The organism is Porphyromonas sp. COT-052 OH4946 (assembly GCF_000765965.1).
GTDB classification, from domain to species: domain Bacteria; phylum Bacteroidota; class Bacteroidia; order Bacteroidales; family Porphyromonadaceae; genus Porphyromonas; species Porphyromonas gulae.
The window spans coordinates 1-57,671 of the sequence record NZ_JQZY01000009.1; the positions used below are offsets into that span (position 1 = coordinate 1).

General features: G+C 48.7%; 48 protein-coding genes, 2 pseudogenes and 1 CRISPR repeat array (1 of these 51 running past the window's edge). Of the genes and pseudogenes, 24 read left to right on the plus strand and 26 right to left on the minus strand.

The window, feature by feature from the left end:
• On the minus strand, positions 1-2,138 hold a 2,138-nt coding region (locus HQ50_RS02285; protein WP_039428587.1), incomplete at its 3' end, for a C25 family cysteine peptidase.
• A gap of 728 nt (positions 2,139-2,866) precedes the next feature.
• Here HQ50_RS02285 and HQ50_RS11105 point away from each other — a divergent pair.
• A complete protein-coding gene (locus tag HQ50_RS11105; RefSeq protein ID WP_235317915.1) occupies positions 2,867-3,052 on the plus strand; it encodes a DUF1661 domain-containing protein in 186 nt (61 codons plus the stop codon).
• 143 nt (positions 3,053-3,195) lie between these two features.
• Here the strand turns inward: HQ50_RS11105 and HQ50_RS02290 are convergent, their stop codons facing one another.
• The 12 genes and pseudogenes from HQ50_RS02290 to HQ50_RS02330 form a co-directional block, all read right to left on the minus strand.
• Positions 3,196-4,215 carry a GNAT family N-acetyltransferase gene (locus tag HQ50_RS02290; RefSeq protein WP_039428095.1) on the minus strand — a complete coding sequence of 340 codons (1,020 nt, stop codon included), beginning with the start codon at positions 4,213-4,215 and terminating at the stop codon, positions 3,196-3,198.
• Positions 4,196-5,119 (minus strand): PG_1841 family phosphatidylglycerol lysyltransferase-like protein, encoded by a 924-nt coding sequence (locus tag HQ50_RS02295; protein WP_026292391.1) that lies wholly within the window; start codon positions 5,117-5,119, stop codon positions 4,196-4,198. Before HQ50_RS02295 ends, HQ50_RS02290 begins: the two co-directional genes overlap by 20 nt.
• A gap of 100 nt (positions 5,120-5,219) precedes the next feature.
• On the minus strand, positions 5,220-6,077 hold the full coding sequence (locus tag HQ50_RS02300; RefSeq protein ID WP_026292392.1) for a neutral zinc metallopeptidase: 858 nt from the start codon (positions 6,075-6,077) through the stop codon (positions 5,220-5,222).
• Positions 6,078-6,384: 307 nt separating this feature from the next.
• Positions 6,385-7,593: pseudogene (locus HQ50_RS11800) on the minus strand (choice-of-anchor J domain-containing protein); the annotation flags it as partial.
• Between the two features lie 171 nt (positions 7,594-7,764).
• The gene (locus HQ50_RS11805) at positions 7,765-8,490 is read right to left on the minus strand and encodes a choice-of-anchor J domain-containing protein (protein WP_200880426.1); all 726 of its coding nucleotides are present in this window, start codon (positions 8,488-8,490) and stop codon (positions 7,765-7,767) included.
• A gap of 461 nt (positions 8,491-8,951) precedes the next feature.
• Positions 8,952-9,149 (minus strand): annotated as a pseudogene (locus HQ50_RS12390) (hemagglutinin); the annotation flags it as partial.
• A gap of 59 nt (positions 9,150-9,208) precedes the next feature.
• Positions 9,209-9,451, minus strand: coding sequence for a hypothetical protein (locus HQ50_RS12395; protein WP_052074875.1), 243 nt, complete (start codon positions 9,449-9,451; stop codon positions 9,209-9,211).
• On the minus strand, positions 9,436-11,562 hold the full coding sequence (locus tag HQ50_RS02310; RefSeq protein WP_081960027.1) for a C25 family peptidase propeptide domain-containing protein: 2,127 nt from the start codon (positions 11,560-11,562) through the stop codon (positions 9,436-9,438). The genes HQ50_RS12395 and HQ50_RS02310 overlap by 16 nt, the downstream gene beginning before the upstream one ends.
• A gap of 393 nt (positions 11,563-11,955) precedes the next feature.
• Positions 11,956-13,704: a phospho-sugar mutase gene (locus HQ50_RS02315; RefSeq protein WP_039428097.1), complete on the minus strand. Its 1,749-nt coding sequence runs from the start codon at positions 13,702-13,704 to the stop codon at positions 11,956-11,958.
• A 72-nt stretch (positions 13,705-13,776) separates the two neighbouring features.
• Positions 13,777-14,514, minus strand: a complete 738-nt coding sequence (recO, locus tag HQ50_RS02320; RefSeq protein WP_039428100.1) for a DNA repair protein RecO — start codon at positions 14,512-14,514, stop codon at positions 13,777-13,779.
• A 569-nt stretch (positions 14,515-15,083) separates the two neighbouring features.
• Positions 15,084-17,585: a TonB-dependent receptor gene (locus HQ50_RS02325; RefSeq protein ID WP_039428103.1), complete on the minus strand. Its 2,502-nt coding sequence runs from the start codon at positions 17,583-17,585 to the stop codon at positions 15,084-15,086.
• 335 nt (positions 17,586-17,920) lie between these two features.
• Positions 17,921-18,280 (minus strand): hypothetical protein, encoded by a 360-nt coding sequence (locus HQ50_RS02330; protein WP_018964655.1) that lies wholly within the window; start codon positions 18,278-18,280, stop codon positions 17,921-17,923.
• A gap of 509 nt (positions 18,281-18,789) precedes the next feature.
• Here HQ50_RS02330 and HQ50_RS02335 point away from each other — a divergent pair.
• The 7 genes from HQ50_RS02335 to HQ50_RS02365 all read left to right on the plus strand — a co-directional run bounded on the left by HQ50_RS02335 (position 18,790) and on the right by HQ50_RS02365 (position 25,772).
• Positions 18,790-19,782 (plus strand): YeiH family protein, encoded by a 993-nt coding sequence (locus tag HQ50_RS02335; RefSeq protein WP_039428105.1) that lies wholly within the window; start codon positions 18,790-18,792, stop codon positions 19,780-19,782.
• Between the two features lie 144 nt (positions 19,783-19,926).
• Positions 19,927-21,270 carry a deoxyguanosinetriphosphate triphosphohydrolase family protein gene (locus HQ50_RS02340; RefSeq protein ID WP_018964657.1) on the plus strand — a complete coding sequence of 448 codons (1,344 nt, stop codon included), beginning with the start codon at positions 19,927-19,929 and terminating at the stop codon, positions 21,268-21,270.
• A gap of 60 nt (positions 21,271-21,330) precedes the next feature.
• Positions 21,331-22,047 carry a 4-hydroxy-tetrahydrodipicolinate reductase gene (gene dapB, locus HQ50_RS02345; protein WP_039428107.1) on the plus strand — a complete coding sequence of 239 codons (717 nt, stop codon included), beginning with the start codon at positions 21,331-21,333 and terminating at the stop codon, positions 22,045-22,047.
• Between the two features lie 17 nt (positions 22,048-22,064).
• Positions 22,065-23,465: a signal peptidase I gene (lepB, locus tag HQ50_RS02350; RefSeq protein ID WP_018964659.1), complete on the plus strand. Its 1,401-nt coding sequence runs from the start codon at positions 22,065-22,067 to the stop codon at positions 23,463-23,465.
• Entirely contained in the window at positions 23,455-24,081 is a 627-nt protein-coding gene (gene lepB / locus HQ50_RS02355) for a signal peptidase I (protein ID WP_039428108.1), read from the plus strand. Before lepB (HQ50_RS02350) ends, lepB (HQ50_RS02355) begins: the two co-directional genes overlap by 11 nt.
• A 20-nt stretch (positions 24,082-24,101) precedes the next feature.
• Complete coding sequence (locus tag HQ50_RS02360) at positions 24,102-24,740, plus strand: WbqC family protein (RefSeq protein WP_039428110.1); 639 nt, start codon at positions 24,102-24,104, stop codon at positions 24,738-24,740.
• 57 nt (positions 24,741-24,797) lie between these two features.
• Positions 24,798-25,772: a polyprenyl synthetase family protein gene (locus HQ50_RS02365; RefSeq protein WP_039428112.1), complete on the plus strand. Its 975-nt coding sequence runs from the start codon at positions 24,798-24,800 to the stop codon at positions 25,770-25,772.
• A 110-nt stretch (positions 25,773-25,882) separates the two neighbouring features.
• On the opposite strand, the gene HQ50_RS11820 is transcribed toward HQ50_RS02365, so the two are convergent.
• The 7 genes from HQ50_RS11820 to HQ50_RS12005 all read right to left on the minus strand — a co-directional run bounded on the left by HQ50_RS11820 (position 25,883) and on the right by HQ50_RS12005 (position 31,756).
• Positions 25,883-26,044: a hypothetical protein gene (locus HQ50_RS11820; RefSeq protein WP_196296391.1), complete on the minus strand. Its 162-nt coding sequence runs from the start codon at positions 26,042-26,044 to the stop codon at positions 25,883-25,885.
• Between the two features lie 38 nt (positions 26,045-26,082).
• Positions 26,083-26,952: a deoxyribose-phosphate aldolase gene (gene deoC, locus HQ50_RS02370; RefSeq protein WP_039421098.1), complete on the minus strand. Its 870-nt coding sequence runs from the start codon at positions 26,950-26,952 to the stop codon at positions 26,083-26,085.
• On the minus strand, positions 26,939-27,289 hold the full coding sequence (locus tag HQ50_RS02375) for a nucleotide pyrophosphohydrolase (protein WP_039428114.1): 351 nt from the start codon (positions 27,287-27,289) through the stop codon (positions 26,939-26,941). The genes deoC and HQ50_RS02375 overlap by 14 nt, the downstream gene beginning before the upstream one ends.
• A 4-nt stretch (positions 27,290-27,293) precedes the next feature.
• Positions 27,294-27,746, minus strand: coding sequence for a D-aminoacyl-tRNA deacylase (gene dtd / locus HQ50_RS02380; RefSeq protein ID WP_018964666.1), 453 nt, complete (start codon positions 27,744-27,746; stop codon positions 27,294-27,296).
• Positions 27,747-27,752: 6 nt separating this feature from the next.
• Positions 27,753-29,552 carry an excinuclease ABC subunit UvrC gene (uvrC, locus tag HQ50_RS02385; RefSeq protein WP_039428589.1) on the minus strand — a complete coding sequence of 600 codons (1,800 nt, stop codon included), beginning with the start codon at positions 29,550-29,552 and terminating at the stop codon, positions 27,753-27,755.
• 33 nt (positions 29,553-29,585) lie between these two features.
• The gene (gene mnmG, locus HQ50_RS02390; protein WP_039428116.1) at positions 29,586-31,463 is read right to left on the minus strand and encodes a tRNA uridine-5-carboxymethylaminomethyl(34) synthesis enzyme MnmG; all 1,878 of its coding nucleotides are present in this window, start codon (positions 31,461-31,463) and stop codon (positions 29,586-29,588) included.
• 200 nt (positions 31,464-31,663) lie between these two features.
• Positions 31,664-31,756, minus strand: coding sequence for a DUF1661 domain-containing protein (locus HQ50_RS12005; protein ID WP_230587196.1), 93 nt, complete (start codon positions 31,754-31,756; stop codon positions 31,664-31,666).
• On the opposite strand from HQ50_RS12005, the gene HQ50_RS10555 reads away from it, so the two are divergent.
• The 11 genes from HQ50_RS10555 to cas2 all read left to right on the plus strand — a co-directional run bounded on the left by HQ50_RS10555 (position 31,725) and on the right by cas2 (position 43,874).
• Positions 31,725-31,901, plus strand: a complete 177-nt coding sequence (locus HQ50_RS10555) for a DUF1661 domain-containing protein (RefSeq protein ID WP_081960048.1) — start codon at positions 31,725-31,727, stop codon at positions 31,899-31,901. The genes HQ50_RS12005 and HQ50_RS10555 overlap by 32 nt on opposite strands.
• A gap of 306 nt (positions 31,902-32,207) precedes the next feature.
• The gene (locus tag HQ50_RS02400; RefSeq protein ID WP_039428118.1) at positions 32,208-33,791 is read left to right on the plus strand and encodes a hypothetical protein; all 1,584 of its coding nucleotides are present in this window, start codon (positions 32,208-32,210) and stop codon (positions 33,789-33,791) included.
• 1 nt (position 33,792) lies between these two features.
• Positions 33,793-34,044: a hypothetical protein gene (locus HQ50_RS02405; RefSeq protein ID WP_039428121.1), complete on the plus strand. Its 252-nt coding sequence runs from the start codon at positions 33,793-33,795 to the stop codon at positions 34,042-34,044.
• Between the two features lie 6 nt (positions 34,045-34,050).
• A complete protein-coding gene (locus HQ50_RS02410; protein ID WP_039428123.1) occupies positions 34,051-35,502 on the plus strand; it encodes a hypothetical protein in 1,452 nt (483 codons plus the stop codon).
• Positions 35,495-37,177, plus strand: coding sequence for a type III-B CRISPR-associated protein Cas10/Cmr2 (gene cas10 / locus HQ50_RS02415; protein ID WP_039428125.1), 1,683 nt, complete (start codon positions 35,495-35,497; stop codon positions 37,175-37,177). Before HQ50_RS02410 ends, cas10 begins: the two co-directional genes overlap by 8 nt.
• A gap of 1 nt (position 37,178) precedes the next feature.
• Positions 37,179-38,462, plus strand: coding sequence for a type III-B CRISPR module-associated protein Cmr3 (gene cmr3, locus HQ50_RS02420; RefSeq protein WP_039428127.1), 1,284 nt, complete (start codon positions 37,179-37,181; stop codon positions 38,460-38,462).
• An 18-nt stretch (positions 38,463-38,480) separates the two neighbouring features.
• Positions 38,481-39,209 carry a type III-B CRISPR module RAMP protein Cmr4 gene (cmr4, locus tag HQ50_RS02425; RefSeq protein WP_039428129.1) on the plus strand — a complete coding sequence of 243 codons (729 nt, stop codon included), beginning with the start codon at positions 38,481-38,483 and terminating at the stop codon, positions 39,207-39,209.
• Entirely contained in the window at positions 39,202-39,645 is a 444-nt protein-coding gene (cmr5, locus tag HQ50_RS02430) for a type III-B CRISPR module-associated protein Cmr5 (RefSeq protein WP_039428132.1), read from the plus strand. Before cmr4 ends, cmr5 begins: the two co-directional genes overlap by 8 nt.
• On the plus strand, positions 39,642-40,403 hold the full coding sequence (gene cmr6 / locus HQ50_RS02435) for a type III-B CRISPR module RAMP protein Cmr6 (protein WP_039428135.1): 762 nt from the start codon (positions 39,642-39,644) through the stop codon (positions 40,401-40,403). Before cmr5 ends, cmr6 begins: the two co-directional genes overlap by 4 nt.
• 62 nt (positions 40,404-40,465) lie before the next feature.
• The gene (cas1, locus tag HQ50_RS02440) at positions 40,466-43,564 is read left to right on the plus strand and encodes a CRISPR-associated endonuclease Cas1 (protein WP_039428138.1); all 3,099 of its coding nucleotides are present in this window, start codon (positions 40,466-40,468) and stop codon (positions 43,562-43,564) included.
• 19 nt (positions 43,565-43,583) lie between these two features.
• Positions 43,584-43,874: a CRISPR-associated endonuclease Cas2 gene (gene cas2, locus HQ50_RS10560; RefSeq protein ID WP_081960029.1), complete on the plus strand. Its 291-nt coding sequence runs from the start codon at positions 43,584-43,586 to the stop codon at positions 43,872-43,874.
• A gap of 399 nt (positions 43,875-44,273) precedes the next feature.
• A CRISPR array of direct repeats spans positions 44,274-44,749; the repeat unit is 37 nt; unit sequence CTCACTATACATACACAGTCCGTAAGGCTATTAAGAC.
• Between the two features lie 123 nt (positions 44,750-44,872).
• Here the strand turns inward: cas2 and HQ50_RS12465 are convergent.
• Positions 44,873-44,965, minus strand: coding sequence for a DUF1661 domain-containing protein (locus HQ50_RS12465; RefSeq protein WP_160216964.1), 93 nt, complete (start codon positions 44,963-44,965; stop codon positions 44,873-44,875).
• On the opposite strand from HQ50_RS12465, the gene HQ50_RS12470 reads away from it, so the two are divergent.
• Positions 44,934-45,050, plus strand: coding sequence for a DUF1661 domain-containing protein (locus tag HQ50_RS12470; RefSeq protein WP_152566866.1), 117 nt, complete (start codon positions 44,934-44,936; stop codon positions 45,048-45,050). The genes HQ50_RS12465 and HQ50_RS12470 overlap by 32 nt on opposite strands.
• 45 nt (positions 45,051-45,095) lie before the next feature.
• Here HQ50_RS12470 and HQ50_RS10335 read toward each other — a convergent pair whose 3' ends face one another.
• Complete coding sequence (locus HQ50_RS10335; protein ID WP_052074877.1) at positions 45,096-46,508, minus strand: Fic family protein; 1,413 nt, start codon at positions 46,506-46,508, stop codon at positions 45,096-45,098.
• A 126-nt stretch (positions 46,509-46,634) separates the two neighbouring features.
• Here HQ50_RS10335 and HQ50_RS02450 point away from each other — a divergent pair, with 126 nt between their 5' ends.
• Genes HQ50_RS02450 through HQ50_RS02460 form a run of 3 tightly spaced genes read left to right on the plus strand, consistent with a single transcriptional unit; the run spans position 46,635 to position 50,406 of the window.
• Positions 46,635-47,210, plus strand: coding sequence for an L-threonylcarbamoyladenylate synthase (locus HQ50_RS02450; protein WP_039428593.1), 576 nt, complete (start codon positions 46,635-46,637; stop codon positions 47,208-47,210).
• A complete protein-coding gene (locus HQ50_RS02455) occupies positions 47,207-48,613 on the plus strand; it encodes a sugar transferase (RefSeq protein ID WP_039428141.1) in 1,407 nt (468 codons plus the stop codon). The genes HQ50_RS02450 and HQ50_RS02455 overlap by 4 nt, the downstream gene beginning before the upstream one ends.
• The gene (locus HQ50_RS02460; RefSeq protein WP_081960030.1) at positions 48,610-50,406 is read left to right on the plus strand and encodes a chloride channel protein; all 1,797 of its coding nucleotides are present in this window, start codon (positions 48,610-48,612) and stop codon (positions 50,404-50,406) included. Before HQ50_RS02455 ends, HQ50_RS02460 begins: the two co-directional genes overlap by 4 nt.
• On the opposite strand, the gene HQ50_RS02465 is transcribed toward HQ50_RS02460, so the two are convergent.
• On the minus strand, positions 50,367-51,452 hold the full coding sequence (locus tag HQ50_RS02465; protein ID WP_235317917.1) for a mechanosensitive ion channel family protein: 1,086 nt from the start codon (positions 51,450-51,452) through the stop codon (positions 50,367-50,369). The genes HQ50_RS02460 and HQ50_RS02465 overlap by 40 nt on opposite strands.
• Positions 51,453-51,467: 15 nt before the next feature.
• Here HQ50_RS02465 and HQ50_RS02470 point away from each other — a divergent pair, with 15 nt between their 5' ends.
• Complete coding sequence (locus HQ50_RS02470) at positions 51,468-52,355, plus strand: tetratricopeptide repeat protein (protein ID WP_018964682.1); 888 nt, start codon at positions 51,468-51,470, stop codon at positions 52,353-52,355.
• Between the two features lie 475 nt (positions 52,356-52,830).
• On the opposite strand, the gene HQ50_RS02480 is transcribed toward HQ50_RS02470, so the two are convergent.
• The 3 genes from HQ50_RS02480 to HQ50_RS02495 form a co-directional block, all read right to left on the minus strand.
• The gene (locus HQ50_RS02480) at positions 52,831-53,787 is read right to left on the minus strand and encodes a T9SS type A sorting domain-containing protein (RefSeq protein ID WP_235317918.1); all 957 of its coding nucleotides are present in this window, start codon (positions 53,785-53,787) and stop codon (positions 52,831-52,833) included.
• 477 nt (positions 53,788-54,264) lie between these two features.
• Entirely contained in the window at positions 54,265-55,920 is a 1,656-nt protein-coding gene (locus tag HQ50_RS02490; RefSeq protein ID WP_081960031.1) for a DUF2436 domain-containing protein, read from the minus strand.
• A 234-nt stretch (positions 55,921-56,154) separates the two neighbouring features.
• Positions 56,155-57,671: the 3' portion of a hypothetical protein gene (locus tag HQ50_RS02495; RefSeq protein WP_039428148.1), read on the minus strand. It continues 487 nt past the right edge of the window; 1,517 of the gene's 2,004 nt are visible here — the last part of the coding sequence; the start codon falls outside the window, past its right edge — the gene reads right to left on this strand; its stop codon occupies positions 56,155-56,157.

The window sequence follows — 57,671 nt, forward strand, 5'->3', positions numbered from 1 at the left end:
CGATTGCCGGCAGCAGGAGCTTCCCATTTGAGTGTCACTTTCTGTCCTTCTACAGTTGCAGACAAGTTCGATACTGGCTGGTAGGGGCTGGGCTCACCGGCCTGAACCTGCTTGATAACAGGAAGATAATTAGAACGAGTGATAACTACGTCATAATTACCATTTTCTGTGATCAGCTTTGTCATATTCACAGTAGCAACACCACTTGCATTCGCAACACCTGTTCCATACAAAACTCCATCTTTAGAAATAGCTACGTAAGAACCGGCAGAAGCCTGAATGCTATAGGTTGCCTGGTTTTGAGGCAGAGAGGCAGGAAGCGTATAAGTATTAGTCTTAGGCATTGCACGATAGGGCATAACCGAACCATCGCCAAGGACATGATAAGCTTCCCAATAGTAATGAGCACCAATATGAGTTATATTGCCGATATTTCCAGCATGAGTAGCAGCAAGATTACCGGCCCACATAATAGAGTTCACAGTGTTGTACGAATCTTCCAAGAATGTAGCATCATAAGACCCCATAGTCGTGCCTTCGTAAGTAGGCTGAACACCAAACACAGCATTAGCACCTACACTCCAATAGTAGTCCTCACCCCAATAAGAACTTGGAGACGAACCGATATAGGCATAAGCTCCTTTTTCCTTAACACGAGTTATTACCTCTCCAAAGCATGGTTGTGGATAATCGAATTGGGCTGTAATACAACAGTTACCAATAGCTAAGAAGTATTTGTCCTTATTTGTGAGAGCCTTTAATTGGCTAGTGGTCAGGGACGGATCAGCCCATGATGTCTCAGATCCATGCGCCGTATAGTTTACAAAACTGACACCGGTATTCAAGTGACTGTAGCAGCCTGTATAAGGAGCCTTGAGATAGCTGTACACGTCTGTATAACCATGTTCTTGGTTAAAGTAATACTGCATACCATATTTAATGGTTTGCTGACCTACCTTGGGATTCCAGTTATAGTCTGCACCTGCAATCAAAAGTACCTTTTCCAGGTAACTCTTGTCCGGCATGGTAGCCTTTTCATACATCAACACCTTATCAATGATGTTTTTCAGTTCTTCTCCGGAAGAAGCAGACATACGGAAAGAATACATTTCGGGGAAATAATCACCATCGACTGCACTGTAGTACAAGTCTGTGACCTCTTTCGTTTTTTTCCCTTTTTCGCCACTAATAACATCAGTGTCACCAATCAAAGCCAAGAATACGGGAGCAGCATTGGCGGCCAGACCATCATTGTATTTCTTGTGAATAAATGCTTTGATAGAGGCGTTGGTTGTTCCGACTTCAGCTTCGTCTGTGTAATGAACATCCAGATAGAAACCCTTCTGAGCCTTCCAAGTGAGCCAAGGCTTGAGAGCTTCTTTGAATTTTGCACCTGCAACAACAAGCATACGAGCCGGTGTCTTGTACAAATCAGGATGATCAGTATAAACATCTTTGTTGAAGAGCTGTTTGTAAGCTGTCTCGAAGTATGGGCTATAAGAAGCATCATACAAACGCTGCGTAGCAACTTCGTCTGCTCCTTGGAAGCTCACTTCGATTTCAATATTATTTCTTACTTTCAACTGGTTTGCAGCTGCATCATACTGAACAGGATTGATGGTAAGAGCCGCAACGCGAACACCGCGCATTGTCCCCAACACTTCTACTTGGGTCAGTTCTTGCCCGACAAAACCTTTGCGCGCATAAGCAGCAGCATTGTAAACAAAGGGAACCTTTTCCGGATCATCGCTCTTGCTCATAGAGGGTTGATGCGGCATAAGTTTTTCAGAACCATATTGGTTCAGAGAATAAACTTGTTCTGTAAAATTTTTCACGCGAACAATGGGGGTGGCACCGACAGGCACAGCAATTAACTTCCTAACTGCAGGTACTTCGGGAGAACCAATCTCACCGGTCGGGAATGCACCCGGAATTGACACTGAGGCGAAAGTACCACCCTTGGTCTCCACCTTCGTCAGCTCGACTTCATTGAACGAAAAGCTTGCATCGAACTGCTTGAAGCTATTGTTCGTGCATGTCGCTCGAGTAGTCGGAGCATCCAGCTTAATCTTGGCGTTTTGGGCGTAAAGACCAACTCCCAGAAGGGACGCCGCGATCAGCAATAATAATTTCCTCATACTTAAAAAACAATTTATGGTCGTGATTCAGAGAACCACGGCCGGGTTAAAAAAACAAAAAAGTCCACAAATAAGATTCATTTCAAGAACAAGACAACAAAAGAAAAGGAATTTATAAGGCAAGAATACTATCTTCTATTTCTGTTGGTACCCTTCTCAATGTGTTTTGTTGCGGCGCAATTTAGAGAAAAAATTCGATTTAAGAAGAGTTTAAGATTGCAAAGTACATGACTTCAATATAAGCGACAAGGAAGAGATCTCCATAAATGACTGTCAATTAGCCTCTTACCAAAACATTGGCTGTGTTTGAATGAGGAGATGAAAGGGTGAAAAGGTTCAATCTCCATCTCATTGTAACGTCAGTTCGATCTAAGCCAAGTTCCCCATTTGCACTTAGATCGAACTGACATTAAATTACGAGTCCACTATTATCATTACCTCAGGAGCAGAGGAAACCTGTCGAAAGACGGCTTTAGAGGGTTATTCTTTCTCTGCGAGCCATGCTTCGAAGAGAGGTTTCGATCGGTCGGTATAGGTTTGCGACTGCTAACGGCGACTTAATGCCCTGCAATCGGCGTTTTTCGCCCTAAGACGACCAATACCTGAGACACCGGGACAATCGACTCAATACAGAGCCTGAACCTATACTCGGAAGTCCGAGAAAGTACACATCACTACGCCCTCCCCCTGCGATGGTTTAGGCTCCAAAAATTGCCGGCTTTACAGCCATGAAAGTGTGGCGCGTAATTTTTTACGTTTTGGCTCGAGAGGGAAAATTTTTACGCGCCAAAGCGAAAAAATTCTCGCGCCGTTTTCTCAGGATTCACAGACCACAATCCGAGCATTTTCGGTTCGTAATTTATCGAAGTGGCAGGTTTTACCGCATTAAGATCAGAGATGTCAATTCGATCTGAGCGCAAATAGGGAAGTCGGGCTTAGATCGAACTGACGACATTGTATGTCAGGGCCTTGTAAAAAGTATTGCCTGAAAGCAATACTTGAAGTTGTTACGTTGCATTTACTTACAACGAAAAAGAAGAGCGGACTGAGGTTAATATCAGTCCAGCATGAGGAAAAGGGTGGAGGGGAAAGGGGAAAAAAGATCTTTGACTAAGGAGTCGGGAGTGTGATGTGGAAGTAAAGATATCTCAGGCTGTATATTGTCCGAAAAGGCAATGTGTCCCTTACTGATATGATAAGTACCATTGTGCTGAGGGAAAAGAGGGTCACTATATACAAAAGAGCGAGCTTCTGCAGGATGGTATTGAGCAAAGGCTTCGAGTATGGGTATAGGGCGCAGGATCCTGAGCATTCCGTATGGAGTACTTCCCGAATGTGCAAGAATAGAGGCATGGTCGCAATCCAAAGACCGGAGCAGGTGATCGACAAGTATGAATGCCACTTCGGTATCCCCTACAAGCAGTCTGACATCAAGACTATTCTCTCTCGGGACAAAACAAGCCTGACCTACAGTCTTACCGGCACCGTCCTGCAACATGGCAACATCCCCCCCAGCCAAAGAAAAATCCTTCAAAGCCGTTTGCCACTGCCCGAAGGTATGCTGTACGGCCAGGCGAATATCCATTTGCTCCTCGGCTGAGAGAAAGCCGTAATCTCCCTGTCCGATCGTACAGGTATAGCCTCTGGAAGACTTTCGTGGGATAGAATTCGGTCTATATAGGATTTGTTTCCGACCAAAGGCCGGCGCATAGCCACCGCTGCGAGAGTAGAAATCGTACAGCCAAGTTTCGGCCGGAATAAGGAAACTACAGACATCGCCACGGTCATACATGACCGAAAGAGCTTCTGTCATCATCGTATGCATAATGCCTTTGCCACGATGATCGGGGTGTGTGCATGCTCCGGAAATATAGCCGGCCGAGAAAGAAGTGCCAAAAATTCGCAGTTGATAAGGGAGCATTTGCAGATGTGCTACAGCCTCCCCCGTCTCGCTATACCGTAGCAACGTATCATCATCACGGAAAACTTCGTGGAAATAAAGGTCAATGAAAGGCTCGGGGTCATCGAAGCAGATGCGCCATAGTCGCACAGATGCTTCACGCTTGGATTCGGTCATGATCGCGCCGCAGTATGGCTGTTTGCTTTGGCAAAAGAATGGCAGGGCGATAAGATAGTTTGGCCTGACGCAGCCCCGGCAGCCCCAAGTCCTCCTCGCGATTGATGTAGCGGAATGTGTCCGGTATCGAACGGGCAAATTCTCTATTGATCATCGTAAACGCACCTTCCACCATAGCATCGGCCTTTTCGATATGTACTCCAAAAGTGTCGGCATTGATAGGGGAGCCTAAACAGAAAGCCACTACCCGGCCACGGACCCGTAGTACTCCTCCCGAAAGCCCAAGCTCCTGACGATGTCGAAAAGCACGCTCTACCATCTCTACCTCCAGCTCTCTTCCGTCCTGATCACCTCGGTTATCGAGCCATAGATGTGCCAGCATCAAGCATTCTTCGGCATCGCTATCCTTAACAGGATCGTATGTATAGTCGGGGTAGAGAGAAAGAAATTTATTGATATGATTGCGCTTGGCCTGCAACTTTTTGCCTGACAAAGTCGCTAAACTTTCACGTTCGTATATGTAGTCGCAATAGGCTTCATCCTCGATAAAGTAATACTCAGCCGAGCAATGCTCCTCGATACATCGGTGAATATCGGGAGTCACACCCATAAATATCAAGGGATAATCTTCGTGCACTACTTCCGCTTTCAGTCGATGGGCAGCAGCCACTACTCGCTCAGGATCGGCTCCCACAGGAAAGAGATAGACCGGATGACTACGGCTTTTCGGTTTGAAACGGATGATCAGACAGTCCTCCACAATAGCCCAAGACGTGCCATAGACGAAACTCCAGCAATAGAGATTGGAAAAAGCCAGGTCGCAAATTCTTGCCCCTGAAGAAAAAGTGATAGTCGTTATGGCCGATCTGTCAGTAGGTTCTACCGGTTTGAATTCAATATTCATTCGCATTGGTTTTGTCACCCCTCTGTTCATATCATATAAAGGGGAGACGTTAATTTATCGGTGAAACACCTTTACGAGCGAAAAAGTTTCATCGTTTTCCCTATTTCAATTCGGCAAATGTGTCACCTGCGGAGAAATCTCCCGTCTCGAACCCTCGTTTGAACCAGTACATTCTCTGAGAGGAAGTGCCATGAGTGAAAGCATCAGGTACCACATAGCCCTGCGATTGTTTTTGAAGAGTGTCATCACCGATAGCCTCCGCAGCTCTTATTGCAGATTCCAAATCCCCTTCTTCCAAAGCGATAATATTCATCTTCTGCGCATAATTAGCCCACAGACCGGCAAAGAAATCGGCTTGCAATTCCACTTTCACACTCATGCGATTATATTCCGCCTCGCTCACGTGCCCACGCATACTGTGCAGTTTATCCAATGTCCCCAACAGATGCTGTACATGGTGTCCCACTTCATGTGCCGTCACATAGGCCATGGCCAAATCTCCGGGGGCATGGAAACGATTGGCTAATTCATGGAAGAAATCGAGGTCGATATAGACTTTTTCGTCCGCCGGACAGTAGAATGGCCCTGTGGCTGCAGTGGCTCCACCGCAGCCGCTCATCGTTTCCCCTGAAAAGGTGACAAAAGTCGGTTTCTTATAGGTCTTGCCCAGCTCACGATCGAATATCTCCGTCCATACATCGTTGCAACTATTGAAAACTCGAAGAGAAAAGACTTTCAGATCCTCGTTTTCATTCCCGGAAATGTCATCACTTACCGCCTCCTGGCCCGGGACAAAAAGATCTGCAATTTGAAACAGTGCGTCGGGATCCTTGCCAAGGAATACTGCTATGATAGCAATAATAATGGTAATGAGTCCTCCCCCTGCAAGTCGTTTGCCGCGACGACCTCGCCTGTCCTCATAGTTCGACTGATCGTCATTTCCATTGATCCACTTCATATAGTTTTTGTCGGGATTAAAATTGCGATTGATTTCTGTTCGTATTCTCTCACACCATGAAAGTAACAAAAAATCAAAGGAATAGCTCTTTCTATGGCTTATTCGGTTGCAACAAAAGGGTCGCCCGACTCCTTTTTATGGAAGCCGGGCGACCGGTTAAAGCGATCGGTTGGTAGAGCACACCGATCGAAAAATAATCAGCTCGTTACTTTACAGCAAGTTTTTCTACGTAAGACTTGCCATCAACAACCACCATAACTGCATAGGAGCCGCCCTGAGCCGTGTAAACAACCGTGTTGCGACCCGCTGCNACAGCAAGTTTTTCTACGTAAGACTTGCCATCAACAACCACCATAACTGCATAGGAGCCGCCCTGAGCCGTGTAAACAACCGTGTTGCGACCCGCTGCCAGACGACGACCGTTCATGTCGTAGATCATGGCTTCGCCCTGGCAACTTACAGTGATCGTCTTGCCTACAACCGTAAGCGTGTAAGGCTTCTGAACCGTTACGTCTGCCAGAGAAGTGATATTCAACGTAGTTGTTTCCATAGCTGATTCCCCGTTCGGGTAAACAACCTTTACTCCATAAGTGTAAGAACCGGCTGCCAAGTCCGGATCGCGGTAAGTAGTCTCCGTTACGCCTGAGGCAATCTGTGTGTTATTACGATAGATCGTATAGGTATACAACGGAGCATTACCTGAAGTGATTACAACATCATCGAGGTTCAGCCAGAAGAAGTCNGAGGCAATCTGTGTGTTATTACGATAGATCGTATAGGTATACAACGGAGCATTACCTGAAGTGATTACAACATCATCGAGGTTCAGCCAGAAGAAGTCTGTACAGTTGAAGTGACGGAAAGCAACATACTTGGTGCCCGCTGGCAACTGTACAGTCTTTTGGTACCAAGTCCCCTGTGCACGAGTACCCCGAATAGCTTCAGGTGAAGTTACTACAGACTTAGCCGTCAGCGTCTCTTCCAACAAAGCGTTCGTGAAGTTCGCTGCATCATTACCCGTGGANACACAAGAACCACCTTCGTGACCGGAGAAAGAAGACCCTCCGGGAGGAGGTGTAGTCGTCCAGTTGTTGCCGTCGCCGTCGGCATCGATAGTCTTCCATGCGGAAGGTATGCCGCTCTCGAAACCTTCGTTCAAAACCTCGGCGCGCTTGCTTGCAGGTGCATTCCATTTAAGAATTGCATCCATACTGTTGGGGGCCTGCTCTGCAGTCAGATTCTGTACAGGATTGAACTCNGTGAAAGAAGACCCTCCGGGAGGAGGTGTAGTCGTCCAGTTGTTGCCATCGCCGTCGGCATCGATAGTCTTCCATGCGGAAGGTATACCGCTCTCGAAACCTTCGTTCACAACCTCGGCGCGCTTGCTTGCAGGTGCATTCCATTTAAGAATTGCATCCATACTGTTGGGGGCCTGCTCTGCAGTCAGATTCTGTACAGGATTGAACTGNAACCTCGGCGCGCTTGCTTGCAGGTGCATTCCATTTAAGAATTGCATCCATACTGTTGGGGGCCTGCTCTGCAGTCAGATTCTGTACAGGATTGAACTGCTGTGGATCAACTGTTACGTTTACACACTTCTTGGGTGATACGCCCGCCTGGTACTTAACCTCCACGCAATACTCATGATTGCCCGCAGCTACGCCCTCTTCTTCGAATGTAGTTGCCGTCAGACCCTCCTTGATCTTAGTGCCATCGCGATAAACCGTATAGGTATAATCGGCTGAGGAGCCTCCNACACCATCGTTTCTTCAAAAATTATTTCAAAGTCAGATGCTGCCGTTCCTGTCTTGGAGATGCACAAAGCGTAATGATCATGACTCCAACTCTGATTACCTTTCGAACCGACTTTATAGCTGATCTTTTGAGCTCCTTCCACTTTCGGAGTGATCAGATAATTATCAGGTGTAAGAGCCACATATCCTCCTCCCGGCTGAGGCAATGAAGAATAAGATATGGCTACGTTGCTCGCTCGTAACGGGGCAAGGGCTTCCCGATCTCTGCCGGTAAATTGGTTTAACTCTACGTCCCAATTGTTCCCGTCGGAATCGGCATCTAAAACAGTCCATCCCGCCGGAATAGAACCTTCTTCGAAGTCTTCGTTAAGCAATTCGGCGCGCTTGGCATTGGCCTTGATCTCGATGTCGTCCAGATTGATCCAGAAGAAGTCTGTACAGTTGAAGTGACGGAAGGCAACATACTTGGTGCCNGTAAGCGTCCCTCCATTAGCAAGAGAAAGCTCCGGCGTTACCAGATAGTTGTCAGGCGTCTGAGCTCCCTGATAGTTAATATAGGAAGCCGAAGAGACGCAAGAACCACCATTATGACCGGTGAAAGAAGACCCTCCGGGAGGAGGTGTAGTCGTCCAATTGTTACCGTCGCCGTCGGCATCGATAGTCTTCCAGCTTGANCAGGATTAGGGTCAGGATTAGGATTCGTTCCGTTGGGAGCATCCCACTTGAGCGTTACCTTCTGTCCATCAGCACTACCCGTCAGATTCTGTACAGGAGCAAATTCGTTGCCACCATTTATCGTAACACCCTTACATACCTTCGGAGATACGCCCGCCTGGTACTTAACTTCCACGCAATACTCATGGTTGCCAGGGGCTACGCCCTCTTCTTCGAATGTAGTTGCCGTCAGACCCTCCTTGATCTTAGTGCCATCGCGATAAACCGTATAGGTATAATCGGCTGANTCTTCTTCGAATGTAGTTGCCGTCAGACCCTCCTTGATCTTAGTGCCATCGCGATAAACCGTATAGGTATAATCGGCTGAGGAGCCTCCATCGCCGGTAATCACGACATCGTCCAAATTGATCCAGAAGAAGTCTGTACAGTTGAAGTGACGGAAGGCTACATACTTGGTGCCCGCTGGCAACTGTACAGTCTTTTGGTACCAAGTACCCTGTGCACGGGTACCCCGAATAGCTTCAGGTGAAGTTACTACAGACTTAGCCGTCAGCGTCTCTTCCAACAAAGCGTTCGTGAAGTTCGCTGCATCATTACCAGTAGAAGACGCGTAAACGGCATAGTGCTCTGACGCATAATTGGCATCCTGTGCACATACCCAGAAAGTAAGCGTCCCTCCATTAGCAAGAGAAAGCTCCGGCGTTANCCCTGATAGTTAATATAGGAAGCCGAAGAGACACAAGAACCACCATTATGACCGGTGAAAGAAGACCCTCCGGGAGGAGGTGTAGTCGTCCAGTTGTTGCCGTCGCCGTCGGCATCGATAGTCTTCCATGCGGAAGGTATGCCGCTTTCGAAGCCTTCGTTCACTACTTCTGCACGATTGCCGGCAGCAGGAGCTTCCCATTTGAGTGTCACTTTCTGTCCTTCTACAGTTGCAGACAAGTTCGATACTGGCTGGTAGGGGCTGGGCTCACCNCACGATTGCCGGCAGCAGGAGCTTCCCATTTGAGTGTCACTTTCTGTCCTTCTACAGTTGCAGACAAGTTCGATACTGGCTGGTAGGGGCTGGGCTCACCATTAGTGCTGATAGCCTTAACAACGGTCTCTTTGTTGTAACCGACCACTGTAAGGGTAACAGTGCTTTCATTTGTCAATCCTGCAAGGTTGATCGTAGCTGTTCCATTTTCGACAACTGCAGAACCGAACATCTTCCCATTGGCTGAAATCGTAGCAATAGCACCATTGAAATCGCAAGAAACATTGACTGAAGCATCTGTCAGATTGATTTGAGCAGGAGCTGTAACGGTCATGGTCTTGGGAGTAAGAGTGCGAACAAGCAATGAAGGATCTCCGAATACGGTCCAAGTGTCTGCTGTAGCAAATGCTGAAGCTTTGTATTTTTCAAGCATACCGAAGATACCATTAGTTGTAATACCGCCGAATGTCCGCTTGATGTTATTTGTGTGCTTCTCGCAAAGGATTTCGTTCATTTCATCTTGTCCACGCATGGGTGGGTTCCAAGGCTGGTTGATGGTAGATGCGATGATTGCAATAGCCCCGGTAGGCTTGTTATCTTTTTGTGCGCGCATCAATCCTTCTGCGAAACAAGGAGCGGAAGCAAGGAAATTACCATTGACACAAGCTACGTCAAAAACATACGGAAGTTGGTTGTAGTTGGCAAGCTGCTTCATATGAGTGGTATTGAAGCCGGAAGTACCCCAAGCAGTGTCGCTTCCATGTCCCGTATAGTTTGTGGTACATATACCGCTATTAAAATCGCTAATAATATGATTTGCATTAACGTTATAATCTCCAAACTGTTTTGAGATGTACGTGTAACCATAGCTTTCGAGCAAATTGGCAATCACGGTCTCATGCTGGATATCAGTTTCCCCATTGTCTGCGAAAGATCCACCGTCTGAAGAGGCTATACACAATGCGCGTCCCAACCAAGCTTCGTTGGCTTTGACATCACGCTCGTAGTGTATCGTACGATCGATTTGTGTCTTCAGATCGGCTTTGCTTTCGCAAGAGAAGCGACCGATAAATATTTCGTTGTAGTGGTCATTACCTACAATCTGACCAAATACCTGATCGGATTTTCCACCGGCGCCTTGTGCTGCCGGGATATGCTTGTTATCTCCGATAAGAAGCACATACATCAGATCGTTACCGGGTTTTTCATATTCGGCCTTGACAAAAGCTCTTACAGCGTTAGCCGTAACGGGAGAAGCAATCTCTTCTGCCACTTTCACTTCGGTACGGAGACCACGTTGGTTCTTCCATGCAACAAAGTCATTGATGTCATCTTTGAACTCTTGAGGGACGATGACGATCATACGGCCGTCTTGTTTTTCCTCCAAAGGAGTATAACGCCCCGGCTCATAGTTCATGAACAAGCGTTTGTATGTGTCTTCAAAACCGGCAAATGTCCCTTTCGCTTTCAGGGCGTTCTTACCCGGCTGAGCGGTTTCGCTCACAGCTACAGTGATTTCCGTGTAGATCCTGAGAGTCTTTGTCACAGGATTGTACTGCAGGGGAGCAAAGGTCACTACCTGACCACGTACATCACGAACGATAAAAGGATCATCGAGCGTGGCAATCTCTCCCGGGAAGAATTTGTCTTGCGAGTAGCTCTTTCCATAAACGTAAGGGATTTTATTCGGGTTCTCGTTACGCATAATCATTCCCTTGGAGGGAGCAATCAGGACATTTTTCTTTTCGATGAACTTAGAGGATATTACCTCCACTTTCATCTCACGAGTGTCTGAAACCGCCAAAGAGCGTGATAGAATGGGAAGCGTAGGCATCCCTTTTTCAGAAAGATTAACCCCCTCGGTATAGGTCGGCACTTGTGCCATTCCCTTGGGAGTTTGAACTTCGGTGAACTTGAGGTTGTCCATACGGAACTGAACCTTTGTCACCGATTGCTGAGCGGATTCGAGCAATCTCACATTCGGATTGCGTCCCAACTCTGCCTCCTGCGCAAATGCCATTCCTCCTAAGAGGGAGGAGCAAAGAGCAATCGAAACAAACTTGTTCAACTTTTTCATTTTGATAAAATTAAATATGATTTTATTGCGTGGTATACTTTCCGTTTTTATGTATTATAAAGTCTTCTTGGAAGACAAGAACCGCAGAAAATCCGGAAAAAATACCGCAGTCGCAAATATATACGCTTTTCCTGTAAATTCAATTACAATATGATTAATTTATATCGAAAAATAATGACACGAGGAGAACTTAATTCAATATTCGCTTTACATTCTTCTGTCATAGGAGCACTATTTATTTTTGTATTGAAAAGTCAGCACTTCTTTCCGATATGACTTTGGAGCCCAACGAGTATGTTCAGTGCTTATCATAGACTAAGGGCTGTGCCGAAGGGGAGAGTCCCCTGTGGCACAGCCCTTGATTCAATCTTAATCTATAGCCGAAAAAGCAGATCAGACACCGAGATCGTGGAGGATGGCGGCAATCTTTTCTTCCGCTACTGTATAGGCTCGGTCTAATTCCTGCTCGTCAGCAACAGAGAAATGAACTCCAATGTAAAATTTGATCTTCGGTTCAGTACCTGACGGACGGATGGAAACCTTGGTGCCATCCTCGGTCTTGTACTGGAGCACATTGCTCGTTGTAGGCATATCGAGTGAAAAATTCTCTCCACTTGTCAAGTCTTTTCCTTCGAGAGAAGCATAGTCCAATATTTCCTTCACGGGGGAGCCTCCGAGTTCTACAGGTGCATATTCACGATAATTTCTCATCATGGCTTCTATCTCTTCTGCTCCGGATTTACCTTTACGCACTACACTAAGTCCCTTTTCGTAGTAAAGACCGTATTCCAGATAGATGCTGCGAATGAGTCGATAGACACTCATACCCCGATCCAAAGCCCAAGCCGCCATCTCACAGAAGAGTGCACAAGCGGATACCGAACTCTTGTCCCGGATAAAGTCTTCCCACAAGAAGCCATAACTCTCCTCTCCACCTCCTATGTAGCGGCGGCGACCTTCATTCTCTCTTATTACGGCTGCTATCCATTTGAAACCGGTATAGCAGTCGAACATGCTCACGTGTTCCTTTTTCGCTATATCGCGGATCAATTCCGTGGTTACGATTGTCTTGACAATATAATCATCGGGACGCAAATCGCCCAATTCCTTGCGACGCATGATAGAATAATAGATAAGCAGCGAACAGATCTCATTGCCGTTGATGAGCACCATCCTGCCCTCATTATTACGCACGGCAACTCCTATTCTGTCTGCATCGGGATCGCTGGCCAAAACCAAATCGGCACCCGTCTCCTCCGCTTTGGCTATAGCCATGGCGAGAGCTGCAGGCTCTTCGGGATTGGGAGAATGTACCGTAGGGAAGTCTCCGCTTACTACATCCTGCTCGGGTACGTGAATGATATTGGTAAAACCATATTCACGCAAAGCACGGGGTACCATCGTACTTCCCGTACCGTGGATAGGCGTATATACGATCTTCATATCCCGATGACGGGCAATGCTTTCGGGAGAGAGACTCAGTGCCTTGATTTCGGTTATAAAAGCCGAATCGATATTCTCACCTATCATCCGAATCAGTTCGGGCTTGGCTTCGAATTTGATCTCATCGACGGAACGAATCCGATTGACCTCGGCAATGATATTACGATCGTGTGGGGCTATGATCTGTGCCCCATCTTCCCAATAAGCCTTATAGCCGTTGTATTCCTTAGGATTGTGCGAAGCTGTAATCATCACACCGCTCTTACATCCCAGACGACGAATAGCGTAGGATATTTCCGGAGTAGGACGAAGCTCCTCAAACAGATAGACCCCGATACCGTTGGCCGAGAATACAGCCGCTGCCGTATCGGCAAAAAAGCGGCTATTGTTCCGACAGTCGTAGCCGATAACGACATTGATATCCGAAGAGCCGGCAAACTCGCGCAAGAGGTAGTTGGAGAGTCCTTGAGTAGCCGCACCTACCGTATAGCGATTCATACGATTGGTTCCGGCTCCCATGATACCGCGGAGTCCGCCCGTACCAAACTCCAAATCTCGATAAAATGCATCCACGAGTTCGGTCGTATCCGCATTGTCCAGCATGGCCTGAACGGATTTTCGAGTGGAGTCGTCATATTCTGTTCCGAGCCAAATTCGGGCTTTGGCACGCACTTGATCCAATAATTTGTCTGTTTCCATAAGTATTTTGTGTTTCTGCGATACGCACAAAGATAAGTTTTCCGTACTGTTTCCAGGTTAGAAATGAAACAGTCAATCGAACAAAGCCGAAAGAATGTCGGGCGTCTTCAGCAGAGGGAAAGGCGGAAGATGAAAGCGATAGTAATCCACCAGATAATCCAAAACCTGTCTTCGCTCGGCCCTCGAAAGCCGAAAAGCTTTCATATTATCGAATGTAATACGGCTAAAGAGCTGTAAATATGTCGATTGATGGGGTGGGATTCCTCTTCCATGAGCAGGAGCATTCGACACAAAGCGACCATCGGCAGGATCGAACCAACGAGGAATAACACTTCCTTTGAACTGTAAATCGGGTATCAGCCCCAACGGAACAAGCAAACGAAAAAGGAAAGCCAAATGAAAATTGGCCATCGACCCATCCATTTCTTCGAGCTTGTCTATGGAAGAAGCCACAAAATCATACAGATTCGTATCGGCTTCCGGCAGTCGTAAGATCAGATAAAGAAATTCTGTCAGAAAGAGTGCTATACTATTCCTTACCGGATCGGACTGAATACGGCCACGCGAACTGCATAGCTTGGCTTCTTTGATGAAGTGCAAATCGCGGTGCGGCTTGTGTTCGGCCGTTATCTCCAGTTCGTTCAGAGGAGAAATAAGCAAACGCAAACTACCGCCACTTTTCCCTCGCTTGGATGAACGTGGTATCAAATAGGACACTCTGCCACTCTCTCTACTGAAAAGATGGGCTATACTATAACTATCGTTATAAGCCGTATTGTGAAGAACTATTGCTCTGCTGACTATAATCATGACTAACCGAAGATCGATACAAATATCGTCTATTCAGTCGTCTGAAACAATCGTTTTCCACATAGACTGTCAATAAACCTGTTGAAAATTCGCTGATAAAAACTTGTTTATTCTCTTGCCCGATCCGAAAGAATCTTCATATAAAATTATTCTTCTGCTAAGACAAAAAAGTTAGCAGCAAATTCTCATCAACTTTTGCCAAGGATTATTCACAGCTCGGCACAAAAACAAACAGACCGAATCGACCGTAGAAACAAAAGTTTTCCACATTCCGATAGAAACTCATTGGCTATCAGCATTCAACGAAGTGGATAACCTGTTAGTAAGCTATCAGTATCTATTCCAAATCTGTTAATCCCCTACCCTATTCACCGAGCAGTTACAAGCCTTATCAACAGTTTCAACCGACCTCCTTCTTCCTATATATTTTTTCTTTTCAAAAAGGAATATATAATAAAAAGAAAATCGGTTGCCCACCTGTTGAAAGGTGAAGCAACCGATCGCGTCACAGATATAGAAAAGTAGCTATGAATCTTATTTGATCAGTAGCCGGATTATCGGTTGTGGGATCAGAAATTGATCTTTGTACCGATGAAAATCCTTCTGGGCTGCATAGGACCGTATACGTAAGTAGAAGCTCTACCCGGTCCCTTGTCCGTGTCTTTCTGATAGCTGTTGAATATGTTCTGTATTCCGGCATTCAATTCCAAGGTCATAGTGGAAGCAAGGTGAAAGTCGTGGCTCAGCTTGAGGTCTATATCGGCGAAGGCCGGAGTCTTGACGAGCTTGGCATGACCTTCGGCCAAACCTTTGAATTGCTGACCATTCATTTCAAAGTCGAACGATCCGTCCGAAGCTATGTGTTCTGCGGGAATATCGCCTTCATAGGCTTCGTGTACTACATCCATTTTGCCCGTGAATGTACCGGAGAGATTGATGGCGAAGTGCTCGGTAGGACGTACCGTAGCAACGAAATAGCCGTACAGATTCGGAGTACGTACATAGTCTTTCACAGAGATCTCGGCTTGTCCCGTTGTTTTGTCCGCTTCTACTGCAGTATAGATGCTGCCGTAGCGGCTTCTCTGCCATGTACCGCCGAGCTGGAGGTCGAACGATTTGTTGTAGGCGATTCTTCCTTCCAGATTCACGCCATATACCTTGGATACTCCATCCTTGTCGTTGTAGATGGTACGAATGATCCATTCTTTGCCATCGCTCATGGTTTCAACCTTATCGGATGGTTTGAACTGATTGCTGATAAAGGTGGCGAAGGCTTCTCCCATGATATTGAATTGCCATTCGTCTGCTCTGTGGTAGTAATCGAAAGAGGCACTGATGCTTCGCGAACGTTCTTCTTTCAGATCGGAGGAAAGGACACGGCTGATAGGAGTACCGCCGGCCAACTCTACGTGCAGATCCTCATCGAAATACTGAGGAGCGCGGAATCCTTCGCTGTATGAGAGTCGGAAGCTGAGATCCTTATTGGGATTGTATCGTACATTGGCTCTGGGGCTGAAAATGAAGAGCGGATCGATATAGCGTTTACCATCCTGATTGAGGAGAACATAGTCGATACGTGCTCCAATCAGGGCACTCAACTTCTCCGTCTTATATTCGAGCTGGTCGTACTGGCTGAAAGTAGAGGTGTTCTGATCTATTTTGCTTGGTCTGTAGCCACTTCTGTCATCGAGTTGGCCGTAGATATATTCGAGTCCGCCGGTGAAGTCCCAGTTTTCTCCGAAGGTATGACGGTACATACCTCCTCCTTGCAAGTCGAATCCCTTGGTGGTACCGTAGGAAGTAAGAGCCGTGAAAGCATCGTTGTATTCGTCTGATTCGGTGCTTCCGCTCTGAACTGCTCCGTTCAGCAGATTTTCGGTATAGTCGCCACCTCCGTAGTAGCTACGACGCTGAACGTCCTGTGCCGAAGCATACAGGCTGAAGAAATCCTTGCCACCGCTGAAACCCTGATCGAATTTGACACTTCCGCCATTGATATAGTGCTGGAGATATTCCGCTATCTGAGCTTCGAAAGGAGGATTGTCCAGTCTGTCGCCACCACGACGGTATTCCTGCATGCTGTGATATTCGAGAGTCGCTTTGCTGTAGAGGCCGGTCTTATAGTATGAGCGGAAACCGAGCGAGCGGTTGCGTAGGTTGGGTAGTTCGGTAAAGCTGTCTCCGTCTATATCCTGTCCGGGACGGTAGTTGTGTTGGCCGAATACCATGACACCGGCTTTGCGATCTTCCGTCAGCATAGAACCGTTGAACTGGGTCGTATTTTGGAAGCTCCCCCACCCTTTTGCGTGGTCGAACGTCATTGTAGAATGGCTGATCTCGGCCGAATTGCGAAGTGGCTCTTTCGTGATTACGTTGATAACGCCTCCTACGGCATTGGAGCCGAACAGAGCCGAACCTCCACCACGGATGACTTCTACACGTTCGATCATATTGGCAGGCATCTGCTCCAAACCGTAGACCCCGGCAAGCGAACTGAAGATAGGATGACTGTCTATAAGAATTTGCGAATAGGCTCCTTCGAGTCCGTTGATACGAACTTGGTTGAAACCGCAGTTCTGACAGTTGTCCTCTACGCGCAGACCGGGCTGAAACTTAAGTCCTTGGCTCAGGTTGGTAGAGTTGGTTTTGAGGAAGAGTTCCGGCGATAGTACCGTTACCAACGAAGGTGCTTGGCGGCGGAAAGTCTCGTTTCTATTGGCTGATACCACTACCCCATCGAGAGAGAGAACCTCTTCGGTCAGATAGAGGTCTACGTGGCGAGAACCACCCTTTTCGATATGTACTTTTTCTTCGCAAGTGGAGTAACCCATCAGTCGGGCTACGATGGTCTGATTACCCGAAGGGATTCCCTTGATCGAGTAGTTTCCGTTTGCATCCGTGGAAGTTCCGAGGGTTGTCCCTTTGACGAATACTTGTACGTATGCGATAGGTTCTTTTGAGCTTTTGTCCACTACAGTACCTGTAACGGATCCACCCGATTGCTGAGCCGATGCGCTCATTCCTAAGAATAGGAAAGCAATGATGAAGCTGATAATGTTTAGTTGTTTCATTTTATTTTCTGATTGGATTAGCTTGATATGGATATAGTCTTTTTTTATTGTCTATTCGGTATCCTTGTTCCGATCTTTTCCGGTCGGTTTTTGAGGTTGGAAGAGTAAGCGGTAAATACTGACAGTACTGTACCCCACCCCCTATCCTACGATAAGATCGGTATCTAAGAAGGATGAAAAATCCTTGCACTGCGGCTACGAATGCATATTCAATCCCCTTGATAAATCAGCCGTGGAGAGGCAGATCTACAAGTGTGCCGATGCAGCGGATCTCATTGTGAGCACGTGCGATACCATCCGAATGAATGGATCGTCAGAAATAAGGTAAGAATGGATCAGGCTACGGGAGGAGCCCTGAGATGATTGGAAGGAGTTGGCTCCGAAATGAGGGCAATAAGATTGTCGCAAAAGAAAGGGACGACGCCGACAGCCCTCACAGGTTCTTCCAAGTCTAAGGCCGGCGTATCCAAATAAGTCGTAAATATGGCCGAAAGCTGATTGTACAGTATCAATTCCGAATCCGAATGTGGATTGTCCTGCGGATCGCTTTCGTTGTCGCCCCACTGTACGTGGGAGTGGACGATGATCACGCCATTGATGATATGGACGTGAGTGAAAGATATGACCAAGCCGGCATATACTGCGAAGAGTATAGGCAGAAAATAGCGTACGGTTCGGTTCAATCTTTCTTTCATTTGAAGTCAAAATTACGCGTTTTGTCAGACATAATGTACTGACAAATCGGTCGTTCGGTGCAAATTACCTACAGATGAGGATCCTACACCATGGTCAGATGCATAATTCGGCACAGGAATGTTAAAAAAAATACCTTACTTGAGAGGGCTTAAAAAGTCGCGCGTAAAGTATTTTTTTCCGGCGCCGGAAAGGAAAAATTCTCGAACCAAAACGAAAACTTTGTGGCGTGAGATTTTTCCAATTCTCGTTCCATTATTTCTGAGATTGCGGTTCGCTTTTTATGAAAGAATGGCCGAGGTCGGATTGTGCTCTGCTCTATATTAAAAAACGAAAAGGCCGTTCGGTTCACTTCACATACAATATTTTTGCCCAAGAGAAGGAAACGCTGCTAAAAAGGCATAGCGATCGGTGATGGCAAGCGGTCAAAAAAAGAAGAGGAATTTTTTCCCAAGCGGCGATACAAAATACCTACTTTTGTGCCTGAATTACTCCGTAAAATACCCGATTCATGAATACGAACAACCCGCAACCGCATATTTCCCGAATAGTGTATCCTGCCATAGTAGTGTTCTTGATCCTTACGCTCTTGGGCAGTTTGGTAGAGAGATTTCATCCTTTCACTTCCTGGCTTACGCCTCCTGTGGCTCTGTTGATGGGCTTGGCCTATGCCCTTATTTTCGGATCCACGCACCGACGGGCGAACAAATTGGGTTCGAAAGTGCTATTGCAGTACTCCGTAGTCGGACTCGGTTTCGGTATGAATCTGGGCGAGTCGTTGGCATCCGGTCGCGATGGTATGATGTTTACGATAATTTCCGTATTCGGCACCCTTCTGTTGGGATGGTTCATCGGGCGGAAAATCCTACAGATGAATCGCAATACTTCCGCTCTGATCAGTGCCGGAACGGCTATCTGCGGCGGTAGTGCCATCGCGGCAGTGGGTCCCATATTGAAGGCCGAAGAGCACGAAATGTCTGTAGCATTGGGTACCGTCTTCCTGCTCAATGCCGTTGCACTCTTTATCTTTCCGTCGATAGGTCACTGGCTTGCTCTGGATCAGCAGCAGTTCGGCACTTGGGCTGCCATCGCCATCCACGATACGAGTTCGGTGGTGGGTGCCGGATCGGCTTATGGAGAAGAAGCACTCAGGGTGGCTACGACTATCAAGCTGACAAGGGCCTTGTGGATCGTACCGCTTACTCTGGTATTCTCTTTTGTCTATAAGACGAAAGGAGCCAATCGCTTTCCCGTACCCCTGTTCATCCTCTTTTTTATCGGGGCTATCATCCTGAATACCTATCTGCTGGAGGCATATTTCCCCGAGGTCGGGCGTTTTGTTGCTTCCTTGGCTCGAAAAGGCCTTACCCTGTCCCTCTTTTTCATCGGAGCATCGCTGACCAAAGAAGTGATTGCCAATGTGGGCGTTCGTGCTCTGCTACAGGGATTGTTCCTGTGGATACTGATCAGTGTCGGCTCTCTTGCCTTCATTTTGCTGATCTGAGAGGAGGTAGTCGGCTCTCGTCCGGACATTAGCTGTGGGAAGTATTTCCGGTCGTGGGAGCGGACGGATCTTTCCTTTTTCGGATAGTGTCGGCATTCTGTCGAATCTTTCTATCTTTAACTCGATAAGAATCAGATTGGAACAATGACTATGATGCAGTGGGAGCGATTGCTCTCCGACAAAAGGGTGGGGATGGAGCACTACCACCAACCGAAACAATCGGCTCAGCCATGGGAGAGAACGGACTTCGAACGAGATTATGACCGCATGGTCTTTTCTTCTCCTTTTCGCCGGCTGCAAAACAAGGCACAGGTATTCCCCCTCGCAGGCAATATATTCGTACACAATCGTCTCACACACAGCCTCGAAGTGAGCTGTGTGGGACGCTCGCTCGGCAATAATATCACACGCGGACTGAAAGCGCGGTATGGCGAATTGCCATGGGAACCGGGGGCCATCAGTGCCATTGTGTCGGCTGCCTGTCTGGCTCACGATATGGGCAATCCTCCTTTCGGTCACAGCGGCGAGCGTGCCATTTCGGCCTATTTCCGCGAAGGAAAGGGTAGGGTATGGGAGGATGCAGTCCGCAAGGAAGGTGGCCGCTGGGAAGACTTCCTGCACTTCGAAGGCAATGCCAACGCTTTCCGCCTGCTGACGCATCAGTTCGAAGGCCGCCGCAAGGGTGGCTTTGCCCTTACGTACAGTACGGTGGCTTCGATCGTCAAATATCCATACAGCAGCGAGATGGCAGGCAAGGCCGGCAAATTCGGATTCTTCGCCACGGAAGAGGATACTTTCCTTATGATCGCCGAAGAGCTCGGCATGCTATGCCGAAGCCGGCATCCGGTGAAATACGCTCGCTATCCGCTGGTCTATCTGGTGGAGGCAGCCGACGACATCTGCTACCAAATCATGGATATAGAGGATGCGTACAAGCTCCGTATCCTCACTTATGCCGAGACGGAAAGCCTCTTTCTGGCTTTTTGCCCCGAGGAGGAACTCCGGCATATACGCGGCGTACTCGATCATATCACGGATGCCAATGAACAGATCGCTTACCTCCGTTCGCGTGTGATCAGTCTGCTCGTCGATTCATGCACCCGGGTCTTTCTGGATCATGAAGACGAGATATTGTCCGGCACCTTCTCCGGCACTCTTGTCGGAGCTATGGAAACACGGCTGAAAGAGGCCTACGCTGCCTGTGCCCGTATGGCCTATTCGAAGATCTACGTGGCGCGCGATGTGGTGGATGTGGAGCTTGCCGGACATCAGATATTCGGCGCGCTGATAGATAAGATGATGCAGGCCCTCACCAACCCTGATCATGCCTATAGCCGGACGCTGCTCAGTCGGGTAAGTACGCAGTACAATATACGGGAGGAGAGCCTCTACGGCAAGATACAGTGCACGCTGGACTATATATCCGGCATGACCGATATATACGCACTGGATCTGTACCGCAAGATCACGGGAATGAATTTGCGCTAAATCTGTGTACCTTTGGTCCTTGCGGCCGGGTACGGTTCGTTTTTCCAAGAAGAAAATCCTATGAAAATAGTACTGATAGGGTATGGCAAGATGGGACATGTGATCGAGCGGATTGCATGCAGCCGAGGGCATGAAGTGGTACTGACGATCGATGCCGGAGAGGAAGATCGTTTCGATTCGATAGCGTTTCGTTCGGCCGATGTAGCCATCGAATTTACCCGTCCGGATGCCGCCTATGCGAATTGCTCGCGCTGTATGGATAAGTCCGTGCCGGTGGTGTGCGGGACTACGGGGTGGACAGAGCGTCTGCCCGAGCTGGAAGAACGCTGCCGACGGGAGGGAAAGACCCTCTTCTGGGCTTCGAACTTCAGCATCGGGGTCAATCTTTTTTTCTCGCTCAGTCGTATGTTTGCCCGATTGATGAGCCGGCACGATCAGTACCGTCCTCACCTGACGGAAATCCATCATGTACATAAGTTGGACGCTCCGAGCGGAACGGCTATTACACTGGCCGAAGGATTGATAGCCGATTCTCCGTCGCTGGATGCTTGGCGACTGACGGAGACGCCGGAGGAGAACGAGCTGCCGATCACTTCCATCCGAGAGGGGGAGGTGCCCGGTATCCACAGCATATCCTATACATCCGAGGTGGATCGGCTGACGATATGCCACGAAGCTTTCGGTCGAGAGGGATTCGCCCTTGGTGCCGTGCTGGCTGCCGAATATGCTGCCACGCACAAAGGCTTTCTGACGATGAACGATTTAATCAGCTTATAACACAACAGAATAACGATATGACCTTCCACTGGAAAGATTTGACGCCATGGCGTCGTATAAAAGGCGTTGCCATCACCATCCTTTACCTCCTTTTTTGTATATGGGCCGGCCCGTTTTGGCTGATTTTTCTGCCTTTGATCGTAGATTACTATTTCTTCCATATTATCAAATGGGGCTGGTATAAGAATATCCGAAACAAGACGCTTCGGATCATTTGCAGCTGGGTGGCAGACATTATCTACTGTGTCGTAGCCGTTACCTTTATCTTCGCTTTTCTGTTTCAGAACTTCGCCATTCCGACTTCTTCGCTGGAGAAGACCTTGCTTATAGGCGACTACCTCTTCGTGAGCAAGCTCTCGTACGGGCCGCGTTCGCCCATGACGCCGCTTGGTGTGCCGCTGACGCACAATACGATGCCGCTGACGGGTGGCAAATCGTTCTCGGACAAGCCTCTCTTGCCGTACAAGCGACTGAAAGGCTTCGGACACGTCAAAGAGGGAGATTTGGTGGTGTTCAACTTCCCTGCAGGCGATACGGTGGCCGTGAAGCAGCCCAATCCGGATTATTATATGTGGAAGAAACTCGTAGGACGGGAGGAGATTTGGAGCAATCCGGACTTCTACGGGGAGATCGTTTACCGCCCGGTGGACAGGCGCGACCACTACGTGAAACGCTGTGTGGGTATGCCGGGGCAAGAATTGAGCATCAAGGATAATCAGATCTATATAGATGGCAAGCAGCAGCGCAATCCACGCAATATGCAGCTGAACTATCTGGTGCGGATGAGCAGAGAGATGAGCGTAGACTTGATAGACGAACTGGGTATCAACTATGATGATGTACGAGCGGCTTCGAGCGAAGAGTTAGCGGCTTCGTCCGGTTCCAATCTTATTGATTCGGCTTCGAATCAGCCTCAAATCATCTATCATTTGCCACTAACGGGAGGGATGCTGGACAAGTTGCGTGCGGAGCCTTCTTTCGTCAAGGCCGTAGTGGAGCCTACTCCTATCGGTCCGCTGTATCCGCTGGAGTATGAAACAGGATGGACGCGCGACAATTACGGCCCCATCCTGATCCCGGCCAAGGGTATGACGGTTCGTTTGACACCGTTGAATCTGGCCCTGTATAGCCGTTGTATCCGCAATTTCGAAGGAAATAAGCTGGTGCAGAAAGCTGACGGCACGGTCCTCATCAACGATCGTCCGGCCGATTCCTACACCTTCAAGATGGACTATTATTTCATGATGGGGGATAATCGGCACAACTCCGCGGACAGTCGCTACTGGGGATTCGTACCGGAGGATCATATCGTAGGTAAACCTGTATTCATTTGGTTGTCCCTGAACAAGGACAAGAAGAGTCTCTTCGGAGGCAAGATCCGCTTCGGTAGAATGATGCGAACGGTCAATGCAGATTAAATCGCGGCATAAGAACAGAATTTTCTTCATAGGCTTGCCGGCACTCGTTTTGTTGTCGGCCATCCTCATTCGTCTCTTCCTTGTTACTACCTATCGTGTCCGAAGCGATGCCATGCTCCCGACCTACCGGTCCGGAAAGCTGCTATGGATCAATCGGATCGCATCGCCGGACAGGGGAGATGTTCTGGTCATAAAGTACAGACAAGATGGCAAAGCGGACTCGCGACTCTATCTGGCACGGCTGATAGGATTGCCCGGTGACAGCCTCTTTCTATCGAAGGGTGGGGTAGTCGCGAACAGTCGAAAACTGAAGTTGCCCACCTCTTTGCTTCCTCGTGAGCCTTATAAAATTATCATTCCGAGGAATGACAGGACTTATCGCCTGACTCCTCTGTCTTTACTTGCCTGCCGCAGAGCGATCGAAGAGGAGTGCAGTTCGAACATCAGCTTTCGCCGAGGAAAACTCTATCGCGACGGTGCCGAAACGGCTTTCTTCCATTTCCGCCGCAATTACTACTGGATTCTGGCGGACAATCCTGCGAGCGGACCCGATTCCCGCCATCTCGGTATCGTGCCCGAAGAGAGTATCGTGGGAGTGGTCATGAACGCAAATTGAATAGGGGAGTGGCAGAGCGTATGAATCTTCTCTCTCCTTCCGATCCGATCGTCCTCTCTACGGCTTACCTGCCACCGATCCAATACTTCACGAAGCTATTGCATCCCGAGGGTGTTCTTTTGGAGACGGCAGAAAATTTTGCGAAGCAAAGCTATCGCAATCGTTGCCACATAGCCGGACCCGAAGGTATGCAGCCGCTGACCATACCGGTCGAAAAATCTCCCTCTCCCAAGACACCGATTAGAGATATTCGCATCAGTGAGCATGGCAACTGGCGTCATTTGCACCTGAATGCACTTATCAGCTCTTACGGGTCTGCACCGTTTTTTGACCATTATATGGCTGAAATAGAGTGGTTTTACCGGCATAAATACACCTTCCTTTGGGACTTTAATTTGGATCTCCTTTCCGTATGCCTTGAATGGCTGGACATATCGCCGTTAATTATGTTTACTTCTGAGTACGTGGAGGACTATCACAATGACTTTCGCTACTCGATTCGTCCCAAGCAAGCTCCCGATGATGAAAGTTTTTTCCCGCCTACATACTACCGCACTTTTGCCCATAAGCAGGAATTTCTGCCTAACCTAAGTATTGTCGATCTCATTTTTCATGAAGGACCATTGGCCATATCTATATTGAAGGGGTCTATTCGTTGAAGAATATGGGTAAGAAAATCTCTATCTTTGTTTGAATTGATAACAACCTCTCCCATTATGACAACTCTCGAAGCTATACAGGCACCGGTCAACGAATTCGTCAAGGATTTTCATCATTCGTTCGAGCACGCGCTTCATTCCCAGTCGGAATGGATGACGAAAGCGATAAAGATCTTGAACGGCTCTACCGGTAAACATGTCCGTCCGCTCCTGACCGGATTGGTCGCTACCGTCTGTGCCGGCAAAACGAATGCGACGACTCTCGAAGCGGCTGTCCTGCTGGAAATGATCCATACGGCTACGCTGATCCACGACGACGTCATTGATATGGCTTCTACGCGTCGGGGAGTACCGACACTCAATGCTTTTTTCGATAATCGTGTGACCGTTTTGATGGGGGACTTCGTGCTGTCTTCCGCTCTGATGCGCGCCATCGCTCTGAATGATATTCGCATCATCACGATTATATCTCAGTTGGGGCGCGACTTGTCGGAGGGTGAAATCAGGCAGTTCGAGACGGCTGACAATGTGATTATAGACGAAGACGTGTATATGGAGGTGATCCGACAGAAAACGGCCATGCTCTTTAGTGCCTGTGCCGAGGTCGGTGCCATTACCGTTCAGGCTCCGGCAGAGATTGTGGAAAAGGTGAAGAGGGTAGGGGAGTTGCTCGGCTATGCTTTCCAGATTAGAGACGACATATTCGATTACTATCGGAATGATGTAGGCAAACCTACGGGCAATGATATACGCGAAGGGAAGATTACACTGCCGCTACTGTTTGCTCTCAAGAACGAACAGACTGCACTGCGGGATCATTGCCTCACCATCCTGAACCAAAAAGCTTTCTCGGAAGAGGATTTGCAGCTTCTTACCTCCTTTGCCATAGAGCACGGTGGCATAGCTTATGCCGAAAGAAAAATGACTGAGTTTGTAGACAAAGCAAAGGCCGAGTTGGCCGTTTTCCCTGACTCGGATGCTCTGCAGTCACTGCTTGCTTTGGCTGATTTTATCGTACAAAGAGCGAAATAATAAGTCTTGTACTCATTTTTTCCAAAAAGCCGAGCTGCAATCCGATAAATTGCAGTTCGGCTTTTCCTTTGATTCTATGGATGTCGTTTTCGAGAGTCGTGTCGCTACGGCTATTTTGGCGACTCCGTTTGCGCCGGAGGATTGATCTTTTCCTCGCGGTGGCGTCCGACTTCTTCGATATAGCGGTAGTACATATCGGTGAAAGTCTGGCAGGTACCCGGATTTTCCCGCTCCTTTTCTTCTTGAGTCTTTCTCTTACGGATGATAGCCATAGCTGCTTTTTTCGATTAGGCTGCGTTTGGATGCCGATTTAGACCATAATATCCTGTCGGAGGGCGTCCACCAAGCTGCTGGCTCCTATGCGGAAATATGCCGGCGTAAGCCATTCTTTGCCCAAAAGTGTATCGATCAGACAGTAGTATTTCACAGCATCTTCGCTTGTGCGAATACCTCCGGACAGTTTGATACCACGTATTTCACCAAAAAGGTCATAGTATTGTTTCAATACCTTGCACATCGTATAGGCTGCTTCAAGGCTCGCTCCGGGGTAGCCTTTGCCTGTGGATGTCTTTACAAAATGGGCACCGCAGAAGAGCGCGAGAATCGTAGCGCGACGGATATTCTCCGGGGTTTTCAATGCACCTGTCTCCAGGATCACTTTGACGGTAGCTCCCTTTGCAGCTGCTATTTGCTCTTCGATTTCCGTGGCCGCTGCTTCGTAGTCCCCACTCAGGAACTTACCCATATTGAGTACTATGTCTATTTCATCTGCTCCATCGCTTACGGCCAGTGCCGTTTCGGCCAACTTAACTTCGATAAAGCTCTGTGAAGCGGGGAAACAGCCGCTGACGCTGGCCACTTTCACGTTTTCGGCTGTGAGCGTTTCTCTCACAGTGGAGACGAAGTTGGGGTATACGCAGATCGCTGCTACGGATGGAATCGTAGGATCTGTGTCCTCGAAGTCATTGACGCTCTCGGTAAACTTTGTGATGGACTCCTCCGTATCCGTGGCGTTCAGGCTGGTCAGATCGATGACGCCATGCAGGAATTTTTTCGTTTCCGGAGTGCCGAATCGCGAATAGTGATCCCGTATTATTTGATCGGTTTTCTGTGAAATACTCTCTTCCGACTCGGCCGGATCGAACTGAGCGAAGGCCATTTCGTATTTATTTGCTGCCATTGTTGTGTAGTTTCGTATTTTGTTGATGTCTTTCTTTGTCTCTAACGGTTTTCTTCTCGATATTCTTATGGAATGCAGTGGTCAGATCCACGCCGGTTTGATTGGCCAGGCAGAGCAGAACCCACAGAACATCAGCCATTTCGTCGGCCAAATCCTTGCACTTGTCGCTTTCCTTTTCACTTTGTTCTCCGTATTGCCGTGCGATGATACGTGCTACTTCTCCCACCTCTTCGGTCAGGATAGCCATATTGGTTAGCTCGTTGAAATATCTGATACCCAGCGTTTTAATCCATTGATCTACACGTTGTTGTGCCTCTCTTAGTGTGATTTCCGACATGGCTCTACTCCTTATTTTGTGTGTCTATCAGTATGGTTACCGGCCCATCGTTCACCAATGCTACCTGCATATCTGCTCCGAATACGCCTTGTCCGACGGCTTTCCCCAGTTTTGCGGACAAGCTGTTGCAGAAGCTCTCGTAGAGAGGGATGGCAATCTCCGGACGGGAAGCTTTTATATAGCTGGGTCTGTTCCCTTTCCGGGTCGATCCCATGAGTGTAAACTGGCTTACAACCAAGGCTTCTCCATCGATGTCTTTGACGGAAAGGTTCATCACCCCGTCACTGTCATCGAAGATACGCAGGTTGGAGATCTTGGAAGTTAATAGTTCGATGTCGCTCTCTCCGTCTCGGTCTTCTATCCCTACCAGAACCAGCACTCCCTGACCTATACGGCTGTGTACTGCTCCTCTGATGCTGACGGATGCCTCCGTTACTCTTTGTATTACCACTCTCATCGTTTCTTATTTCTTTCTGAGTCCTTCGTATAATAGTTTCGCTTTGTTTCGGCCGATAAGAGCACTAAGTTCTTCCACTTCAGCCGAGCGTATTCGCTTTACGCTTTTGAAATGGCGGAGCAGATCTTCTTTCGTTTTCTTGCCGATGCCTCTGATATTGTCCAGTTCGCTTTGGATTTGTTTCTTGCTTCGTACATCGCGGTGGAACCCGATCCCGAAGCGGTGCGCTTCGTCGCGCAAGTGCTGTATGACCTTGAGCGTTTCGCTTTTCTTGTCCAAAATCAGCGGAACGGGATCCTTCGGGAAAAAGATCTCTTCCAGTCGTTCGGCCAATCCTATGATGGGTATCTTGCCGATGAGTCCCAATTTATCTAATGTATCGTAGGCTGCGCTAAGCTGTCCTTTGCCTCCATCTACGACGATCAGGTCGGGTAGGGGTAAGTCCTCCTCTGTGAGGTGGGAGTAACGCCGGCTGATGATTTCTTTCATGGAGGCGAAGTCGTTCGGCCCTTCGACTGTTTTCACGTGAAACTTTCGGTAGTCTTTTTTGCTCGGTTTCCCCATTTTGAAAACAACGCAGGCCGCCACCGGACTCGTACCCTGTATATTCGAGTTGTCGAAGCATTCGATATGTTTGGGTGGGCGGTCCAAGTGCAAATCCCTTTGGATCCCGTGGACGATGTGTAGAGCACGTTGTTCGGGATTGAGCTTCTCGGCACGTTTGAGTTTGTCGAGTTTGTACTGAGCCACATTCTTCTCGGATAGTTCCAGCAGTTTCCGTTTGTCTCCACGCCGGGGGATCGTAGTCGTGATGCTCTCTCCCGTTTGCCAACCGGTGTCGAACGGCAGAACGATTTCGTGAGCGTTGCTTTCGAATCGTTGTCTCAGCTCTGTTATCGCCGCAGCAAGGAGCTCTTCTTTCGATTCCTCGATCTGCTTTCGGTACTCCAAGGTGTACACACGATTGATCCCTCCGTGCTCTATGTGCATGTAGTTGATATAGGCCGTGTGCTCGTCTTCGTCGTAAGAGAAAACATCTACGTTGTCTATATTGCGTGGCACGACCGTATGCTTGGCTTCGTATTGCTCAAGAAGCTCTATTCTCTCCTTGCATATCTGTGCCTCTTCGAAGCGCAGCTCTTCGCTGTATGCCTGCATTCTGTCGCGATACATGCGTACAAGTCTGTGCAAATTGCCTCGGAGCAGATCGCGTATTTCCGATACATTGCTTTCGTACTCGTTCGAAGTTTGATTGCCGACGCAGGGGCCTTTGCATTTCTTGATATGGTACTGCAAGCAGACGCGATACCGCCCTTGTCGGATCTTCTCCACACCGAGATCCAGTTTGCAGGTACGGATCGGGTAGATCTCTTTCACAAGGCGAAGCATCCCTTTGGCAATGAGTGCGCCCGGATAGGGGCCGAAGTATTCGGATCCATCCTTCTTGATGTCCCGTGTGGCGAATATACGTGGGAAAGGCTCCCGTTTGATGACTATGCTGGGGTATGTCTTCCCATCTTTGAGCAGGACATTATACCGAGGTTGATACTCCTTGATCAGTGAGTTTTCGAGCAGCAGGGCATCTCCTTCGCTGTCCACAACGATGTATTTGATGCTCCTGATCTGTCTGACCAGTATGCGGGTTTTCCTGTCTGCGTGCTCTTTGTGAAAATACGAACTGACTCTACGGCGAAGGTTTTTGGCCTTGCCTACGTAGATTACCTTCCCGTCCTCATCGAAGTACTGGTAGCAACCGGGTTTTTCCGGCAGGGTAGGGAGGATGATGTTCAGTTCGTCGGGGGTCATCATTCGGTTCGATGTTTTGTTTCACGTGAAACGTTATCTGCCACAGAGAACGAGAAGGATGCTTACGTCGTGGGGAGAGACTCCCGGTATTCGCGATGCTTGCGCTATGGTTTCCGGCCGGATGCTCGTCAGCTTTTGGCGTGCTTCGGTGGAGAGGGACTGCATCTGCATATAATCTACATGCTGTGGAAGTCGGATACTCTCGAGCCTGTTGATCTTGTCCGCCAAGGCCCTTTCTCGTTTGATATAGCCGTCGTATTTGATCAGGATCTCCGCAGCTTCCACGATTTCCTCACGTCTGGATGCTGGAATCTCTTCAACGATTCTTTGGAGAGAGGGTACCATCGAACAGACTTCATTCATCCCTATTTGAGGACGGAGTAGCAGGTCGTACAGTTTGATGCCTTGCTTGAGAGGAAGGTGGCCGGCCGACTCCAGATGCGGGTTGATCAGATCCGGTTTGAGGGAAAACTTGTGCGTAAAGTCGATCAGCTTATCGCGAAATGCTTGCTTTTCTCGGAGCAATTCGCTGCGTCTGCTGTCTGCCAGTCCGATCGCTTCCGCCTTCGGCGTGAGCCTCATGTCGGCATCGTCCTGACGTAGCAAGATGCGATATTCGGCTCGAGATGTAAACATGCGGTAGGGCTCGTCCACGCCTTTGCTCACCAAATCATCGATCAGCACCCCTATGTAAGCCTCGTCGCGTCCGAGTGTGAACTCGCCTGCGCCATGGCATTGCAGGTGAGCATTGATACCGGCTATCAGTCCCTGTCCGGCAGCCTCCTCATAGCCGGTCGTGCCATTGATCTGACCGGCGAAGAACAGCCCTTTCACCGGCTTGGTCTCAAGCGTATGTCTTAATTGTGTGGGATCAAAGAAATCGTATTCGATGGCATAACCCGGACGATAGATATGCACATGGCGAAGAGCCGGGATGGCTTTCAGGGCTTCGAGCTGAATCTCCAAAGGCAAAGACGAGGAGAAGCCATTGAGGTAAAACTCGTTACTCGTCTCTCCTTCCGGCTCGAGAAACAGCTGGTGCATCTCCTTGTCGGCGAAGGTGACGATCTTGGTCTCTATGCTGGGGCAGTATCGAGGGCCGATGCTTTGGATCTGCCCGTTGTACAGGGGTGAGCGGTCCAGTCCTTTGCTCAGTATCTCGTGGCATTCGGGATTGGTGTAGAGCGCGTAGCAACTCCTTTGGCGTAGTACCCTTCGGGGCGTATCCATATAGGAGAAACGGTGGTGATCCTCCTCTCCCGACTGCTCCGTGGTCAGACTGAAGTCGATGCTCCGGCCGTCGATTCGTGCCGGAGTCCCCGTCTTCATCCTGTCGGTCCTGAAGCCCAGATCACGAAGCTGCTCCGTGATGCCGTGGAAAGCCGGTTCGGCTATTCGTCCTCCTTCGATCATACGCTCCCCGAAGTGCATGACACCTCCGAGGAAAGTCCCTGTAGTCAGCACCACGGTACGTGCCTGAAACTCCACCCCGAGAGCCGTCACTACTCCCGTGACGGCACCCTGACGAATAGAGAGGCAGCGTACGCTGTCCTGCCACATGTACAGATTGGGCTCGTGCTCCACTATATCGCGCCATGCTTCCATGAAGCGCATGCGATCGCTCTGAGCGCGCGGACTCCACATGGCAGGGCCTTTGCTCCGATTGAGCATGCGAAACTGGATGGCTGTAGCATCCGTGACGATACCCATCCGTCCGCCCAAGGAGTCTATCTCTCTGACTATCTGTCCCTTAGCTATTCCTCCGACAGCCGGATTGCAGCTCATTTGGGCTATTTTGTTCATGTCCGGCGTGATGAGCAATACCTGCGAACCGAGCTTGGCCGCAGCCGCAGCCGCTTCGCAGCCGGCATGGCCCGCACCCACCACGATGACATCATAATTAAATTGCATTGGAATGTTCCCTTAGTACCGGTGGCCGACACTGGTGTCGGCCGTGATTACTTAACAAAGTTAGCAACTTTCGGTTTTTGCGTCTATGGAGCTTGGTCGGGGGATGAGCGGTATTTATCTCGGAATCAAGCTCCCAAAAGTTCATTTCGCATGGAGGTGCAACATTTCGTTCGGCACCGTATTGGGAGAGAAAGACGAGTTTACGCGCCATAATTTCTTGTTTCCATGCTCCGAAAAACGTGGCGCGAGAACATTTTCGTTTTGGCGCGGGAAGTAAAAAATTTACGCGCCACAGCGAAAAAAATCTCACGCCACTTTTCCCGAAAATACGCGCCACAATCGCAGCATTTCCGGTCTGTGAACTTCGGAGAGGCGGATTTGTCTGCAAAAAAAAATTATGCCATTTGGCCTAACTTGCTCTCCTTTTACCGGAGATAATACCTTTTAGTGGATAGCCCCATATTAGTCTGCTTCATAACGACCTTTACACGGACGAATTTTTATCAATCGAATTAAAAGTGTGTCCACTTATTTGTATTAAATTTGGCCTTAACTCTAAAAACAATGAATCAGACCGATCTTTTTACCTCATTTACCCATAAATGGAGGTAAAGAGAGCTTCTTCCCTTCGGGATGTTCATTGTGTTTTGATAGAATAATATATATGTGTTAGAGATTTCCAAAGTCTATACCACAGATGTAATTCGATCATTTTATAGATTGCTCATAAAAAATATTAAGTGTATGGAAGCTGAAACTTACAGTAGGCATATCTTTATTTTTCCTTTTCAGTGGGATTACATCGAAAAGAGAGGGTATGCTTCCTATAACGAGAGGACAGATATAAAAAAGTTTGACAAACTGTTTTCGGCAGTCAGTCCTCTCAAAAGGCAATACTTCGAGATAGGAGCCTCGGAAGAACGCTACAATGAATACACCTATTTTCATCCTTTCGCCCGGAGAGCCCTCTTCGGAACGAAAGAAAACCCTTCGGTCTATTACTATGAATTGAGCGACACCCAAGGCACTTACAACATCTCTGTGAAAATCAATGGAGTCTCCACAACCTACTCTCTACAACTTGAGAAGATAGCCGTATCTGTATTCGATACGGGTGTGGGAACGGTAGCCTATTTTCTCCGCAACGATAGGTACACTTCATCTGAAGACATCCTCCGCATCAATGACTCGGGCAGACGCATTTACCCTCAGTTTATGGAAAAAGGGAACAGATTAAAGTCCAAGGATTCTTTTCTTGCCGACCGTATTTATGGAGGTTTAGGTGTGATGGATTTTGACGATGACTTCAGCCAATTCGAAGAGGATATTAGTCATACGAATATCTTTCTCCCTCCCGACCATATACGTCAGGTGTTCGGTTACAACAAGATGGATCGAACAGAAGACGATGGGTGCCAAAAGTTCGTGTTTCATCAAGAGAGCGAACGGAAAGACATCATCCGCATCTCCCCCGTTATGGATGATAGGATGTTCTTTATAACCTACTACCATAGCCCCGATTATGCCCAAAAGCTGAAGAGCAAACCGAAAATATTTGGCAAAAATAGAGAATGCGGCATCTACGAAGAGGGACACTTTGGAAACCTTTGGTTTCGATACCTTTTTGGAGATGGGAGAGGAAAAAGTGTGGCTAATGCTTCTGTACAAAAGGAGGATATAAAGAGAACAACCTATGCAAGATGGTCGGGAAGTGGCACTCTCTTCGGTCTAACCAAAGACTCTCTCGTAGGTATTTCAGATTGGTATCTTATAGGAGACCATATTACAACTATGTATTACCAAATGGCAACATTGAGCCTTGTGCAACGCTCTACCATACTACGCTTCAGCAATGAAATAGCCTCTATCACACAACTGATATTGGACAAGAAGACAAAGAGAAAGACCGAAAAGCAGGTCAAAGAGCTGTACGGCAACTATATCCGCTTTCTTAATGAGACCTACTTTCGAGAGGTTACCCCTCAAATACAGGGCATAGAAATGTACGATATGCTTCAAAACAATATGAACATACGAAAAGATGCCAAAGCCCTCGACGAAGAGATGGGCGAACTCTTTAACTACACAACCCTTGAGGAACAAGGCGTACTCAACAAAACTGCCAACCTCTACCTACCTATCACGCTGCTTGTTGGCTTTTTAGGCATCAACACTTTTGTTGAAAAAGGATGCATCACTCGCTTCTTCAATATCGGGGACCCTTGTCCCTCGACATGGGGGCTATTGGGTGGCGATATTATTACGCTTATAGTATTTGCCATCTGCCTCTACTTCCCAATAAGACATTATTTCAAATACAGAAAATAGCATGGAAATAGAAACTTTAATTTTACTCTCTTTGGTCGTTGTGGCCATTACTACAATTAGTGTCGTAGCCATCGTATGGTACTACAAATTCAAAATCAGAAAGGAGGAGTTAGAGCACCAAAGATTGGTCGAACAAGAGCGAGAAAAAGCAAAAGAGCTAAACAACTCCTTTGCCAAATCATTGCTTGCGACAAACAAAGAAATCATAGAAGTCTATTGTAAGAACAATATCAAACAAAAACAAGAAGCATAGACCACGATGTACAAGTTAGAATTTGAATTAGAACAGCATACGCCTATCATCCACTTCCAGGCCAGGGATGCAGGAGCAACGCTGCGCGCCTCCGAAGCCAAGCCGAAGCTCGACAAGTTTATCTTGACACAGATAGGCAAGAGGTTTATAAAGAGGAGTGATTCGATAACAGAAAAAAACTTTATCGAAAGGGGGATAGAATACTTTCAAAATAAAGATGCAGAGGCTCGTAGGGTGTACGAGGAAGAGAAGAAGAAAGGGAATAAGGATGCTAAATTGGAACTTTGTCTCATTCCCGGACAAGAAGGAGCATTGAACTACAAACTCTCCTTTAAGCTAAGCCCTGATGCGAAAGTGCAGTATTTCTTGCCAATGAGTAGTAACCCGAAAGGGACAGGTAAATTAAAAAGCCTTGTACAAGAGAAGCTGGGAGTGCAAGAGGTTGAAATACTACCCTTGACTTCTTACTTTGCCAATGAAGACAAGGCTAAATCAGAACCTAATATAAAGCATGGTGACACTCCAGACCAAATAAAAAATAAAAAAAGAATATTTGAAGAAAACTGGCAGAAGGTACAATTAGCAACATTGGTCAATACTCCAGTTAAGGGGATAATACACTTTCAGGACGCTGGACTAAGAGAAGAGGTGAACAATCTCATCTCCGACTTTTTTATGCTCCATAACTTTGGTGCAAGACAATCCAAAGGCTTTGGCTCTTTTATCATCTCCCAGAGGGATGGAAAAGAAGTGGAGGATTATTTTGATACAGGCTGTGCGTGTTATGGATATTCTTTTTACATACCTGCGAAAACACCACAAGAAGCACTTAGGAAGATCAACTATTTCTATAAAAGCCTAAGAAGTGGTTTTAATGAATACAGAGGTAAGAATGAAATTTTTTACGCTAAATCAGGAATGCATTTCTATGCCACAAAGCATAATTTTGAATGGGATAAGAGAAGCATTAAAGGTGTACTCTTTAATCAAGATCAAGACTTAAAGGAAAAGATGCAAAACGAACAGCTTTTCGCTTTTAGAGACTTATTGGGCTTATCTCCAGTTGAACGGTGGCAGAGTCAGAAGACAACTATTACCAAGGAATGTAGAAATAAAAATGGGAAGAAATTCGATCGAATTAAATCTCCCTTACAATTCAAGCCGATATGTTACAGCAAATATGATTACATCGTTTTTTTCGATCTCTTTCCCGAAAAAAGTGGAATACATCAATTAAAAGGAGGCAAGATTGTAGTAAAATCATCAAGGCATAAAGGAGCTATCTTGGGTTTAAAGATTCAAGAAGATATTGATCTATACAATGTTTTTAATGAAATATTCTCAGAGTTAAATTTCGAATCCCAAGTAGCTGAATATGATTCATTAACGGATGCAAGAGAGATTTATGGGACTTTGGATGACATTTACGAGCAACTAAATAAGAATTGTCATGAGTAATGAGAAATATACAGCAATAACCATAGGACCAATAGGTAAGACCTTGGCTAAAGCTCGAAGCGTGAAGTCCTTTTGGACAGCGAGCTACCTCTTCTCTTGGATAATGCGGGAATTGCTCGAAAAACTTCCCGAGGAAAACTTTGAGCTTCTCTCTCCACATCGAGCTGGCAAAGATGTTTCAGAAGAAACCTCTAGAAAGGTGGGCTTATTCCCCGATAGACTTTTTGCAAAGGGAGAGCTTGAAGAGAAGGAACTCAAAAGAATAAAAAGGGAAATCTTCGGCGAACTTGCTGAAAAATTCAAGAATGCTTTTCAGGATGAAAAAGATGATATTGCCCGAAAGATAGATACGGGAAGTGACCAAAAGCGGAAGAGAGAGCTTGAAGAAATAAAAAGTCGGTATAGCAATGCTGCTTTGAAGGGCGAGGAGTATATTAGTGAGTACTTAGAGGATTACCTCTCTATCTCCTGCATAACGGTGGAGCTTAACTCCGATTGTAACATCTTGGAGCAACTCAATAAATACTTAGATACACAGGAGTTGTTCAATAAAGCCTCCTCGCACACCGATGAGGATTATATGGAACTCTTTATCGAGGCTCCCAATAATCCTTTCTTAAAGGCCTATTCCCAAGAGAGGGCTTTCCCAAGCACTTCAGAGATAGCCGTATCGGGATGGGAACAAAATCCTCCCAAAGATGAAAACGGAGAGGTAGAGTACAGCGAATTAAAATCCTCAAAGGAAGGGTTTCGCAACTGCTACAAGTATTTGGCAGTCATAAAGGCAGACGGAGATGGTTTTGGAAAATACATCAAAAAACTCAAAGTAGACGAGGAAAAGGAAATAAAAGAAAACGGAGAAAAGGAAAACGAGCTAACGAGATTTACAAAATCGTTCTTCGAGTTCTCTGTTGAGGTAGCCGATGAGTTAATACGGAAAACAAAGGCTAGACCTGTCTATATCGGAGGCGATGATCTCTTTCTCTTTACTCCTGTATTGGAGGGTGATACCGAAAAGGATGTATTCAACCTTATCGAGAAAATAGATACCTCTTTTCGAGGTTTCCAAGAGAAGCTAAACGCCGACTTCCCCGACATTGCCAAGAAGCCAGACACAAAGCTTTCGATGTCTTATGGCGTAAGTATCTTTTACTACAAGAGTCCCATGTCTGAGGCAATACACATAGCCGATAGCATGTTGAGGAAAGCAAAGGAAGAGAAAGAGGAAAAGGAAAAGGAAAAGAAGAAAGATGCCGTAGCTATATCCATACAAAAGCACAGTGGGCAGAAGATAGAGTTCTTGCTCCCCTGCAAGCATAGTACCGATAAGTGTAAACAAGAAACAGGCCTATACAAAAAGGCAACCGAGCTTATACGAGCTTTTAAGGAAGATGACAGTATGCTCAACAGTCTTATCTATTGGATAGAAGATATGTATGAGACAATTTTCACCGACGAGGTTACCCTATACCAAGAGCGTATCAATGCAGTCTTTGACAACTTTTTCGACGAAGAGATTCACAAGGAGAACGAAGTGTTTTTCGACCTCCTGAAGGGGTTTATCCTCTCTATGCATCACTCCAAAGATGCTCCCTGTGAACTCTCTGACAAAAAGAAACTGCTGCACGGCATCTTGCGCTACTGTCAATTTGTAACGGCTAAAAAAGAGAAATAATATGTCTACCTATCTTTATCTTATTAAGCTTACGCCTTTGGACAAGTTTTTCTTTGGGCAGAAGAAAACCTTTGGCGATGACAATGCCAACTACTTTGTGTACTCCTCCCACTTTCCACAGCAAACCGCCTTGTTGGGGCTTTTGCGCTATCAACTGTTGCAGATAGCAGGAGTGGACGTCTTCAAGGATAATAAAATCCAAGATACAAATAAAGCTGCCAAACTGATTGGCGAACAGAGCTTCTCTCCATTCGTCAAGGATAAGTTGCAGTTTGGTATTATCCAGTCACTCTCTCCTGTCTTTATCATAGACAAGAAGAACGATGAGGGTAAGGAAGAGTACTTCCTACCTGTGGGTAGACGGTTTCAAAAGAAGAAAGAAAAAGCCCCATACAGTCTCTTACACCTCTCCTGTGAAGATGAATGCCCTCCCATCTTTGAGAGTAGAGAGTCTCAAAAGGAGAAAGAAGAGGCTTATGACCCCAAGAAAGGACTGGCGTCTTGTTGGCTATCTTCCAATGGCACTACACTCCTTAACGAAGAGGACTTTTTTATAAAAGATGAGCGCATCGGGATACGCAAAGATTATGAAGGAGCAACGAACGATGATGCTTTCTTCTGTCAGAGATACTATCGCTTCAAAAACTTCAAAAAGGTAGATAGCGAAAAGCCTAAGGTGTGCAAGCAACCACTTGTGCGAGAGCACGACTTCTGCTTTGCCACTATTTTACAGACAGAGGGAGAAATCGAACACGAAAAGTTGAATGGGAGAATCGTCTACCTCGGTGGAGAGCGGCAACCTTTCCTCATGGAGGTAAATGAGGTAAGTGAAGAGACTTTCAAACTCAACATTGAGAGTTCTACGTTTACGGCAGAGGCCTACTACAAGAGTCTGTTCAAGACCTTCAAACTCAACATTGAGAGTTCTACTCTTACGAGCGATGAGAAGCACTATACTGTAGTACTCCTATCCGATGCTAAGATTGAGCCTAACCACCTCGAGGGGGTAAAATTTGCAAGCGCGGAGGTGAAAGACTTTGCCTGTTTGCTCACTCACGTAGGAACACGCAGGTTCTACAACAAGAAGAAGAAAAGAGAGGAACAGAACATCGAAGAAGTTGAAACGGCTCTAAGTCACCAACATGAACTATACGCCAGAGGCTCCGTGTTTTACTTCGATACTAAAGAACAAGCGGAGCTATTTTGCGACAACCTCAAGAAAGTTCCCAACTTCCATACCATCGGCTACAATCATGCCCAAATAATCAATCCATCAAAACAATAAAACAAACAGAATATAAAAATGGAAACAGCTACCTATATCATTCGATGCCTTACCAATATGCACGTGGGTAAGGGAGATGCCACCTATGAAGTAGTGGACAAATGTGTACAACGAGACGTAACCACAGGGATGCCCTGCATCTACTCCTCCAGCCTCAAAGGGGCTTTGAGACAATTCTTTTCGAAGCAAGGCTTTGCCGACATCAAGCATGTGTTTGGATCTGATGTGAGCAGGGATGTAAAAGACGAAAGCAAGGGTAATGAGAGTGATAATAGTAATGAGGAGAATCCCAAAGAGCATAGCGTTGGCAACTTCACCTTCTTCCAAGCCAACCTATTAGCCTATCCTGTTCAGACAACTCAAGAGGGTGCCACTTACATCCTCAAAACAAATAAAGCCCTGCAAGAGTCTATAGAGGAGTTAGCAAAACTTCTTTCTGCTCCATCGAATATTGAAGATCTGTTACCTGAAGGGATTGAAAAGGATTTATCCAATGAGGCCCTCGAGCAACTCCCGGTCATAGCCCGCAACAAATTGGACAATGGGAAGAGTGAGAACCTATGGTACGAAGAGGTCGTACCTGCCGAGAGCCGATTTGTCTTCTTCGTATCCTACGATAATGAAGAGATCTTTGCGAAGTTTGACAAGATAATCCAAGAGAAAGTCATCCAAATAGGTGCCAATGGCTCTATCGGTTATGGTTTTTGCAAGATTACTAACCTTAAAGATTCCTCTCAAAATGAATAAGAAGACTATACAGGATTTGATACCCAAGGCTATGCAGGCCATTGAGGGAGTGGGTATTGTTGGCAAGGATAAGAAGTTCGAGAAAGTCCACGAGGGATATATCAATGCTCTTGGCCCTAATATCATTCAGTCGGGACTTCTCCCTACGCTCATATTCTACAATAAGGATAAGCGAGAGCTATGGCTTAAAGCGCTATACTATATGGAAGTCATAAGCAACGATACAGACCCCACAGCCATTATACAACTAATTATAAAAGAGGTGGATAATGAAAGTAAGCCAGAGAAAACTATAAAAGAGTTAGAGGGCAAAGCCAAGGAGTGGGAGCGCAAAATACTTGAGTATGCGGTAGCTCTCAAGCTGGCACTTCGGACTTTTGTTGCTGAAGAGGCCGAGACAAGCAATACAAAACAACAAGAAGGAGGTGCGCAATGAATTTCGGACACTGGTACTATCGAGAGTATTTCGATACGATAAATCTCGACAGCGAGGGCATTGTAACCAACTTCTCCACGTTCAATAAAGGGAAGAACGATAAACTAATAAAGGGAGCTATTCTCCCTCCCTACGACGAAGAAAATGATATTGAGGATGTAACTGGCTTCGAGCTGAAGACCTGCTATCCGGGGTTGTTGTGTGGTGTGGGCTATCACCACGAGATAAACAAACCTGCGGATGAGAAGGGTAAGAAGGTTGAGAAGGATAAGGAAGATGACGCACCGGAGGTTTATAACCTTGGGATGTACTTTGATTATACATCGGGTTTGCCCGTTATCCCCGGTTCTTCTATCAAAGGGATGCTACGCTCTGCCATCGAAGAGTGGGACTTCCTTGCAGATTATGAGCTCAACGACGGAGTTACACGTGAAGAAATTATTAAGACTGTGTTTGAGGGAGAAGGGCTTTCCATTTATGACAGAGACATTTTCCTCGATGCCATTCCTATAAGAGTAGATAACAAACTCTTTGGAGAGGACTATATCACGCACCATCCCAATCCTCTGCAAAACCCTAATCCTGTACGTTTCTTGAGAGTCAATCCGGGTGTAACCTATAAGTTTCGCTTTATCCTGAAAGCTCATGGAGAGAAACTAACGGTAGACTTTAAGACAAAGCTTTTCGAAGCTATTATCTGCACTTTTGGTCTCGGGGCCAAGACCAATGTCGGCTACGGGCAATTTGTAGAACATTAAGAGCAGAACTACGGCCGGTTACCTCTCTATCGGGTCGTTTTTTCCTCAGCAAAGAGTTTTGTATGCCACTCTCCACAGATTCGTTGCCGATCTTTTTGTCGGACTTCACCGCCTACCATTTTAGCGTTCGTTTCAGAGCCGAACGTGCTATTGCCTTCGAACGCAAATGGTATTTCATGCCTCGGTTTGCATTGGGCAATGCCCTCAAAAATAGTAAGCAGTACGCCTACCTCTATGGGCTGATATTCAAGCCACAAGAGGAAGACGCGGACGAAAGCAAGGGATCGGGCAACACCTCGCGCCTGATCATTCGAGCCGACAAACCCTCCCGGAAGTCTCTGGAGGCAGGCGAAGCCATGGATCTGTACATTACCGTCGTAACGAGAGATCCTCTACTGGTCGGAGACTTCCTCTCTTTCCTTCCGGAATGGCAGGCGTACAACTTCTTTCGGGAAAATAATCTCACGTACGACTCCTATCGCCTGTACAATCCCACGACAGAGAAATACGAGTCCGGGCTGAGGGTAGAGGATGCAGCACTTACGGTAGACTTCTTCTCTCGGCAAGCAATCCGTTGGGGCGAAATCCTTGCTGTGCGCTTTCTGTCTCCGGCCAGTATCAAGGTAGATCAAATACTGTCCGCGGAAATACCCTATTCGCGTCTGATGAATAGACTCTCACGGCGTCTGTATGAGCTATATACGCAATACCTTAGCAGGGGAGAGACTTCTGTGGAGCGATATGTTTTCCCTGACCATGATGGGCTGGTTTACTCTCAGATAAGTATGCCACGCAAGGCGACTATCAAGGAAAACAGACAGTACGACATGTCCGGCATATTGGGTCAGCTCTTCTACCGTGTTCCCTACGATCCCGTAGCAGCCCTCATGCTCTCGATGGCGCATTGGGTGCATATAGGCAATCATACAATTGTGGGGAATGGTCAGATCGAGAGCACTCCGGTCAACGATGCCTTGTACCGCAAGTGGCTCTCTTCTTTGGCTGCGGATCGTGACCTTCCCATGGCAGAAGCGGAGCGACAAGATTTGTTGGAAGCCCTACGTGTTTGCAGCTATATACCGCAGCCTTATCACTCGGTGAACATACCCAAGGGGGATGGCTCCTACCGACAGCTACATATCCCTTCGGCAGTGGATCTACACTTGCAGAGAAGCCAGGCCGGCATACTCTATCCGATCACCGAGTCTTTATCCATTGCACAGAGCTATGCCTATCGCAAGGGGAAGGGGGCTGTGGCTGCCATTCGTAAAGTGCAGCATCTGCTGGATTCTCTGGATGAGAACTATACAGTGGTGCGCTGCGATATAGACAACTTCTTCGATTCCATCCCTGTCCCCTCTCTATTGCAGAAAGTCCTGAGAACGACCGAAGATCCCCTCCTGACCCGTATGTTGAGCCTCTGGATGAAGTCCGGAGTCGTAGACCGAAAGCAGCAATATGCTCCTGCATCCTCCTGCATCCCACAGGGAAGCCCTCTGGCCCCTCTGCTTTCCAACCTCTACTTGGAAGACACGGATCGCTACATTGCCGGGCATATAACAACCGAATTTATCCGCTATGCCGACGACCTGCTACTCTTCTTGCCGGAGAGAGCGGATCCGCTGAAGGCTCTCCAAGACCTGAGCGAACATTTGAAATACCACAAGGGGCTGAAGCTGAACAGGGACTTTGTCGTATCGAGCATAAAAAGCTCTTTCAGTTTCCTCGGTATTACGTTCCGTGCAGATGGTTCAAGGTGTATGAGCCGGGACAAGACGGAGGGGCTCAAACGCAAGATCGCACTCGCGCTCCATCGCGACACCGAAAACTTCTCAGCCCTATCGAAGACAATCCATGGCATGGAGCAGTACTACCGCAAACTGCTCGAAAAGGTAGACATAGAGGCCATTGACAAAGCGGCCGCTGCTGTCTATGCCGCTCACATCGCATCACTGCCGACCTCCGAGGCTCGGAAAAAGGCCAAGGACAATCTGCTACGGCTGGGCTTTCTCTCTTCGGAAACGGCCCAACAGACTCTTCGAGAGGCTATGCGGCAGACAGTGCTCCCAAGTGCAGACCCTTTCCCGATAAAGAAAGAGAGCGAGATCCTGCGTGAGCAGCACAAAAGACATTTGCAAGAGAGGGAAGAGATATTCGACTTGGTGGTTACCGAGTCCGGAGCTTTCATCGGTATCAGTCGCAACCACGTGCTTGTAAGGAAGTATGGGAAGACGATCTGCAAACAACCTGCCGCACGGATAGAGCAGATCAGCATCATCAGTGACGGAGTCTCTCTCAGCAGTAACGTCACCAAATACTGTAGGAAGAAGAATATCAGAGTCATATTCTACAATGCAACGGGCCAAGCCTATGCCTCTCTCGACGGCATGAATACCATCTTGCCCTCCGTGATGGAAGCCCAGATGCGCCTGAGCGAAGAGAAGAAGCAGGAGTTCATCCTCGCTCTTATCCGGAACAAGGTTCGCAATCAGGGCAAACTCCTGCGCTACTACCACAAGTATTATCGCCACGACAAAGAGCTGAAAGAGCCTCTCTCCAACGCTATCGCCGAGCTAAAGCAGCTGGAAGATATACCCATAGCGGCGGAGGGCAGCTCCCTCGCGGACTTCCGACAGCATGCCATGCTTCATGAAGCACGCTGCGCACAAGTCTATTGGAGGGCATTTGCCCTGCTGGTGCATCGCTCCGGACATGAATTCGAGGGGAGAGAGCACAAGGGAGCCGAGGGATTGGTCAATCAGATGCTAAACTATGGCTACGCAATCCTCCGGAGCTACGTGATGAAGACGATAGACCTTTGGCAGCTCAACCCGAATATCGGTATCCTGCACAGCACACAGGACAATAGACCGGCCCTGTGCTTCGACCTCATGGAGCAGTACCGGGCTTTCGTCGTCGATAGGAGCATCCTCGCCCTACTGGCCAAGGGGGAAGATGTGGGGCAGGATAACAAAGGGCTGTTGGATATGTCCACACGCAGCCGCATCATAACGAAGATAAACGAACGCTGGTTTGCTACCGAATACTATCGATCCGGGGAAAAGCTTTTCTCCGATATTATGAAGTTGCAAACCAAAGACGTGAGAGCCTTTTGCTGTGGCAAGGTGAAGCGCATCAAATTCTATACCCCTAAATGGTAGACCGAGAGCGGGAAGAGCTATGAACGACAAAAAACTATTGGTTGCATACGACATATCCTCCAACAGACGAAGATGCCGGGGCGCTCGGATATTGGAGCAATGTGGTATACGCATCAATAAATCGGTATTCATCTGTAGCCTGCGAGAGCTGACCATGGACAAGTTGGTAGAGGCTGTTACCTCGCAGACAGCTAAGAGAGACAAGGTGTTTTTTCTTCCTCTCTGTCAGCATTGTTATGCTGCAGCTTGGATGAGCGGACATCCGACCCCACCCAAGAGCCGGAGGAAAAGGAAAAGTATAGTGGTTTAGTTTTTCGAAAAAACTCGAACCACGCATCGCTCTTTGACGTACTGATTATCAGCCGGTTGCAAAAACGACTCTTTTCTCCCGTTTTTCGAAAATAGGAGAAAAGGAGAATTGGGGCTTTTATTTTCGAAAAACAGGGGCGTTTCGCTATTTGTAAGTGTTTGATTATCAAATGGTGTCTTTCTCTATTTTCGAAAATGCCAAAAACGAAGGCTCCCTCTTTCTGATTTTCGAAAATAGAAAATCAGCTAATCTGATTGTATATCAATGAGATATAAGCATCTCAATGGCAAAAATGATGTTATAGCTGCATTTCTCAACTTGCATTTTCGAAAAAAATAGAATCGTTCTCTGCCAGTGCGTTACGTTTGGGATTATTCGTAACTTGCAGTCACTCAAGTTCTCACTATACATACACAGTCCGTAAGGCTATTAAGACAGTTTGCAGGTATACTGTTCTTTTTTTCTGAAAATTCCTCACTATACATACACAGTCCGTAAGGCTATTAAGACAATAGTGTATCCTTCCTCATGCTTTCTGCTTATCGCACTCACTATACATACACAGTCCGTAAGGCTATTAAGACTGATTTTGATCCCTCTCTCGGCAATGTACTTATCAACTCACTATACATACACAGTCCGTAAGGCTATTAAGACAGAGTAGAGGTATAAACCATCTTCCATAATAATTAAACTCACTATACATACACAGTCCGTAAGGCTATTAAGACATCTTTTATCAAGAAAGTTTACCTCAGGTACTGTTCTCACTATACATACACAGTCCGTAAGGCTATTAAGACTGAAATTGAAGGTGCGGTCATCAGGACCCGAAAAGCTCACTATACATACACAGTCCGTAAGGCTATTAAGACTCTTGATGCTCTACTCATCATCACTTGGACTTTCCAAGTTAGATTTTGGAGCGGTTAATATTGTGTTTTGCACAAGATAAGAGCATAATCACAGCCTTCCGCTTGTGTGCGAGCCAAGGCCGTTTACGCACCGTAATTTTCTATTTCGATGCTCCGAAAAATGTGGCGCGAGATTTTTTTCGCTGTGGTTCGAGAATTTTTTACTTCCCGTGCCACAGCGAAAAAAATCCCGCGCCGCTTTTCCCGAAAACACGCGCCACAATCGCAGCAATTGCGGTTCGAGAAAATCCGATCGGAATAATTGAAATCCGAGACTTCCGAGACCTCCGAAGCCGGTTCTAAGCTCTTACCCTTCTACAACATCTCGGATACGACCCAAAATATCCTGCTTGATGGCAGACAGATGCGCTCCCAATTCGCTCTCTGTCGGGAAAGAACCGTATGGATAGTCCTTGCCTTGGAAAGTATAGTGCATCGAAGAGAACTTCACCCCTGCATCTACCGCCAAAGCGAGGTCGCTCCTCTTGCTCGGCACACGGATGCGGGAAAAACGGATCTGAAAGGCGATGGCATCGGCATCCATCAGAATATCGAGCCTGTCTTCGGGCAAACGGGAGGTTAGTCCTTGGGGATATTCGTCTAAGCTGAAGGCCTTCTCATCATCCCACACGCTATTTCCCTTCTTCTTGAGCATGAAATATGAGATCTCCTGCTCGGCAAAAAACCGATTGACGGGCTGCAATGCCGCTATCAGTCGTTTGGCAAAATCGCGATGGAAGCAGTTGTACACATCCATCCGGGCCTCCATCGAGACGGGGGTGGGATTCGTGAGTCTTTTCTTCGCCCTGCGTTCGAGTATGGCCAACTCTTTGTCAAAATCGTCTGCTTCCTCGATGCTCTCCCCACGGGCTGCTTGGATACACGTGACGAGAGCCTCTTCCATACACTGCTCCATATAGGCGACGAACGGCTCTATATGCCATATCTCGGCAGATGCACCCACGGAGGGCACTCCTCCTACTGCCACATCGGCACGATTCAGGGCAGACAAGTAGGCATTCTTATCCTTGCTGCGCACCACTATCATCGGATAGCCATGCTTGGCAAGAATATAATTGACCAGCAGACGGGCGATTCGTCCGTTGCCGTCATCGAACGGATGAATGCGGATGAAGCGATAATGAAATACGGAAGCCAGACGAATGGGCGACAGCTCCCCGGCCTCTTCTGCGCTCCGATACCAGTCCACGAGCTCCGCCATCAGTGCCGGCGTTTCCTCCGGGGAGGCATATTCGAAGCGTTCGCCCGTCACGGTTTTCACCGAGTTGGGTCGCGTTTTGTACTCTCCGGCGTGGATCACCACCGTATTCAGCAGGGGACACCCGGCTCCGTGCCTCGTATAATCCTCCCTCAAGAGCGTACGGTGCAACTCCCGAATGAACCTTTCGGTCAGCGGACGTTCGGAAGAGGAGGCTTCCGCCTGTATCATCTTCAGGGCCACATTGTGGGCTTTCATCTCTTCCAAGTCTTTCATATCGGCTTCTTCCGCCACTTTCCCGAATAGCAGGAGCAGTTCCGTCTGGCCGTAAGTGAGGGTATTGCCCTCCATGTGGTTGGAGTTGTAGTTGAACTCCAGCATGAACTTGCGATCCACCCGTCTCCGGTCTTCTTCTCTCATCGGCAGAAGGGAGTGCCACTCTGCGTACAATTTTTCGATCCTGTCCATCACCGCCATTGATTCGCCGGTTTCCCGAGCCATCGTTCATTTTATTATTATAACAAATGTAGGGCAAAAAGCATTGATACGGCAGATATTCATACTTTTGCCCGTGAAGGAGTGAGCGCACTCGGCTCTCTCGGGAAAAACAGAGATTATACCATCGATATGCTCAACGATATTCAGAGAAGTGAAGCGAAGAAAGCCACCGAAGTCATGCGCAAAGGCGGCATCATCCTTTACCCGACAGATACCATTTGGGGAATAGGCTGCGATGCCACGAACGAGGAGGCCGTCCGGCGGATTTACCGGCTCAAAGAAAGAGCGGACAGCAAGAGCATGCTCGTCCTCATCGATTCGGAAGCCAAGCTCCAAGGCCTTATGGACGAAGTGCCGGAATTGGCCTGGGATCTGATCGAGCTGACGACCAAACCGCTGACCATCATCTATCCTCAGGCCAAAGGCGTGGCACCGGCACTCATCGCTTCGGACGGATCGCTGGGCATTCGCCTGACGCGCGAAGCCTTCTCTGCCGAGCTATGCAGGCTGATGCGTGTCCCCGTCGTGTCCACATCGGCCAATATCAGCGGCCTGCCCTCGGCACGGACTTTCGGCGAGATCGCTCCGGCCATCCTTGACGGTGTGGACTATATAGTGGAGTGCCGGCGCGAAGAGCCGGCCGGTCAGGCCTCTTCGATCATTCGACTCGGCACAAGGGGAGAAGTGGAGGTGATCCGCCAATGACACGGGTGCAGCTACACCGCCTGCGCTATCTGCTGGCAGATGTCTTCGGTATCGTAGCTTCCTATCTGAGCTACAATACGCTGCGTTACCTCACCGAAGGGCAAGGGCACATATACTCCACCCTGTCCGAATACCTCTTCAACGCCAAGAGCCTGTGGGTGGGGATCCTCTATCTGCTTTTCTGGCTCTCCCTCTTCGCCCTCTCGGGGTACTACAACAAACCCGTAGCCAAAAGCCGAATATCCGAGCTGCTGACGACCGTGTCGTCGGTACTGGTCGGATCCATCATCGTCTTCCTGCTGCTCGTGGTGGACGACATCGTGCACGACACGGCTCTCTATCTGCGGCTCTTCTTTATGATGGTGGCGACCGTGTTGCCGTGGGTGTATTTCCCCCGTCTGTGGGTGACGACCCGGGGCATCAAAGAGCGGAAGCGGACAAAGGGCTATCATCGGGTGCTCCTCATCGGGAGCGGTACGATAGCCGAAGAGACGGCTTCGTGGCTACAGTCCGTAAGCGACATGGCCACCACGCGGCTCCACTTCGCCCCTCCGACGACGAGAGAGGGATTCGAGCAGTCGCTCAAGTCCTTCGCCTCGCTTGTCTCCGAAGCGGTGCAGGAGAGCAAGCCCCATCAGATCATCCTCGCCGTGGACTGCCCCGATGCCAGCTTCATCAGCCTGCTCCTGTACCGGCTCTATCCCTTCCACATGCCGGTATGCGTGCCGATGCGCAGCATGCTTTTCGCCGGAGCCAAAGTGAATGTACAGGGGATGAAAGGAGAGCCGATGGTGGACATGACGGCTACCAATATGAGCGAATGCGCCAAGAGCATCAAGTGGTTTTCCGACCGGCTGTTCTCCCTTCTGATGCTGATTCTGCTGATTCCGGTCTATGCCGTGATCGCCGTTCTGGTCAAGCGTTCTTCGAGAGGCCCCGTCTTCTTCGGGCAGGAACGTATCGGACTTCACGGCCGGCCGTTTACGATCTATAAGTTCCGCACCATGTACCTCGATGCCGAGAAGGACGGCCCGAGCCTCAGCTTCGATGGCGATTCGCGGGTCACGCCCATCGGGCGCATCTTGCGCAAATACCGGATGGACGAATTGCCTCAGTTCTGGAATGTGCTTCGGGGCGATATGAGCTTCGTGGGGCCGCGCCCCGAACGGGCTTTCTACATCCGGCAGCTCGTGGAGCGTGCTCCCTACTACTACCTGCTGCACAATGTCCGTCCGGGCATCACCTCTTGGGGCATGGTACGCTACGGCTATGCTTCCACCCTCGACGAGATGCTGGAACGCCTGCAATACGATTTTCTGTACTACGAGAATATGAGCCTGAGGCTGGATCTCGAAGTACTGCTATATACCTGCCAAACGATTATTAAAGGATTGGGAAAATGAAGGAAAAGGAAATGAGTCGCTACGGGTGGTTCTTGCGCTTCCTCCTTTGGCGCGAAAGACACATCAACGAGAGGCTTTTTCTCATCATCTTGAGCCTCATCATCGGTATCCTCTCGGCTTTTGCCGCCGTTCTGCTCAAGAATACGATACACATCATCCAGCACTTCGCATTCGATCGCATTCGCGAGACGAGCTATCTCTATCTCATTTTCCCCGTCGTGGGTATTCTGATCACGTGGCTGTTCGTGCGCTACGTGGTTCGGGACGACATCGGCCACGGGGTGACGAAGATTCTCTTTGCGATCTCCCAGCGCAAGAGCCGCATCAAGCCGCACAATATGTGGAGCTCGCTCGCAGCCAGTTCCATTACGATCGGCTTCGGCGGATCGGTCGGAGCCGAATCGCCTATCGTGCTGACGGGGGCTGCCATCGGCTCCAACCTCGGCCGGCTCTTCCGCATGGAGCAGAAGACGCTGATGCTCCTCGTGGGGTGTGGTGCCGCAGGTGCCATTTCGGGGATCTTCAAGGCTCCGATCACGGGGTTGGTATTCGTCATCGAAGTGCTCCTGCTGGATCTGACCATGTCGTCCGTGCTGCCGCTGCTGATCAGCTCGGTCAGTGCCGCCGCCGTATCCTATATTATCACGGGGCAGGGAGCCATGTTCAGCTTTACGCTCAACGATCCTTTTTCGATGGATCGCATCCCCTATGCTCTGCTACTGGGTGTATTCTGCGGACTGGTATCCTTCTACTTCTCCAAGATCATGTTCGTCTTCGAGAGCAAACTCAAGGGCTTCCCGCACTATCGCCAACGCTACCTCATATCGGCCTTTATCCTCTGCGGTCTGATCTTCCTTTTCCCTCCGCTATACGGTGAGGGCTACGATACGATCAACGCCCTGCTCGGCGGCCAGTACAGCTCTCTGATGGATGGCAGCCTGTTCGAGCCATACTCCAATTCCTATTGGGTACTGTTCGTCTTCCTCGGATTCATCATCATCACGAAGGTGTTCGCCTCTGTGGCCACCAATTCGGGCGGAGGCTGCGGCGGACTCTTCGCGCCCAGTCTGTTCATGGGAGCACTGAGCGGATTCATCTTCGCCTATGCGCTGAACTTCTTCCCCTTCATCGACGTCTATCTGCCACAGAAAAACTTCGCTCTCCTCGGCATGGCCGGAGTGATGGCAGCCGTCATGCACGCGCCGCTGACAGGCATCTTCCTGATTGCCGAGCTGACCGGCGGATACAATCTTTTCCTTCCGCTTATGCTCGTGAGCACGAGTTCGTACGCCACCATCCGCCTCTTCATGCCACACAGTATCTATTCGCTCCGTTTGGCACAGAAAGGGGAGTTGCTGACGCATCAGAAAGACAAGGCCGTGCTGACGCTTATGACGCTGGATGCGGTGATAGAAAAGGACTTCGAACCGGTGAGACCCGATATGACGCTGGGGGATGTGGTACACGTCTTCGGTATCAGCCATCGCAATGTCTTCCCCGTCCTCGACGAGAACAACCTGCTGATGGGGCTGGTACTGCTGGACAATATCCGCAATATCATGTTCCGGCCGGAGCTGTATGAGAGATTCAAGGTCAGCCGTTTCATGGTTTCTCCTCCGGCCAAAATAGTCAATACGATGTCCATGGAGACCATCATGCGGATCTTCGACGACACCAAAGCATGGAACCTGCCCGTCATTGACGAGCAGGGATGCTACCTCGGATTCGTATCCAAATCCAAGATCTTCAATTCTTACAGGGAGGTATTGGTGGAGACGTTCTCCGGCGATTGAGCTTCCGCCACTTTGGGCTTCTCCGGGTGTTTGGGTGCGGAGTCGTGTATCGTAAGCTGCGGGAACGGGAATGGGATGCCGTCTCGGTTAAATTCGCGGTAGATCCGTTCGTTCATATCCCAGTAGACATTCCACAGGTCGTCCGTGGCACACCACGCACGCGCCATCACTTTCACCGAACTGTCTGCCAATTCCTTCACCACGACCGTGGGGAGGGGATCTTTGATAATCCGCGGTTCCTCGTCGATCAGACGCAGCAGCAGTGCTTTCACCCGATCGAAGTCCTCGTTGTATTCGATCCCGATGATCCATTCGTTCCGACGCACCGCCATGCGGCTGTAGTTGATGATCACATTGCTGCTGAGTAAACCGTTGGGGATGAAGATGTACTTGTTCTCGAACGTCATCACCGTGGTGTGGAAAAGCGTCACGGCATCCACCACTCCCTCTACATTGTTGGAGACGATGTAGTCGCCCACTTTGAACGGTTTGGTCAGCAGTACGATCAGACCGCCGGCCAGATTCTGGAGCTGACCGCTCAGACCCATCCCGACAGCCACACCCACCGAAGCCAGCAAGGCTGCGAGCGAGACCGGTTGGAAACCCAATGTGGAGATAATGATGACGATCAGCAGCACAAAGCCCCCGATATTGGCAAAGGAGCGCAGGAAGGTGCGCGCTGCCGGCTCGAACGAACGTCGAACCATGATCCGATCGAGCCACTTGATCAGGACGTTCAGCAGCAGCTTGCCCAGATAGAAAGCCACAATGGCAATAACCACCTTAATGCCGAAAGTCAGTGCCTTGCCGCCCCACTGCGTGAGCAGCTCCGTCCACTGCGAAGGCTTGATCTCTTTGAGTTGCTTGATCGCTTCGGGCGAAACGACTTCTGCTATTTTATTCACTTTAGTTGTATCAACGGGAAGATTTTGCAGTGGGAAAAAGATTTTCAGACCCATACGATTCGTTACTTTTATGTCGTTAATAGAGGCGGAAAGGCCGGCCGATACGCTGTTGGCCGGCATGCTATCCGCACTGTCACGCACAAAAATATAGAAATTATGACGGATAGATTCCTGCGCATCCTTCGGCTTTCAGCCCTTTGCCTGCTCTTTTCGGCCCTTCTGCCGCCACTCTTCGGACAGCCAACCACCACCCGACAGGACAGCCTGCCGGCAGACTACACACGGCTCATCGACCGCTCTTTCGAAGCCCTCGGACAGGGCAACCTCGAGCTGGCCGAGCAAGCTCTCCGTCAGGCCATCAAAGCCTATCCCGACTTGCCCTCCGGCTATGCCCTGATGAACAACCTCGGTGCCATCCAGCAGAGACAGGGCAAGCTGGAAGAAGCTCTGCTCACCTACAGCGCAGCCCTGCAAAAACTCCCCGACGACAAGCTCCTGCGCACGAACAGAGCCATGCTCCTGACCGAAATGGGACGGACGGACGAAGCTATCTTCGACTACAACGAACTGCTCAGGGCAGAGCCGGACAACGAGATCTTCCACTACGGCAGAGCCATGCTCTACCTGGCCAAAGGAATGTACGGCGATGCCGAGTCGGATCTGGAGGAAATCCTGCGCGTCAATGACTCCTCGCTCAAAGCCCGTCTCGGCATCGCCCTGGTGGCAACGATGAAAGGCGAATACGACAAAGCCGAACGGCTCTACAACTACGTGATAGACAAACTCCCGAAAAATGCCGCAGCCTACGAAGGGCGCGCCCGCCTCTTCCTGAACAAGGGAATGAAAGGCTACGCCCTGCGCGACATCAACAAAGCCTTCGAATACGCCACACCGCCTGCCGCCTCTCTCTTCGTGCTGCGAGGCGAGATCAACGCCGCCATAGGCGACAAGAAAGCGGCGGCCGAGGATTATGCCGCAGCCGAGAGTCGCGGCTATAGCAAGGAGAGCCTCGACGTCCTACGCGCAGCCCTCCGCAAACAGTAAAAGAAAAGGCCGGAAAGACAAGAAGCCCGCGCTGCTCTTCAGGGTGGATTCTGCCTGTACACTTCATTTGTAATCATCAAAGGATGAAAAGCAACTTAATTGCAAAAAATCTTTTTAGCGGGCTTATTATCATGGATAAATCGCAACTAAGTAAACTCAGAAAAAGGTTTTCCCTGTATCTGCTTGTGGGAATAGCCTTATACCTTTTCAAGGTAATCAATTTCGATTCTTATTGGGGAATATCTTTTTTCGTTTTATGGTCGATAGGCCTTTTAGCGGCCGTGATCAGTGCCATTAAATCCCCCAAAAGCTAATTGCATCGTCATAGGTGATCTATCATCGGGGGTGTGTCGAAATAATCTTTCGGCACACCCTCTTTGTCATTGAATCCGGCTATGAGGACAACAAAATAAAGAGGGAGAGACAAAATTTCCTTTTTGTTTCTCCCTCACTTAATAATGCAGTTTGCCTTCTGCTATCTCTTCTCGAACTTGGCCGAGTAGCTGCCGATGCGCAGCACATAGACGCCCATGGGCAGTGAGGCAATGTCGATGCACAGTTTCTCGCCATCCACCGTCCGAGCCGATACCCGACGACCACGCATATCATATACCGCAGCCTGCTCGCCCACCCACGCGGACAGGGCTTCCACATGCAGCTCTGTCGTAGCAGGGTTGGGATACACTTTCATCCTATGCTGTAGGATGTCCTGCGTGCCCGAACCCAATGAAATACGAGAATAGATATAAAAATTGGCATCCATCGAACGAGCCGGAATATCAGAAAGCGGGACAAAAGGCATCGGAGCAGTACCGGGAAGATAGCTCCCGACCAGATCGCCTTTGCCCTTCTTCGCTGGGCCGTCATCCAGTCCGAAACCTACGGCATGCCCCTCTTGCGTCTCCACGCGGCAGCCGATATAGAGAGCTTTCCCGGCAGGAATCACAAAGGGCGTTTCCAGTTCGGCAAGGTACATCGGCTCATCGTAATAGTCTTCCTCGCCGTCCACTCCATAGCCATAGCTCAAATCCTCCTTGTGGATCGTGGGCAGAGCCTGCTCGTACAGAACTTCTGTCTGTTCCTTATTGCCCCATATACAGATGTAGAATTTACTGGCTGCCACCTGCTCATAGTTCTTATCATCTGCCGTAGGGTGGAAGTCTATTCTATTGATCGTATAGCCCACATAAGGCAACAGATCCTGCACATCGAAGAAGGAAGCGCAGGCCATGGTCATTCCATTAAATGGAGTCAAAAGAGAATTATAAGTAGCTACAATACTGTCATTATCGATCACCAACTCTTCCGGCAACGCCCACGTAAGGATGTGTTCGTCTTTAGACTTGTCTTTTCCTTTAAGGCCTTGGGCGAATGCCATCGAGCCAAACACGAGAATGCTCGCAAGGAGCATAAGAAATCTTTGGTTTTTCATTTTCATCGAAATTATTTTTTGTTGCATTTGCATATATTTCTTTTGATTCATGCGCTGCAAAGGTAGCAGTAATAAGAAGAAAAGCGGATAAATAATAGATAAACACAAAAACAGAATCAGGTTACTTCTTAAAATCTTTTTGCTTTCCCGATATAGGAAGTATCCGTACCTTCGTGTTCGGCTGTGGTGACAGCCCAAGCCGAAGAAAAAGAAGAAACCCGCAGGCAGCACGGACACCCCATCCGAGCCGCCCGTTCTGCCGGATCCATCGCAAGAGGGAGGCAGCAGTAGCGGCGGTGGCGAGCAAGGCTCTACCGGCGGCGGACTCTGACCGAAAGCCGGATGCTTGCTTCTTCCGACTACAAGAAGCGGGGCAATATAGCCGAACAGCATAAAAAGGAAGTCGCCCGGCTCTGAGGGAGTCCGGGCGACTTTTGTATTTGACCGAACAGGCTATGTCCGGCCAAGAGGAGATTCTTATTTAATGGCTACCTTTTCTACATACGTTCTGCCGTCCACGGAAATGCGGATTACATAGACTCCTGTCTGTGCCATGTATTCCACCACATCGGATCCGGTCACGACGGAGCGTCCGTTCATATCGTAAATGCGAACTTCACCCCTGCAAGTTACTGCGATTCGATGGCCATCTACGGTCAAAGCATACGGCCTTGTCGTTACCGTTTCGGGCAAGGACGTAATGGTCAGTGTCGTTTCCTCCACCGGCGATTCGCCGTCCGGATAAACGACTTTTACCCCGTATGTGTAGGTACCCGGAAGCAGATTCACGTCCCGATAAGTGGTTTGAGTCACTCCGGAAGCTATCTGAACATTGTTGCGATAGATCGAATAGGTATAAGCCGGGCCGGGGCTACTACCCGAAATCTCGATATCGTCGAAGACAATAAAGTTTTGGTTCGTACAGTCATAATGACGGAATGCCACATATTTTGTTCCGGCAGGCAAATCCACCGTCCGTTCGATCCACTCCGTCTGTCCGGAATATTCGTCTCTTTTTGTGTCCGCAATTTTGGATCCGGTGGATGTTTCTTCGAATACGAGCGTGAAGTCGGAAGGATTCGCTCCCGTTGATGAAGCCATCACGGCATAATGCTCTGCGGGATAATTGGCATTTACGGCAAAGTAGTACTTTACCTTTGTCGCCCCTTCCACTTTCGGACTGATCAGATAATTGTCAGGGGTAAATGCCGTTCCCAACCATGAGAACGACCCTATCACCGCTTCTCCGTTATGCGGATTGACCCATGCCGTTGCCGGCTCGGTAGGCAAGAGAACACCCCAATTCTTACCGTCTCCATCGGCATCGACAGCAATCCAGCCGGCAGGAATACCTTCATATTCCACTGATTCGAAACCCTCTTTCAACAGGACCGTTTCGTCCTTTCCGGCAGGAGCAGCCCATTGGAGAACGGCATCCATCCCATCCTGCGTAGCCGTCAGGTTCTGGACAGCATGAAACGGAGTACCGTCGGTGACGGTTAATGTTACATAGTCACCGGTCGTACTGAAAGAGGTTCCATTTTGAAATGCGACAAGGAAATGATAAATCTTTCCCGCTTCGAACCTGAAATCGTCCCCGTAAGTATCATCCGCCTGCCCGAAAATACCGGGGATGACGATGCACAGACCGGGCGACGGATTCACCACTACATAATCATATATCCCCGCCGGCAGGTCGATACTGGCCACTCCGTCTACGACCTGATACTCGGGTGTACAGGAGGGATCGGCTGCTGCCGGTACTTTGAATTCGAAAGGATCATACAAAGAGGCAGGGATGTTGCAGTCTTCGGTCAAACACTGCCCCAGTGGTGTGGGAGGGGGAATTTCATTACCATAAGCTGTGTGATCGGCGTCTATCAGCATTTGATAGCCTGAGCCGTCTCCCCACACATCATGAGCCTCCAGGATAATACGGGCCATACCGCCCGGAATAGGCTCATCACGGAATTTGCTAAGATCGGATGGTTCTGCCTTTTGCTGTTTCAGCATCAGAGTCTTTGCCCGCGCAGGAGAAACCTCTTTTCTCATTTTTTGCGCCATTGCTGTTTGCCCTAATCCCCAAAGAGAGAATAGAAGAGCAAAAGCGAATAAGGAGTTCTGCTTTTTCATACCGTCTAATTGTTAAAGGGTTAATTAAATCAAACATGCCTATCCATGGCATTTGTGATAAAGAAACAATAAAAAAATGAATTGGAAGGTGAAAAAGTCTGTGCTCCTAACGACTAATCCGGGTTCATCCGATAAAATAGGCAGGTCAATATTGCCAAGCAGTATAAAAAAGCTACCCCGTAGAGGTAAGAATACCTCAGTGCAGCCTTCTATATATTATGTATAGAGAACGTGCTATCGGTAGCGTACGGTCATGAGCAGGTGTGTACGCGCCTGTCCGCGGATCAGCTCGCCGGCGGATCCGATCGTGTCGGTATCGCGCCGTAGGAGGTGATCGATGCGGCTTTCGACCTCCACATGCGGCAAGGGGGCAATACGCACAAACAAGCCCAAGCGGACTCCTCTGCCATAGAAAAAAGCTGACGAATAGTGGTGACGCGGATTGTGCACCGCCTCATAGAGCCGGTCGGCAAAGGAATCCGTATCGAATGCTACGGCATCCATACTGCATACGCGGAGCAATTTCCCTCCGCTATAATCGGCACGCAAAGCAAGGCTCTTACCTCCCGTCGGAGCCTGCCACACTTGCTGCTGCCCATCGAAGCTATTGCTCCGACTCCATTGCAACGAAGCCATCAGCCGCCACCGCTCATCGAACGCGTATCGCCCTCTCAGCCTGACGGCAAGGCTGCGCCGATAGCGTTTGTCCGCGGTGCCTCGGATCCGGCAGCTCCACGAAAAGGAGGACAGGTGCTTCTCTCCTTCAAGGATCCAGTGGAAGGCTTCCGTTTTCTCTTTTCGACCGAAGCGTGGGACGAAACTGCCATAGTAGTCCGCAAAGGCTCTGACCGTCCAGTCCGAAGGCAGCTCCCAAGCGGCTCTCCCCATCACGCCCCATTCATTGCCCGGGCGGCTGTGACGGACAAAAGCTCCCCGGTAATACGACCAATAGTCGGCAGGGATATACCGACCGACAAGCATGTAGCTGCCACCGATGGGGTGCGTATAGCGCAACCCATTGATCGTCCCCACAGCACCGTTGGCGGCACCGGCAAATTCGCCGAATAGCTCGGTTCCGCCCTGACCGAAGAGATAGGAATAGTCGGCTGAGACAAGGGAGAAACGCTCCAGATCGGTCAGAGAGGCGATGCCCTTGGTGCCGACCGCTCGCAACAGGCGCAATCCGCCCCAATGCAGATGCAGGAGATTGAAAGTCAGACGGAGTCGATCGTCCGTATAGCTGACGGAAGTGCCTGCGGTGGTCATCGTGGCAGCGTTTCGCCGCGCGATCTCGGCATCCGTACGATGCAGTCCGGTGTGGTAAATGGCTTTGATGGCGCCGTCTTCGGTGACGGTGGCGTCTACCCCCTTACGCGAATAAAATGCCGTCAGTGCCCATCGTCCTTGTGCAAGAGCGGTAGCAGCCCCGCGCATGAAGTTGTCCTCGGCGTAGGTAAACGCGCGTCGCAGCGTGGTTCCGCCACGAGGATAGGCGTAGGCCATTCCCATGAAAGAGGCCTGATTGACCAGCAGGCCGTATCCCATCCCTATTCGATAGTCCCCGAGTGCCACGGCTCGCACGGCACCTTTTCCTTCCATGAAGAAATGGGCGGAATAGCTGTCGAAGCCCTTTCGCCGTTTGTCGAAAGCTGGCTCTCCCCGGTCTTTGGACGCAGTAAGGCCTATAGAGAAACGATTGCCCATAGCGTAGCTCCAGCGCAAGCCGCCACCCCATGGATCTCCGCGATACG

Excerpts from the sequence above, each read along its gene's own strand:
- HQ50_RS02375 (WP_039428114.1), bottom strand. The coding sequence starts at position 27,289 with ATGTCGGAAATCACACTAAGAGAGGCACAACAACGTGTAGATCAATGG.
- HQ50_RS02490 (WP_081960031.1), bottom strand. The coding sequence starts at position 55,920 with ATGAAAAAGCAGAACTCCTTATTCGCTTTTGCTCTTCTATTCTCTCTT.
- cas2 (WP_081960029.1), top strand. The coding sequence starts at position 43,584 with ATGAACGACAAAAAACTATTGGTTGCATACGACATATCCTCCAACAGA.
- HQ50_RS02325 (WP_039428103.1), bottom strand. The coding sequence starts at position 17,585 with ATGAAACAACTAAACATTATCAGCTTCATCATTGCTTTCCTATTCTTA.
- dapB (WP_039428107.1), top strand. The coding sequence starts at position 21,331 with ATGAAAATAGTACTGATAGGGTATGGCAAGATGGGACATGTGATCGAG.
- HQ50_RS02400 (WP_039428118.1), top strand. The coding sequence starts at position 32,208 with ATGGAAGCTGAAACTTACAGTAGGCATATCTTTATTTTTCCTTTTCAG.
- lepB (WP_039428108.1), top strand. The coding sequence starts at position 23,455 with ATGCAGATTAAATCGCGGCATAAGAACAGAATTTTCTTCATAGGCTTG.
- cas1 (WP_039428138.1), top strand. The coding sequence starts at position 40,466 with ATGCCACTCTCCACAGATTCGTTGCCGATCTTTTTGTCGGACTTCACC.
- HQ50_RS02410 (WP_039428123.1), top strand. The coding sequence starts at position 34,051 with ATGTACAAGTTAGAATTTGAATTAGAACAGCATACGCCTATCATCCAC.
- recO (WP_039428100.1), bottom strand. The coding sequence starts at position 14,514 with ATGATTATAGTCAGCAGAGCAATAGTTCTTCACAATACGGCTTATAAC.
- HQ50_RS02455 (WP_039428141.1), top strand. The coding sequence starts at position 47,207 with ATGACACGGGTGCAGCTACACCGCCTGCGCTATCTGCTGGCAGATGTC.
- deoC (WP_039421098.1), bottom strand. The coding sequence starts at position 26,952 with ATGGCAGCAAATAAATACGAAATGGCCTTCGCTCAGTTCGATCCGGCC.
- HQ50_RS02300 (WP_026292392.1), bottom strand. The coding sequence starts at position 6,077 with ATGAAGTGGATCAATGGAAATGACGATCAGTCGAACTATGAGGACAGG.
- cmr5 (WP_039428132.1), top strand. The coding sequence starts at position 39,202 with ATGAATAAGAAGACTATACAGGATTTGATACCCAAGGCTATGCAGGCC.
- HQ50_RS02480 (WP_235317918.1), bottom strand. The coding sequence starts at position 53,787 with ATGAAAAACCAAAGATTTCTTATGCTCCTTGCGAGCATTCTCGTGTTT.
- HQ50_RS02340 (WP_018964657.1), top strand. The coding sequence starts at position 19,927 with ATGACTATGATGCAGTGGGAGCGATTGCTCTCCGACAAAAGGGTGGGG.
- mnmG (WP_039428116.1), bottom strand. The coding sequence starts at position 31,463 with ATGCAATTTAATTATGATGTCATCGTGGTGGGTGCGGGCCATGCCGGC.
- cas10 (WP_039428125.1), top strand. The coding sequence starts at position 35,495 with ATGAGTAATGAGAAATATACAGCAATAACCATAGGACCAATAGGTAAG.
- lepB (WP_018964659.1), top strand. The coding sequence starts at position 22,065 with ATGACCTTCCACTGGAAAGATTTGACGCCATGGCGTCGTATAAAAGGC.
- uvrC (WP_039428589.1), bottom strand. The coding sequence starts at position 29,552 with ATGACCCCCGACGAACTGAACATCATCCTCCCTACCCTGCCGGAAAAA.
- HQ50_RS02365 (WP_039428112.1), top strand. The coding sequence starts at position 24,798 with ATGACAACTCTCGAAGCTATACAGGCACCGGTCAACGAATTCGTCAAG.
- HQ50_RS02460 (WP_081960030.1), top strand. The coding sequence starts at position 48,610 with ATGAAGGAAAAGGAAATGAGTCGCTACGGGTGGTTCTTGCGCTTCCTC.
- cmr4 (WP_039428129.1), top strand. The coding sequence starts at position 38,481 with ATGGAAACAGCTACCTATATCATTCGATGCCTTACCAATATGCACGTG.
- HQ50_RS02335 (WP_039428105.1), top strand. The coding sequence starts at position 18,790 with ATGAATACGAACAACCCGCAACCGCATATTTCCCGAATAGTGTATCCT.
- HQ50_RS02330 (WP_018964655.1), bottom strand. The coding sequence starts at position 18,280 with ATGAAAGAAAGATTGAACCGAACCGTACGCTATTTTCTGCCTATACTC.
- HQ50_RS02360 (WP_039428110.1), top strand. The coding sequence starts at position 24,102 with ATGAATCTTCTCTCTCCTTCCGATCCGATCGTCCTCTCTACGGCTTAC.
- HQ50_RS02450 (WP_039428593.1), top strand. The coding sequence starts at position 46,635 with ATGCTCAACGATATTCAGAGAAGTGAAGCGAAGAAAGCCACCGAAGTC.
- cmr3 (WP_039428127.1), top strand. The coding sequence starts at position 37,179 with ATGTCTACCTATCTTTATCTTATTAAGCTTACGCCTTTGGACAAGTTT.
- HQ50_RS10335 (WP_052074877.1), bottom strand. The coding sequence starts at position 46,508 with ATGGCTCGGGAAACCGGCGAATCAATGGCGGTGATGGACAGGATCGAA.
- HQ50_RS02470 (WP_018964682.1), top strand. The coding sequence starts at position 51,468 with ATGACGGATAGATTCCTGCGCATCCTTCGGCTTTCAGCCCTTTGCCTG.
- HQ50_RS02295 (WP_026292391.1), bottom strand. The coding sequence starts at position 5,119 with ATGAATATTGAATTCAAACCGGTAGAACCTACTGACAGATCGGCCATA.
- dtd (WP_018964666.1), bottom strand. The coding sequence starts at position 27,746 with ATGAGAGTGGTAATACAAAGAGTAACGGAGGCATCCGTCAGCATCAGA.
- HQ50_RS11820 (WP_196296391.1), bottom strand. The coding sequence starts at position 26,044 with ATGGCTATCATCCGTAAGAGAAAGACTCAAGAAGAAAAGGAGCGGGAA.
- HQ50_RS11105 (WP_235317915.1), top strand. The coding sequence starts at position 2,867 with ATGAAAGTGTGGCGCGTAATTTTTTACGTTTTGGCTCGAGAGGGAAAA.
- HQ50_RS02315 (WP_039428097.1), bottom strand. The coding sequence starts at position 13,704 with ATGGAAACAGACAAATTATTGGATCAAGTGCGTGCCAAAGCCCGAATT.
- HQ50_RS02405 (WP_039428121.1), top strand. The coding sequence starts at position 33,793 with ATGGAAATAGAAACTTTAATTTTACTCTCTTTGGTCGTTGTGGCCATT.
- HQ50_RS02290 (WP_039428095.1), bottom strand. The coding sequence starts at position 4,215 with ATGACCGAATCCAAGCGTGAAGCATCTGTGCGACTATGGCGCATCTGC.
- cmr6 (WP_039428135.1), top strand. The coding sequence starts at position 39,642 with ATGAATTTCGGACACTGGTACTATCGAGAGTATTTCGATACGATAAAT.